General features: G+C 69.0%; 63 protein-coding genes and 4 pseudogenes (2 of these 67 running past the window's edge). 35 read left to right on the plus strand and 32 right to left on the minus strand.

Translation table 11 applies throughout. The features are described 5' to 3' along the window. From ACH442_RS16965 to ACH442_RS16985, 5 genes are all read right to left on the minus strand, one after another. On the minus strand, window positions 1–555 hold the 5' portion of the coding sequence (locus tag ACH442_RS16965) for an ATP-binding protein (protein ID WP_396338939.1). 1068 nt of this gene lie to the left of the window's left edge; the window shows 555 of its 1623 coding nt (coding positions 1–555); it begins with the start codon at window positions 553–555; the stop codon falls past the left edge of the window. Between the two features lie 280 nt (window positions 556–835). Beyond that, window positions 836–2065: a sensor histidine kinase gene (locus tag ACH442_RS16970; protein WP_396338940.1), complete on the minus strand. Its 1230-nt coding sequence runs from the start codon at window positions 2063–2065 to the stop codon at window positions 836–838. Further along, entirely contained in the window at window positions 2062–2754 is a 693-nt protein-coding gene (locus tag ACH442_RS16975) for a response regulator transcription factor (protein ID WP_396338941.1), read from the minus strand. The genes ACH442_RS16970 and ACH442_RS16975 overlap by 4 nt, the downstream gene beginning before the upstream one ends. A gap of 22 nt (window positions 2755–2776) precedes the next feature. Continuing rightward, window positions 2777–3241: an FMN-binding protein gene (locus ACH442_RS16980; protein ID WP_396338942.1), complete on the minus strand. Its 465-nt coding sequence runs from the start codon at window positions 3239–3241 to the stop codon at window positions 2777–2779. A gap of 25 nt (window positions 3242–3266) precedes the next feature. Next, window positions 3267–4613, minus strand: a complete 1347-nt coding sequence (locus tag ACH442_RS16985) for a ferric reductase-like transmembrane domain-containing protein (protein WP_396338943.1) — start codon at window positions 4611–4613, stop codon at window positions 3267–3269. Window positions 4614–4840: 227 nt separating this feature from the next. On the opposite strand from ACH442_RS16985, the gene ACH442_RS16990 reads away from it, so the two are divergent. Continuing rightward, complete coding sequence (locus tag ACH442_RS16990; RefSeq protein ID WP_396338944.1) at window positions 4841–5365, plus strand: DUF2231 domain-containing protein; 525 nt, start codon at window positions 4841–4843, stop codon at window positions 5363–5365. 322 nt (window positions 5366–5687) lie between these two features. Here ACH442_RS16990 and ACH442_RS16995 read toward each other — a convergent pair whose 3' ends face one another. After that, the gene (locus tag ACH442_RS16995; RefSeq protein WP_396338945.1) at window positions 5688–6299 is read right to left on the minus strand and encodes a GGDEF domain-containing protein; all 612 of its coding nucleotides are present in this window, start codon (window positions 6297–6299) and stop codon (window positions 5688–5690) included. Between the two features lie 137 nt (window positions 6300–6436). Here ACH442_RS16995 and ACH442_RS17000 point away from each other — a divergent pair, with 137 nt between their 5' ends. The 8 genes and pseudogenes from ACH442_RS17000 to ACH442_RS17035 all read left to right on the plus strand — a co-directional run bounded on the left by ACH442_RS17000 (window position 6437) and on the right by ACH442_RS17035 (window position 12072). Next, entirely contained in the window at window positions 6437–7537 is a 1101-nt protein-coding gene (locus ACH442_RS17000; RefSeq protein WP_396338946.1) for an ABC transporter permease, read from the plus strand. Between the two features lie 11 nt (window positions 7538–7548). Beyond that, window positions 7549–7668: pseudogene (locus ACH442_RS17005) on the plus strand (ABC transporter ATP-binding protein); the annotation flags it as partial. Window positions 7669–7774: 106 nt separating this feature from the next. Continuing rightward, entirely contained in the window at window positions 7775–8221 is a 447-nt protein-coding gene (locus tag ACH442_RS17010; protein WP_396338947.1) for an ABC transporter ATP-binding protein, read from the plus strand. A gap of 19 nt (window positions 8222–8240) precedes the next feature. Next, window positions 8241–8822 (plus strand): TetR/AcrR family transcriptional regulator, encoded by a 582-nt coding sequence (locus tag ACH442_RS17015; RefSeq protein ID WP_396338948.1) that lies wholly within the window; start codon window positions 8241–8243, stop codon window positions 8820–8822. Between the two features lie 358 nt (window positions 8823–9180). After that, window positions 9181–9432, plus strand: coding sequence for an SHOCT domain-containing protein (locus ACH442_RS17020; protein WP_396338949.1), 252 nt, complete (start codon window positions 9181–9183; stop codon window positions 9430–9432). Continuing rightward, window positions 9429–10157, plus strand: coding sequence for a hypothetical protein (locus tag ACH442_RS17025; protein WP_396338950.1), 729 nt, complete (start codon window positions 9429–9431; stop codon window positions 10155–10157). Before ACH442_RS17020 ends, ACH442_RS17025 begins: the two co-directional genes overlap by 4 nt. Before the next feature lie 2 nt (window positions 10158–10159). Continuing rightward, window positions 10160–10876 carry a response regulator gene (locus ACH442_RS17030; protein WP_396338951.1) on the plus strand — a complete coding sequence of 239 codons (717 nt, stop codon included), beginning with the start codon at window positions 10160–10162 and terminating at the stop codon, window positions 10874–10876. Then, window positions 10873–12072, plus strand: a complete 1200-nt coding sequence (locus tag ACH442_RS17035; RefSeq protein WP_396338952.1) for a sensor histidine kinase — start codon at window positions 10873–10875, stop codon at window positions 12070–12072. Before ACH442_RS17030 ends, ACH442_RS17035 begins: the two co-directional genes overlap by 4 nt. A 284-nt stretch (window positions 12073–12356) precedes the next feature. Here the strand turns inward: ACH442_RS17035 and ACH442_RS17040 are convergent, their stop codons facing one another. From ACH442_RS17040 to ACH442_RS17050, 3 genes are all read right to left on the minus strand, one after another. Further along, window positions 12357–13796, minus strand: coding sequence for a bifunctional DedA family/phosphatase PAP2 family protein (locus ACH442_RS17040; RefSeq protein WP_396338953.1), 1440 nt, complete (start codon window positions 13794–13796; stop codon window positions 12357–12359). Between the two features lie 306 nt (window positions 13797–14102). Next, complete coding sequence (locus ACH442_RS17045; protein ID WP_396338954.1) at window positions 14103–15041, minus strand: alpha/beta hydrolase; 939 nt, start codon at window positions 15039–15041, stop codon at window positions 14103–14105. 266 nt (window positions 15042–15307) lie between these two features. Further along, a complete protein-coding gene (locus tag ACH442_RS17050) occupies window positions 15308–16063 on the minus strand; it encodes a cation transporting ATPase C-terminal domain-containing protein (RefSeq protein WP_396338955.1) in 756 nt (251 codons plus the stop codon). 176 nt (window positions 16064–16239) lie between these two features. Here ACH442_RS17050 and ACH442_RS17055 point away from each other — a divergent pair, with 176 nt between their 5' ends. From ACH442_RS17055 to ACH442_RS17065, 3 genes are read left to right on the plus strand one after another with little or no spacing between them, the layout of a single operon-like run. After that, a complete protein-coding gene (locus ACH442_RS17055) occupies window positions 16240–16839 on the plus strand; it encodes a hypothetical protein (RefSeq protein WP_396338956.1) in 600 nt (199 codons plus the stop codon). 33 nt (window positions 16840–16872) lie between these two features. Further along, a complete protein-coding gene (locus tag ACH442_RS17060; RefSeq protein WP_396338957.1) occupies window positions 16873–17196 on the plus strand; it encodes a hypothetical protein in 324 nt (107 codons plus the stop codon). Then, on the plus strand, window positions 17193–18050 hold the full coding sequence (locus ACH442_RS17065) for a WXG100 family type VII secretion target (RefSeq protein WP_396338958.1): 858 nt from the start codon (window positions 17193–17195) through the stop codon (window positions 18048–18050). Before ACH442_RS17060 ends, ACH442_RS17065 begins: the two co-directional genes overlap by 4 nt. A gap of 20 nt (window positions 18051–18070) precedes the next feature. Here the strand turns inward: ACH442_RS17065 and ACH442_RS17070 are convergent, their stop codons facing one another. The 5 genes and pseudogenes from ACH442_RS17070 to ACH442_RS17090 all read right to left on the minus strand — a co-directional run. After that, window positions 18071–18487 (minus strand): YbaB/EbfC family nucleoid-associated protein, encoded by a 417-nt coding sequence (locus tag ACH442_RS17070; RefSeq protein WP_396338959.1) that lies wholly within the window; start codon window positions 18485–18487, stop codon window positions 18071–18073. Beyond that, the gene (locus tag ACH442_RS17075; protein WP_396338960.1) at window positions 18484–18843 is read right to left on the minus strand and encodes a YbaB/EbfC family nucleoid-associated protein; all 360 of its coding nucleotides are present in this window, start codon (window positions 18841–18843) and stop codon (window positions 18484–18486) included. Before ACH442_RS17075 ends, ACH442_RS17070 begins: the two co-directional genes overlap by 4 nt. Window positions 18844–18914: 71 nt before the next feature. Further along, window positions 18915–19103, minus strand: coding sequence for a DUF397 domain-containing protein (locus tag ACH442_RS17080; protein ID WP_396338961.1), 189 nt, complete (start codon window positions 19101–19103; stop codon window positions 18915–18917). An 8-nt stretch (window positions 19104–19111) separates the two neighbouring features. Next, a complete protein-coding gene (locus ACH442_RS17085; protein ID WP_396339019.1) occupies window positions 19112–19729 on the minus strand; it encodes a DUF5753 domain-containing protein in 618 nt (205 codons plus the stop codon). A gap of 24 nt (window positions 19730–19753) precedes the next feature. Continuing rightward, window positions 19754–19894, minus strand: a pseudogene (locus tag ACH442_RS17090) (helix-turn-helix domain-containing protein); the annotation flags it as partial. A 423-nt stretch (window positions 19895–20317) separates the two neighbouring features. Between ACH442_RS17090 and ACH442_RS17095 the strand changes: the two are divergent. From ACH442_RS17095 to ACH442_RS17105, 3 genes are all read left to right on the plus strand, one after another. Further along, window positions 20318–20836: a hypothetical protein gene (locus ACH442_RS17095; protein WP_396338962.1), complete on the plus strand. Its 519-nt coding sequence runs from the start codon at window positions 20318–20320 to the stop codon at window positions 20834–20836. Then, window positions 20833–21909: a tyrosine-type recombinase/integrase gene (locus ACH442_RS17100; protein ID WP_396338963.1), complete on the plus strand. Its 1077-nt coding sequence runs from the start codon at window positions 20833–20835 to the stop codon at window positions 21907–21909. Before ACH442_RS17095 ends, ACH442_RS17100 begins: the two co-directional genes overlap by 4 nt. 96 nt (window positions 21910–22005) lie before the next feature. Then, entirely contained in the window at window positions 22006–23247 is a 1242-nt protein-coding gene (locus ACH442_RS17105) for a hypothetical protein (RefSeq protein WP_396338964.1), read from the plus strand. Between the two features lie 115 nt (window positions 23248–23362). On the opposite strand, the pseudogene ACH442_RS17110 reads toward ACH442_RS17105, so the two are convergent. From ACH442_RS17110 to ACH442_RS17125, 4 genes and pseudogenes are all read right to left on the minus strand, one after another. Next, window positions 23363–24262 (minus strand): annotated as a pseudogene (locus ACH442_RS17110) (S8 family serine peptidase); the annotation flags it as partial. 60 nt (window positions 24263–24322) lie between these two features. Continuing rightward, the gene (locus ACH442_RS17115) at window positions 24323–25420 is read right to left on the minus strand and encodes a YihY/virulence factor BrkB family protein (protein WP_396338965.1); all 1098 of its coding nucleotides are present in this window, start codon (window positions 25418–25420) and stop codon (window positions 24323–24325) included. Between the two features lie 126 nt (window positions 25421–25546). After that, window positions 25547–26548 (minus strand): Acg family FMN-binding oxidoreductase, encoded by a 1002-nt coding sequence (locus ACH442_RS17120; RefSeq protein ID WP_396338966.1) that lies wholly within the window; start codon window positions 26546–26548, stop codon window positions 25547–25549. After that, the gene (locus ACH442_RS17125) at window positions 26530–27447 is read right to left on the minus strand and encodes a universal stress protein (RefSeq protein ID WP_396338967.1); all 918 of its coding nucleotides are present in this window, start codon (window positions 27445–27447) and stop codon (window positions 26530–26532) included. The genes ACH442_RS17120 and ACH442_RS17125 overlap by 19 nt, the downstream gene beginning before the upstream one ends. Window positions 27448–28185: 738 nt before the next feature. Between ACH442_RS17125 and ACH442_RS17130 the strand changes: the two genes are divergently transcribed. The 10 genes from ACH442_RS17130 (at window position 28186) to ACH442_RS17175 (ending at window position 32490) form a co-directional block, all read left to right on the plus strand. Continuing rightward, window positions 28186–28467 (plus strand): nitroreductase/quinone reductase family protein, encoded by a 282-nt coding sequence (locus ACH442_RS17130; protein ID WP_396338968.1) that lies wholly within the window; start codon window positions 28186–28188, stop codon window positions 28465–28467. Beyond that, window positions 28464–28628, plus strand: a complete 165-nt coding sequence (locus ACH442_RS17135) for a hypothetical protein (protein ID WP_396338969.1) — start codon at window positions 28464–28466, stop codon at window positions 28626–28628. Before ACH442_RS17130 ends, ACH442_RS17135 begins: the two co-directional genes overlap by 4 nt. Before the next feature lie 324 nt (window positions 28629–28952). Next, window positions 28953–29324 carry a hypothetical protein gene (locus ACH442_RS17140; RefSeq protein ID WP_396338970.1) on the plus strand — a complete coding sequence of 124 codons (372 nt, stop codon included), beginning with the start codon at window positions 28953–28955 and terminating at the stop codon, window positions 29322–29324. 15 nt (window positions 29325–29339) lie between these two features. Continuing rightward, window positions 29340–29825 carry an Asp23/Gls24 family envelope stress response protein gene (locus ACH442_RS17145; protein WP_396338971.1) on the plus strand — a complete coding sequence of 162 codons (486 nt, stop codon included), beginning with the start codon at window positions 29340–29342 and terminating at the stop codon, window positions 29823–29825. Beyond that, window positions 29822–30154: a hypothetical protein gene (locus tag ACH442_RS17150; RefSeq protein WP_396338972.1), complete on the plus strand. Its 333-nt coding sequence runs from the start codon at window positions 29822–29824 to the stop codon at window positions 30152–30154. The genes ACH442_RS17145 and ACH442_RS17150 overlap by 4 nt, the downstream gene beginning before the upstream one ends. 25 nt (window positions 30155–30179) lie before the next feature. Next, window positions 30180–30362: a hypothetical protein gene (locus ACH442_RS17155; protein WP_396338973.1), complete on the plus strand. Its 183-nt coding sequence runs from the start codon at window positions 30180–30182 to the stop codon at window positions 30360–30362. After that, window positions 30359–30787: an Asp23/Gls24 family envelope stress response protein gene (locus ACH442_RS17160; protein ID WP_396338974.1), complete on the plus strand. Its 429-nt coding sequence runs from the start codon at window positions 30359–30361 to the stop codon at window positions 30785–30787. Before ACH442_RS17155 ends, ACH442_RS17160 begins: the two co-directional genes overlap by 4 nt. Continuing rightward, a complete protein-coding gene (locus tag ACH442_RS17165; protein WP_396338975.1) occupies window positions 30784–31317 on the plus strand; it encodes a DUF6286 domain-containing protein in 534 nt (177 codons plus the stop codon). The genes ACH442_RS17160 and ACH442_RS17165 overlap by 4 nt, the downstream gene beginning before the upstream one ends. Continuing rightward, window positions 31314–31892, plus strand: coding sequence for a hypothetical protein (locus ACH442_RS17170; protein ID WP_396338976.1), 579 nt, complete (start codon window positions 31314–31316; stop codon window positions 31890–31892). Before ACH442_RS17165 ends, ACH442_RS17170 begins: the two co-directional genes overlap by 4 nt. 61 nt (window positions 31893–31953) lie before the next feature. Then, window positions 31954–32490: a hypothetical protein gene (locus ACH442_RS17175; protein ID WP_396338977.1), complete on the plus strand. Its 537-nt coding sequence runs from the start codon at window positions 31954–31956 to the stop codon at window positions 32488–32490. 168 nt (window positions 32491–32658) lie between these two features. Here the strand turns inward: ACH442_RS17175 and ACH442_RS17180 are convergent, their stop codons facing one another. From ACH442_RS17180 to ACH442_RS17200, 5 genes are all read right to left on the minus strand, one after another. Further along, window positions 32659–33384: an ANTAR domain-containing protein gene (locus tag ACH442_RS17180; RefSeq protein WP_396338978.1), complete on the minus strand. Its 726-nt coding sequence runs from the start codon at window positions 33382–33384 to the stop codon at window positions 32659–32661. 87 nt (window positions 33385–33471) lie between these two features. Continuing rightward, window positions 33472–34197, minus strand: coding sequence for an ANTAR domain-containing protein (locus ACH442_RS17185; protein WP_396338979.1), 726 nt, complete (start codon window positions 34195–34197; stop codon window positions 33472–33474). A gap of 846 nt (window positions 34198–35043) precedes the next feature. Next, a complete protein-coding gene (locus tag ACH442_RS17190; protein WP_396338980.1) occupies window positions 35044–35340 on the minus strand; it encodes a hypothetical protein in 297 nt (98 codons plus the stop codon). Window positions 35341–35485: 145 nt separating this feature from the next. After that, complete coding sequence (gene tkt, locus ACH442_RS17195) at window positions 35486–37684, minus strand: transketolase (RefSeq protein WP_396338981.1); 2199 nt, start codon at window positions 37682–37684, stop codon at window positions 35486–35488. Between the two features lie 38 nt (window positions 37685–37722). Continuing rightward, on the minus strand, window positions 37723–38175 hold the full coding sequence (locus ACH442_RS17200) for a transaldolase family protein (RefSeq protein ID WP_396338982.1): 453 nt from the start codon (window positions 38173–38175) through the stop codon (window positions 37723–37725). 304 nt (window positions 38176–38479) lie between these two features. On the opposite strand from ACH442_RS17200, the gene ACH442_RS17205 reads away from it, so the two are divergent. Next, window positions 38480–39547, plus strand: a complete 1068-nt coding sequence (locus ACH442_RS17205) for a fatty acid desaturase family protein (RefSeq protein ID WP_396338983.1) — start codon at window positions 38480–38482, stop codon at window positions 39545–39547. Between the two features lie 287 nt (window positions 39548–39834). After that, entirely contained in the window at window positions 39835–40509 is a 675-nt protein-coding gene (locus ACH442_RS17210; RefSeq protein WP_396339020.1) for an alpha/beta fold hydrolase, read from the plus strand. A 109-nt stretch (window positions 40510–40618) separates the two neighbouring features. On the opposite strand, the gene ACH442_RS17215 is transcribed toward ACH442_RS17210, so the two are convergent. The 3 genes from ACH442_RS17215 to ACH442_RS17225 form a co-directional block, all read right to left on the minus strand. Beyond that, on the minus strand, window positions 40619–43375 hold the full coding sequence (locus ACH442_RS17215; RefSeq protein WP_396338984.1) for a cation-translocating P-type ATPase: 2757 nt from the start codon (window positions 43373–43375) through the stop codon (window positions 40619–40621). Between the two features lie 57 nt (window positions 43376–43432). Beyond that, window positions 43433–43900, minus strand: a complete 468-nt coding sequence (locus tag ACH442_RS17220; protein WP_396338985.1) for a universal stress protein — start codon at window positions 43898–43900, stop codon at window positions 43433–43435. 130 nt (window positions 43901–44030) lie between these two features. Continuing rightward, entirely contained in the window at window positions 44031–44648 is a 618-nt protein-coding gene (locus ACH442_RS17225; RefSeq protein ID WP_396339021.1) for a hypothetical protein, read from the minus strand. 577 nt (window positions 44649–45225) lie between these two features. Between ACH442_RS17225 and ACH442_RS17230 the strand changes: the two genes are divergently transcribed. From ACH442_RS17230 to ACH442_RS17245, 4 genes and pseudogenes are all read left to right on the plus strand, one after another. Continuing rightward, window positions 45226–45633 (plus strand): STAS domain-containing protein, encoded by a 408-nt coding sequence (locus tag ACH442_RS17230; RefSeq protein ID WP_396338986.1) that lies wholly within the window; start codon window positions 45226–45228, stop codon window positions 45631–45633. A 253-nt stretch (window positions 45634–45886) separates the two neighbouring features. After that, window positions 45887–46246 (plus strand): response regulator, encoded by a 360-nt coding sequence (locus ACH442_RS17235; protein WP_396338987.1) that lies wholly within the window; start codon window positions 45887–45889, stop codon window positions 46244–46246. Next, window positions 46243–47697 (plus strand): RAD55 family ATPase, encoded by a 1455-nt coding sequence (locus ACH442_RS17240; RefSeq protein WP_396338988.1) that lies wholly within the window; start codon window positions 46243–46245, stop codon window positions 47695–47697. Before ACH442_RS17235 ends, ACH442_RS17240 begins: the two co-directional genes overlap by 4 nt. Window positions 47698–47707: 10 nt before the next feature. Then, window positions 47708–47836: pseudogene (locus ACH442_RS17245) on the plus strand (IS630 family transposase); the annotation flags it as partial. Between the two features lie 7 nt (window positions 47837–47843). Here ACH442_RS17245 and ACH442_RS17250 read toward each other — a convergent pair. The 4 genes from ACH442_RS17250 to ACH442_RS17265 all read right to left on the minus strand — a co-directional run bounded on the left by ACH442_RS17250 (window position 47844) and on the right by ACH442_RS17265 (window position 50827). Further along, window positions 47844–48287, minus strand: coding sequence for a hemerythrin domain-containing protein (locus ACH442_RS17250; protein WP_396338989.1), 444 nt, complete (start codon window positions 48285–48287; stop codon window positions 47844–47846). Window positions 48288–48575: 288 nt separating this feature from the next. Then, entirely contained in the window at window positions 48576–48758 is a 183-nt protein-coding gene (locus ACH442_RS17255) for a hypothetical protein (protein WP_396338990.1), read from the minus strand. Window positions 48759–49275: 517 nt separating this feature from the next. Beyond that, window positions 49276–50007, minus strand: a complete 732-nt coding sequence (locus ACH442_RS17260; RefSeq protein WP_396338991.1) for a GAF domain-containing protein — start codon at window positions 50005–50007, stop codon at window positions 49276–49278. Window positions 50008–50044: 37 nt separating this feature from the next. Beyond that, window positions 50045–50827, minus strand: a complete 783-nt coding sequence (locus ACH442_RS17265) for a GAF domain-containing protein (RefSeq protein ID WP_396338992.1) — start codon at window positions 50825–50827, stop codon at window positions 50045–50047. Window positions 50828–51044: 217 nt separating this feature from the next. Between ACH442_RS17265 and ACH442_RS17270 the strand changes: the two genes are divergently transcribed. Further along, a complete protein-coding gene (locus tag ACH442_RS17270) occupies window positions 51045–51233 on the plus strand; it encodes a hypothetical protein (protein WP_396338993.1) in 189 nt (62 codons plus the stop codon). A 37-nt stretch (window positions 51234–51270) separates the two neighbouring features. Here ACH442_RS17270 and ACH442_RS17275 read toward each other — a convergent pair whose 3' ends face one another. Further along, window positions 51271–51867, minus strand: coding sequence for a DUF5994 family protein (locus ACH442_RS17275; RefSeq protein ID WP_396338994.1), 597 nt, complete (start codon window positions 51865–51867; stop codon window positions 51271–51273). Window positions 51868–52216: 349 nt separating this feature from the next. Here ACH442_RS17275 and ACH442_RS17280 point away from each other — a divergent pair, with 349 nt between their 5' ends. After that, window positions 52217–52642 (plus strand): hypothetical protein, encoded by a 426-nt coding sequence (locus ACH442_RS17280; RefSeq protein ID WP_396338995.1) that lies wholly within the window; start codon window positions 52217–52219, stop codon window positions 52640–52642. A gap of 512 nt (window positions 52643–53154) precedes the next feature. Here ACH442_RS17280 and ACH442_RS17285 read toward each other — a convergent pair. Then, complete coding sequence (locus ACH442_RS17285; protein WP_396338996.1) at window positions 53155–53349, minus strand: hypothetical protein; 195 nt, start codon at window positions 53347–53349, stop codon at window positions 53155–53157. Window positions 53350–53949: 600 nt separating this feature from the next. Between ACH442_RS17285 and ACH442_RS17290 the strand changes: the two genes are divergently transcribed. Both ACH442_RS17290 and ACH442_RS17295 read left to right on the plus strand, forming a co-directional pair. Further along, entirely contained in the window at window positions 53950–54741 is a 792-nt protein-coding gene (locus ACH442_RS17290; RefSeq protein WP_396338997.1) for a slipin family protein, read from the plus strand. Between the two features lie 81 nt (window positions 54742–54822). Then, window positions 54823–55235, plus strand: the 5' end (the start) of a protein-coding gene (locus ACH442_RS17295; RefSeq protein WP_396338998.1) for a phosphoketolase. It continues 1972 nt past the right edge of the window; only the first 413 of its 2385 coding nucleotides appear in the window; it begins with the start codon at window positions 54823–54825; the stop codon falls past the right edge of the window.

Below are 55235 nucleotides of genomic sequence, written 5' to 3' on the forward strand. Positions count from 1 at the left end.
GGCCAGGAGACCGGCGACGGCCGCATAGTGCAGGACGTCTCCGTCGACCATCTCCACGGCGGCGCCGTCCGCGGCGGGGAATGCCTCAACTGCTTGTTGCGCCATCACCTGCAGGACCGCGTCACTGTTCTGTGCGGCGGCGGTCACCGCCCGCTGGGCACGGATGACCGCGAGCAGCGCGTGGGTCTGCCGGGCGGTGTCGGCATCCGCCCGGCGCTGTGCTGTGACGTCGCGTACCTGCACCAGCCGATATGCTCGGTCGTCCGGCCCGGCGACCGGAGTGAGCGTCACCTCGCCCCATCGCACGCGGCCGTCCAGACCCGCGAATCGCTGTTCGAAGGCGACGGTCTCCGGCCCGGGTAGCTGGTCGGCGGTGCGGCCGGGGTGCAGGACCTCGTTGCAGGACGTGCCGAGCAACTGGTCCGGGGTGCGGCCGGTCAGGGTGCAGAACGCGCGGTTGGCGGCCTGGAAGATGTCGGCCTTGTCGATGACGGCGGCAGCGGCAACGCTCCGCTGGAATCCGAGGATCTGGCACACGATGGTGATATCGAGCACATCCGATGAATCGAATACACCCGCAGGCTGGACACGGCTGCTGTCCTTCACCTGCGGTGCACACAACTCGTCCTGAAGGCCGCCGAAAGTTCGCGCACGAGTTCCGGAGTGCTCCACGGACCCCTTCTGGTCCTGTGACACTCTGCCGGCCTCGCTCATTGCGCCAGCCACACCTGCTTATCGGCCGGACTCCTCGACAACTGAGGCGACGCAGATGTGGCAACGCGGCCGGTCGGCCCGAACCGATGTCGGCGTTCGCGGTCATCGGGCCGCCCTGCCGTCAGGCGGTGTCGCCGCCGGCGGCCGCCGGTAGGCGGATGGTGAAGGCCGCGCCGTGTCCGGGTCGCCCCCATGCTTCGATCGTGCCGCCGTGTCCGGTGATCACCTCGCGGGCCAGGGCGAGACCGAGGCCGAAGCGCCGCTGATCGTGGTCGCCGCCGCGGGCGAATCGGGCGAAGATTCGCTCGGTGTCGGCCGGGTCGAAGCCGGTCCCGTCGTCACGCACGACGACCGTGATCGTGGCGCCGGACCTGCCGACGTCGATGCGGACGTGTCCGCCGGCCGGGGTGTGGCTCAAGGCGTTGTCGACCAGGGCGGTGAGCACTCGCCGCAAGGCGGCGTGGTGCCCGGCTACGACGAAAGGTCCGGCGGTGCCGGCACGCAGGCCGAGCTCGACCTCCTGGGCTTCGGCGCGGTCGGCCTGGTTCGCCAGGACGTCGGCGGCGACGGCCTTGATGTCGACGGGCAGGCGGGCGTCGTCGCGGCGGCTGAGCTGGCTGGAGAGCAGCAGGTCGTCGACGACTTCACCGAGGTGGCGGGTTCCGGTGACGAGGTGGTCGACGTCGCTGGTGACGTTCGCGAGGTCCGCGCCGGCGCGCAGGTCCATCTGCAGCAGTTGCGCTCGGGTGTGCAATTGGGTCAGCGGGGTGCGCAGTTCGTGGCTGGCGTCGGCGACGAAGTGCCGCTGCCGGGCCAGCGCCTGCGCCAGCGGTGCGGTCGCGCGGCGGGCGAGCAGCGCCGCCGACAGCAGCGCGACGAGCAGGCCGACGAATTCACCGACGGCGAGCGCGCCGAGCAGGCGCTCCAGCTCGTCGTGCTGCTCATGCCGGCTCGTGACGACCTGCACCACCTGGTCGCCGCGGAGCCGGGTCAGGGCACGGTAGCCGCCCTCGCGACCGCCGATCGTGGTCGTCACGGGCATCCCGTCGGCTCGCACGCGGTCCAGGACGCTGTGGTCCGGGAGCCCTTCCGGAGCGTCCTCGCTGGCCTCGACCGTACCGTCCGGGTGTTGTTTGAAGATCCACACGTCGGGTGGTGGATCGTTGACGTCGTCGGTGGTCGCCGCGGTCTGCTTGAGCAGTTTGGTGGTGGCGGTGTTCTGGCTGTGGACCACCACGATCAACGCCAGGAAGCCGAGCACCAGCAGGCTCACGGTGATCGCCGCGGCGGTCTGCAGAGCCATCACGCGCCGCGCCCGGGACAGCAACACCCGATCGGGATCGGATCTCATGCGGGCGCACCCCGGTCGCGGCCGAGTCGGTAGCCCACGCCTCGCACCGTGGACACCACCCCGGTGCCGAGCTTGCGGCGCAGGTAGTGCACGTAGGTGTCGGCCAGCGTGACGCTGGAGGCATCGGGAAAGACTTCGGCGATGATCTCCTCACGACTGAAGGCCCGAGCCGGATGTCGTGCCAGTAGCCGGAGCAGGTCGCTCTCGCGGCCCGACAGCGCCACCACAGTGCCGTCCGGGCCGGTCACGGTTCGGGTGACCAGGTCGAACTGTTCCCGTCCGACGGCGAGGAGCTCGCTCGATGCGCTCCGGCGGCGCAGCATGACCCGGACCCGGGCCAGCAGTTCGTCGACCTCGAACGGCTTGACCAGGTAGTCCTCGGCACCGCCGTCCAGGCCGGCGACCCGGTCCGACACGGTGCCGAGCGCGGTCAGCACCAGGGCGGGAACGGTCACGCCGGATCGTCGTAGCCGGGCCAGGAGATCAAGGCCTTCGATGGCGGGTAGGCCTCGATCGAGGATCAGCGCGTCGTAGCGGCGGGTCAGGGCCCGGTGCAGGCCGGCCTGGCCGTCCACGGCGAGGTCGGTCTCGTAACCGGCGCCCCGGAACAGGCGTACCAGCAGCGGGCCGACCTCACGGTCGTCCTCGACCACCAGCAGTCGCGTAGTACCAGCCGCAGCGTCGGTCATGGTGTCACTCTCCCAAGCCTGGTCATCCGAAGTGTGCCGCGTCCAGCGCGGCCTGCAACGACCGGCGGTAGCCACCGCTGGTCACCGTCGCCCCGGTGACGCCGTCGATCCGGGCGCTCTGCGCCGTGAGAACCTGTTCACGCAGCCGGGGCAGGGCGTCCGTGTTGATGCGGTCGTCGCGGGCGCTGCCAGTCGGGTGCTGCAGCGCCCGGACGTCGGTGATCTTCCGGCCGACGATGGTGACCTGCACCTGCACCGGCCCCCACCGGGTCTGCGCCACCGTCCCGTTGACGGTCGTGGCCCGGTGACCCTTCGACGGCGTGCCTGCTGACGGTACGGCCGTAGCCGTATCCGGAACGACGCCGGGAGCAGCGGCCGCTGTGCCGGCGCCGGGCAGCGTCGCGCCGGAACTCGTCCGGTAACTGAACAGCAGTACCAGTGCCGCCACGGTCGACATGACGTACAACGTGATCCTGCGCATTGTCATCGTCTCCCTGCTCGGTTCGGAGGTTTCACCAGGCGAACTCTTCGGCGTGAATGTGGTCCGGCCCGACACCCGCATCGCGCAGCGTGGCCCGCACCGCCGACATCCACGGCGGCGGTCCACAGAGGTAGACCTCGCGCCGGGCCACGTCCGGCACCAGCCACCGCAGTCCCGCGAGGTCACTGACCCGCGAAAAGCCCTCCGGCAGCCACGACCCGGGCCGGGCCCGGCCACCCGGCAGGTACACCACCTGGACCCCGTGACGGCGGGCCGCGTCGTCCAACTCGGTCCGGAAGACGGCGTCCTCGTGCCGCCTGACCCGGTACAGCAGCGTCACCTGCGCGCCGACCCCGGTCAGGTCGTCGAGCAGCGCCCGCATCGTGGTGATGCCGACTCCGGCGGCCATCAGCAGAACCTGCCGCCGGGGGGCGCCGTGATCGGTGGTCAGCGCGCCGTACGGGCCTTCCACCAGCACCCGCGTGCCCGGACGCAGGGCGGCCATCCGGGAACTACCGTCGCCGAGATCTTTGACCGTGATCCGCAGCAGGTCACCCGACGGTGCGGACGACAAGGTGTACGGGTGGGCGCGGCTCCAGCCCGGCCCGTCGAGGAATCGCCAGCAGAAGAACTGCCCGGCCACCGCGGGCAGCCGATCGAGGTGCCGTCCCCGCAGGTACACCGACACCACACCCGGCGCCTCGCGCACCACCGTGTGCACCCGTAGCCGGTGATACGCCGACCGGTAGGCGGGCAGCCCGATCCGGAACACCAGCACTGCCACGAGCGCGGCGGCCCACAGGCCCCACCAGTACAGCTGCGACAACTCCGAAGCGGTGAAGTCGGCGCCGGTCCACAGCTGGTGCGGCAGGGCCAGCCCGACCCCGAGATAGGCGTACAGGTGGATCAGGTGCCACGTCTCGTACCGCTGCCGGCGCCGTGCCGCACGCACCGACAGGACCACGACCAGCACCAGCAGCCCGGTGCCCGCCGTCGCCAGGACCATGCCCGGGTACGTGACCACCAGCTCCCACGCCGTAGCGATGACGCCCCCGCCGCCGCTCTGCGCGTATCCCAGCGTGATCAGCCCTAGGTGGGCGAGCATCAACCAGAACGACACGAACCCGACCAGCCGGTGCCGCCGGGCCAGTCGGTCCTGGCCGTAGCTGCGTTCCACCCACGGAATCCGCGCCATCAGCAGCACCTGCAACAACAGCAGGTCGGAGGCCACCAAGCCGGTCAGCCGCCCGGCCGAGGTCGCCGGTCCGCCCGGCGTCGAAACGTCACGAAGACCGCCGTTGTGCAGCCACAACGCGACAGCCAGCACCACACTGAACAGAGCGGCCGACCCGGCCAGGTCAGCCCACCACCGCCGCACCGGACGTCTACGGCCGACCGGTCGGCCAGACCCGCTCAGCCTCACCCGGCCCCTCACCGGCGTAACACTCATGCCTTCTCACGGCTCCCTCCCGGCTCAGCGACCGGACAAGCGTCCCGGCCGAAAATGGGAGAACGTGAAGATTCACTGCTTAGCCTTTCAGCACGTCGTCGACCGGGTCACCACCGACACCCGCGTCGCATCCCCAGCCGCTCGGAGGGAATTCCATGGGCACCATCAACGGACTGCCGGCCCACATCCTGCTCGTGCACGCCATCGTGGTCCTGCTGCCGCTTGCCGCCCTGCTGCTCGTACTGACGGCGATCTCGCCGTCGCTGCGCCGCCGCCTGGCCGGGCCGAACGCGATCCTGTCCGTGCTCGTCGTCGCCCTCGTGCCGGTCACGACCAGCGCCGGTGAATGGCTGGAGCACCGCGTCACCGACTCCGCCCTGCTGCGCGACCACACCGAACTCGGCGACACCGCCATCTGGGCGGCCATCCCGGTCGCTCTGCTGGCGCTAGTGATCTGGTGGCGCCAGCGCGAGGCGGGCGCCGCGGCTGGGCAACGCACCTACCTCGCTGCCGGGTCGGCGGCGATCACCAAGATCGTCATCGCGCTCGCCGTCATCATCGCCGGCTTCGCCGTCTACGACACGTACCGGATCGGCGACTCCGGCGCCAAAGCCTCCTGGACCGGCAACTTCAGCTCCACACCCAGCCAGGAAGGACCCGGACAGCGCGACGGCGACTGATCAGGGGGCTGCACCGAGGGCAGCCATGACCGAAGATCCCCTCCGCAGAAGAAGTGCACGGCAGGACGTCGGCAAAGGCCGTTAACCGGCGACAGGCGGGCGTGCTGGTCACTGACGGTGGCCGGTCCTTCGCCCGTTTTGCTGGCTCTGTCAGCGGGTGTGTCGGACCAAAGGCTACGGCGGTGTCAGAGCGGCGGCGTCGAACGGTGCCGGTCGAGTTCGTGCGCGGCCAGGCGTGGTAGACGCCGAGCAGGTGGGAGACGTCCGGGTGGCTCGTGGTGCGTTTTGGCCGGGTGGGGGCGTGACTGAAATGCGGGCCGCGTCAGAAGTTGCTCGTCACCCCTTGTACGCAAGCGACGCCCTCACCGGCAGCGGCGGTTTCTCCTGCCGCCGTAGGCATGGGGGAGATGCGTTTACGCGCGCGCTTGCGCCGGTACATGGCGTTGTCGGCGGCGGCTATCAACGCATCCGATGATGAGTTCCCGCCCAGGGTGCTGGTTGCGGTGCCCACCGTGGCGCCGACGGTCAGCGTCATGCCGTTCCAGAGCATCGGTTCCTTGAGAGCATCCTCGACGCTCTGCCGTATCAGCCGGGCGGCGGCCTGATCAACGCCTGGGCAGTACGCGAGGAATTCGTCGCCGCCGACACGGGCAACGATGTCGCTCCGCCGCAGAGCGGCCGTGAGGCGCCGGGCAACGCATCGGAGCACTTCGTCGCCGGCCTCGTGGCCGAAACGGTCATTGGTGGGTTTGAAATCGTCGAGATCGCAGTACAGGACGGTAGCCAAGGGCGGCTGACAGTCCTGGTGAGCGCTGTCCCGCCACAGGTGGCGTGCGAGACGGTCGCGCCAACAGAAACCGGCTCGCCCGGGGGCGGCGTTGTTCGGTTTGCCGCTCTGGTAGGCGAGCGTGCGTTCGGAGGCGACCTCAACCATGTGCGCATACGGCGGTCGTGGCGGTGACCGGTGGGCGCCGAGCGGTCGCGAATTCAGTTCAGTAACGCGCACCCATCTTGCCGACAGCGTGTCGGTATAGTTACCGACAATATGTCGGCAAGTTTGGGGGAGCGGTTATGTTTCTGGCATGGCGTGAGCTGCGGTTCGCGCGCTCGAGATTCGCGTTGATGGGTGCGGTGGTGGCCCTGATCGCGGTGCTCATGGTGCTGCTGTCCGGCCTGTCGTCCGGACTGGTCAACGATGGCGTGTCCGGTCTGCGGCAGATGCCGGTCACGGCGTTCGGGTTCGCCGAGGGGACCCGGGTGGACGGAGCCTTCTCACGCAGCGTCATCGATGCCGGGCAGGTGGCGGCCTGGCGCGGGCGACCGGGCGTCGAGGCGGCCGAGCCGTTCGGCAACACACTGGTGAACGCACACAGCGGCACCGGCATGCCGATCGACCTGGCCCTGTTCGGCGTCGAGCCCGGCTCGTTCCTGGACCCGGCACCCGCCGGCGGAACCCGGCTGGGCAGCGCCGACGGTCTCGTCGTCTCCAGCACCCTGATCGAGGCCGGACTGCACCTCGGCGACACGATCACCATCGACCGGCTCGGCGTCAAACTCACCGTCATCGGGGCCACCGCCGATCAACGTACGTTCGGACACGTCGACGTGGCCTACCTACCGCTCGACACCTGGCGCCGGATCCACGGCGCCAACGACGGTGAGGCCACAGCGGCAGCGATCAGAGAACGTGACGGCGCCACCGTCGACCTCACCGCCGGGGACACCGCCGCACACACCACCAGCATGACGCTCACCGACGCGTACGCGACCTCACCCGGCTACAGCGCCGAAACCTCGACCCTCACCCTCATCCAGGTCTTCCTGTACGCCATCTCCGCCCTGGTCGTGGGTGCCTTCTTCACGGTCTGGACCATCCACCGGCGCCACGAACTGGCGGTCCTGCGGGCGATCGGCGCATCCCGGCGGTACCTGCTGCGCGACGGCCTCGCCCAGGCACTGCTCATCCTGCTGGCCGCCTGCGCCACCGGATTGCTGGCCGGCGTAGGCACGGGAGCTCTGCTCAGCGGCGGTGACGTGCCGTTCGCCCTGGAAACCCCAGCCGTGCTGACCGCGGCCGCGCTGCTGGTCACCCTCGGCCTGCTCGGCGCGGCCACCGCCATCGTCCGCATCGCCACGGTCAACCCGCTGGCCGCCCTCGGAGCACAACGATGAAGCCCGGCACCATGACCCGCACCGGCCTGCACCTGGCCGGCGTGACCCTGCGCCTGGGCGACGGCGACGACACCATCACCGCGCTGGACGCGGTCAGTCTCACCGTCGCACCCGGCGAACTGGTCGCGGTGGTCGGACCGTCCGGCGCCGGCAAGTCCAGCCTGCTCGCCGTGGCCGGGCGGCCTGACCCTGCCCGACGAGGGCAGCGTCACCATCGACGGCAACGACCTGGCCACCATGAAACCGGCGGCGCGTACCACCTACCGGCGCGAACACATCGGCTTCGTCTTCCAGAGCGGCAACCTGCTCCCGGCGCTGACCGCGATCGACCAACTGCGGCTCATGAACCACCTCAACCGGCGCAAGACCGGCGGACGCGACGCCGAGCAGCTGCTCGCCGAAGTCGGGATGGCCGGCAAGGCCCGCCGCCGCCCGCACCAGCTCTCCGGCGGCGAACGCCAACGCGTCGGCATCGCCCGGGCATTGATCGGCAACCCGTCACTGCTACTGGTCGACGAACCGACAGCGGCACTCGACCGCGCCCGCAGCCACGAGGTGGTCGAACTGCTGGCCCGCGAGACCGAGCACGCCGGCGTGGCCACGGTGATGGTCACGCACGACACTGACGTGCTCCAGCACTGCGGCCGGGTGGTAGAAATGATCGACGGAAAACTGTCCGGCTGAGCGACGCGAGGGAGGCACGGTGCCGCGTATCTCAGCGCCCACCGTCGCCGAGCACCGCGCCGCCAAATACCGTGCGCTGCTCGACGCGGCCCGTGCCCTCCTGGCCGAGGAACCCGGCACCGCTCCGTCCCTCGCGGCGGTCGCAGGCCGCGCCGGGCTGGCCCGCTCCTCGGCCTACGAATACTTCAAATCTCGCCAGGACCTGCTCGACGCCCTCATCCAGGACGTGTTCCCCCGCTGGTCGAACCGCGTAACCGACGCGATGACCGCAGCCGGCACGCCGGACGCGCAGGTACTGGCCTACGTCGACACCAACCTCGAGCTGGTCGCCGAAGGCGAACACGCGGTAGCCCGGGCCCTCGCCGCCATCGCGCCCGGCCAGCAGATCGACGACAGCAACCGCGCCATGCACCAACAACTGTCACACCCGCTGCTCGACGCGCTACGAGAGATGAACCTGCCCGATCCAGCGACCACCGCCGAACTGATCAACGCGATCGTCTACAGCGCGTCCAGCCTCATCGAGGCGGGCGGCGACCCTGCACATGTCCGCTCCCGCGCCAGCGAACTTCTCACACCGTTTCTTCGCGAAACCCGGTAACCGGCACCTGTGACAATTGCGCTTCTCTGCGGCCTTCGTCCGGACGCTGTGGCCGAGGGGGCCAAGAGCGGGGGCTGACCGGCGTGACCGGTTGGGATTGCTGACCGGTCGCGGTGTACCGGCCACCATCGACGGCGCACCTACGCCGTCGGTGGTCTGGCCCTGCTGCGCGAGCGCGCCGATGACCTGCGCGCTGCCGCGCTGCAACGGTCGAAGCACCGTGCGGCTTCGTCAAATCTTCGTCGTTAGCGCAGGCCGATGTTCGTATCCGAAGGGCAGGGTGAAGGTATGGCCAGGCCCGCAGCTTGGCCGGCGGACCGGAGCAGGACAGGCCCGCCCTTGTGGAAGGAGCGCGACGATGATGGGTTGGTACGGCGGCATGGGCTGGGGCGCCTGGCTCGGGATGGGCCTGTTCTGGCTGCTGCTGATCGTGGTGATCATCCTGTTGGTGGTGCGGCTGCTGCCCAGCATGCGGCCCGACGACCGAGGAAACGCGCGACGCGAGTCGCCGGAGGACATCCTGGACCGGCGTTTCGCCCGCGGCGAGATCGACCAGGAGACCTACCTGCAGCAGCGGCAGACGCTGACTCAGGCAAGGGGACACCGATGAACACCGTGCGGCGCGGCTGGTCGATCGCTGCCCTGGCCGTCGCGGTGCTGGCACTGGCCGGCAGCGTCACCACGGTGGCGTACGGCGTCGGCCACGGTGCTCCGGCCCCGGGCCGGTCGGTCGCCGCCGGCGGTGGTCCGGTGCGCGGCTACAGGTCCGGCATGATGGGCGCGGGCGGCATGATGGGCGGCGCCGGCGGCATGACGGGCGGCTTCGGGCCGGCCGGCGGTCGTTTCGGGTTGCCCGGCGACGGCCGCGCGGTGACCACGATGGCCGCCGCGCACGCGCGGGCGCAGGCGTTCGCCGACCGGCTCGGCGGCAACCTGCACGCGGGTGAGGTCATGCGGTTCGCCGACGGCTACTACAGTGAACTGCTCACCGCGCCCGGGGCCGGCGCCACCGAGGTGCTGATCGACCCGGCGACCGGGACGGCCGGCATCGAGTACGGTCCGGCGATGATGTGGAACACCCGCTACGGCATGCACGCCACCGGCGACGTGACCCCGCAGGTCACCCAGGAACAGGCGCTCGCCGGCGCCCAGGCGTGGCTCGACGCGCAGCCCAGCGGCCAGACCGCCGACGACGCGACGGCCTTCCCCGGCTACTACACCCTGCACACCGTCCACGGCGGAAAGATCGTGGGCATGCTGTCGGTCAACGCGGTCACCGGCGCGATCTGGTACCACACCTGGCACGGCGCATTCGTCGCCATGACAGGAGCGTAGGGATGAACGCCGGTGCCGAGAAACCCGCCCCGGTGCGGGCGCTGGTCGTCGACGACGAGCCGGCCCTGGTCCGCGCCGTGGCCGGCTACCTGCGGCGGGAAGGTTTCGCGGTCACCACCGCCGCCGACGGCGAAGCCGCCCTGCACGCGGCCCGGACGATCGCGCCGGACGTGGTGGTGCTCGACCTGATGCTGCCCGGCATCGACGGGATCGAGGTGTGCCGGACGTTGCGCACCTTCACCGACGCGTACGTGATCATGCTGACTGCCCGGGCCGACGAGGTCGACAAGCTGATCGGCCTGTCGGTGGGCGCCGACGACTACCTGACCAAGCCGTTCAGCCCCCGCGAGCTGGTCGCCCGGATCCGGACCATGCTGCGGCGTCCCCGCACCACGGCAGTTCCCGCCGGCGGCGAGGACGTGCACCGGTTCGGGGCGCTGAGCCTGGACCCGGCTGCTCGGGAGGTCCGCGTCGGCGAGCGGGTCGTCGACCTGACCCGTACCGAGTTCGACCTGCTGGCGACGCTGGCGGCCCGGCCGCGGCAGGCGTTCACCCGCCGGCAGCTCATCGACGCGGTCTGGGGCGGCGACTGGGTCGGCGATGAACACCTGGTCGACATCCACCTCGGGCACGCCCGCCGCAAGCTCGGCGACGACCCGGCCGAGCCGCGCTACATCCGTACCGTCCGCGGCGTCGGCTACCGGATGGGACCGGGATGACCGGCCGGCCGGCTCTGGCCGTGCGGTGGGCGCGTCTGGGGCTGGGGACCCGGCTGTTCGCGGCGATGGCGCTGGTCGTCTGCGCGGGCGCGGGCACCCTGCTGGTGGTGGCGCTGCTGGTCGCGCCGCCGGTGTTCGGCACACACCTGCGCCGCTCCCGGATGCCTGACCTCACCGCGGCTGTGCAGAGCCACGTGGACCGGGCCTTCACCCAGGCCACGCTGATCTCGCTGGCCGCCGGGGTCGTCGTCGCCGTGCTCGCTGCCGGGATGGTCACCTGGCTGGTCGCCCGCCGGCTTGCCGCGCCGGTGGCCGAACTGGCCGCGGCCACCACCCGGATCGCCGACGGCAACTACGACACCGGCGTCACCGACCCGCGACTCGGACCCGAATTCACCGCCCTGACCGCTGCGGTCAACCGGCTCGCCGGCAAACTGGCCACGTCCGAGCAGACCCGGCGGCGGTTGCTGGCCGACCTCGGCCATGAACTGCGCACCCCCATCGCCGCACTCGAAGCCACCGTCGAGGCGATCACCGACGGCGTCCTGCCCGTCGACACCGAAACCGTCGACACCCTCGGTGAACAGGCATCCCGGCTGCGCCGGCTGGTCGTCGACCTGGAATCGGTCTCCCGCGCTGAGGAACGCCAACTCGCCCTCCACCTGCGTCCGGTCCACCTCGCCGCCGTCGCCCGGCGTGCGGTCACCGCGCTGCGACCCGGATACCAGGCCGACGACATCGACCTGCTCCTGCGGGCCGACGATCCGGGCCCGACGGTCGTCGTCGACGAGGATCGCCTGGTCGAAGCGTTGATGAATCTGCTCGACAACGCCCGGCGGCACACTCCGGCCGGCGGCACGGTCACCGTCACGGTCACCGGGCCCGCCGGCGCGCGACAGCCGGGGGACCATCCGCAGACCGTTGCCCGAGTCGCCGTCGCCGACACCGGTGAGGGTTTTGCTCCGGAGCACGCCGCGTTGCTGTTCGACCGCTTCTACCGCACGGACCCGGCTCGTAGTACGGCCGGCGCGGCGGTGCCCGGCCGGATTCCCGGCCGGCACGGGTCGGGCATCGGCCTGACCATCACCCGGGCCATCGTCGAAGCCCATCGTGGCGCCATCGTTGCTGAATCGCCCGGTCCGGGCCGAGGCGCCACTTTCACCGTCACACTGCCGGTGTGCGAATCCGAAGGCTGATCGGATCCGAGTCTTCGGGCGTGAAGCCCCGACCGCAAGGACCGCCGGGTCCCGCCGCCCGGTCCTGAGGGTTTCACCTACTCCACCATGGGGTGTATCCGGTCGTCGCGGCGCCTGGTGCTGGCCGCCCTTTCGTCGACAAGGGCACTGGTTGCCCCGGCGCACGATGCCGCCCGGCGCCTGACCGGGACCCCGGCATCCGGTTCCCGACTCGCGACGACGTCAGCTCACGACGCATCCGAGAACCTGCTGCCCAGGGGGCTTCCGCGGCGTAGGCGCATCGGCTATCGATGCTCGGCCGAGCGGGTGGTGCCGTGAGCATGGTTGATCACCTCGGTGGCCTGGCCGGTCGTTGCAGCGGCACCGGCCCTGCCGCGGCGGACGGTGGTGACGGCGGTCACGACCAGAGCGGTCCAGGTCGCCGCGAGGGTGTAGCCGCCGAGGACGTCCGTGAGCCAGTGCGCGCCCAGGTAGAGGCGAGAGAAGCCGACCAGCATGGTGACCAGGACCGCGACCGTCCACACGGCCACCCGGTGACTCCAGCGTCGCAACCGAGTGGCGGCGAGGTAGGCCAGCAGGCCGTAGACGGCGGCGGCATGGGCGCTGTGCCCGGACGGGAACGCGTACCCGGGAGCCGCGGTCAGCAGGTCCGCGATGTCCGGCCGGGTCCGGGTCGTCAGCAGTTTGATCCCGGTGACCAGCACGCTGGTGCCGGCGGGGACGACGATCAGCATGACCGCTGTGCTTAACCGGTGTGCGTGACGAACCATCAGCAGGCCCGCGAATATCAAGAGCGGCACCGTGACCCGGGCGGTGCCCGCAGCGGTGATGCCACGCATGACGGTGGTCAGCCAAGCAGTCCGGTGATCGACCAGCCAGGCGGCGACCGGGCTGTCCACGGTGGCGAGCTCGTCGCGGTGCAGGACATCCTCCAGGACGGCGCCGAAGGCCCACCCGGCGACGCCGATGACGGCCAGGCCGACGGTCAGCTCCAGTCCGAGGGCCCCGCCGGGGGAGAGGCGGCGGGCGGCGAAAGACAGCTGAGTACGGTAGCGCCGGCGCAGGCGCACCATGGCGGGCCGGTCGAGCCGGCGAACCATGACGGCTCTGATCCGGTCCTGGTGTGCGGCGGCATATCGTGCCGCTGCGGTGACGGTGCTGATCAGGGCGAGCAGGATCAGCAGGACGAGACCGGCCGGCCCGGCGATGGTGGCCACCTTGCGGTAGGAGGTGCCGGCCAGGTAGCCGAGCAGGACGAAGCCGGGGCCCCAGACGACGCCGCCGACGACCGCGTAGGTCGCGAAGGTGCGGTACCGCATCCGGGTCATGCCGGCGGCGGCCGGCATCACCGCGCGCAGGATCCCCACCAGCCGCCCGAGCAGCAGGATTCGGGCGCCGCGGGCGGCGAGCGCGCCCTCGACGCGCTGCCAGCGGGCGGGGCCGATGCGCCGGCCGATCCGGCTGGTCCGCAAAGCCGGGCCGTACCGGCGGCCGATCTCGTAGCCGAGCAGGTAACCGCCGACAGCCCCGGCGGCGGCCACGGCCATCATCACCGCGAGACTGACCTGCCCGCGGAAGGCGAGAAAGCCGCCGAGCAGCAGCGCGAGTTCGCCGGGCAGCACCAAGCCGACGAAGACCGACTCGCCGGTGGCCAGCACACCGACGAGCAGATAGGCGAGCACCGGCGGGATGCTCGCCAGGGTGTCACCGAGCCAGCGCGCCACGGGAACCCCCTTACTCCTGTCGCGGTATGCACCGCTCGCGGTGTTGAGCCCGCTCAAGCGCTTCGGGTGCTATCGGCGCCGACGCGCCCGAGTCGACGGTCGGCGTCTGCCTCTGTGGCCGGGCGGGACCGATAGACGGTGTGGGCACCGAGAAGCCCCAGCGGCCGGGGGAGGCGCGCCCGCTCCCCACATATCGTCAGCATCCACCGGAGCGTCCTGGGCCGATCAGGGCCGACGGTCCCGAGCCGGCCCACGTCAGGCCCGGCACCTCGGTGCGGACATCCGGTCCGCTCCCGCTCCTCACGATCAACCGGCCGGTGTGGCGGCTGCTGACTGCGCGTTGGCCAGCAAGTGAGTGCGCAAGAAGTCCACTTGCATATCACTGATCCGGTCGAAGACCGGTGGCAGGTAGACGTCGAAGTGGCCGATCGGGTAGTGGCGGATGTCGGCGTGCCAAGCGCGGGCGGCGACGCGGGCGGCGTAGGTGCTGGAGGCTTGCGGGTCGTGGTCGGCCAGAATCATCAGCAGCGGCATCGTCAGCCGTTCGGCAGTGCCCCGGACATACCGGGGCAGGGCAAAGACGAACCGGGGCGCGAGCTGATTACGCCATCCGGTCGCCTCGCCGCCGAGTGCGTCGAACGTCGCCCGGGCGTCCGGCTCGGTGAACACGGCCGTCTTCCCGGGCGCGGCCACGACCGGCACCAGAAACGGATCTTGCCCACGCCGCGCGTTCCGGATGTCCCGCAGCGCCGCGGCGGTGAACTTCAGCGTTCTGGCGGCGACCTCGAGATTGAGGCGTTGCCGCAGGCCACCCCCGCGATGCAGGCCGTCGATCATGGGCACCTGGGCTATCGCGGCTGTGATCATCGGATCGGCTGCGGCGACGGCGAGCACGTGGCCACCGCTGAGCGACGTGCCCCACAGCGCCACCCGCCGAGGGTCGATCCCGGGCATTTCGCGGACATGCCGGACTGCTGCTCGATAGTCGTCGCGTTGCGCCGCCACGTCGATGACCTGCCGCGGCACGCCCTCGCTGGCACCGAATCCGCGATAGTCGAAGACGAACGCGGCAATACCGGCGGCGGCGAACTTCCGCGCGTACGCGGGCAGCCCCAACCGTTTCGTCCCGCTGCCGCCGTGGCCCATCACCACGCACGGCACGGTGGCCGGCGCCGGATCAGGCAGGTACAGGTCGGCGGCGCAACACACCCCATCGGAGTCGAACAAGACCTCGCGAGCGGACATCACGACCCCCTTCGTCGGGCAAGAAGTGGCCTGACCCTCTACTGTCCGGCCACCGTGGGCACTGCAGGCAAGAGCCGGAAGACCCGGGCTTCTGCCGTACGCCGTACCGAGGTCTACAGCCGATACAACCATCGGTCTATCCCCGTGGCGGGTGCGCGAGGCCATGAAACGGTGTGTCTGCCAGTGGGCGGGCCAGCGCCGGGTGACGCTCCGGGCGGTGCTGGGCGACCGCCGCCCGATCGCCCGGGCCGGCGAGCCGCCGCGGCTCAGCGCCCGGCGGTGACCGTCGCGCGGGCCGTGGTGGCCGCAGTGCTGCGGTCGCGTGGGTGGACGACCCGGTCGAGGCGGATCGCGGCGTAACCGAGACCGGACAGCCCGCAGATGATCAGAAGATCCAGCGGCGGTACGGGTTCGGTGCCGAGCAGCTCGTTGAGGATCGGCACGTACAAGCCGGCGAACTGCAGACCGAGGGCGACGGCGACCGCGAGTAGCAGCATCGGGTTGGCACGGGTGCCGGGCCGGGCGCGCGAGCCGACGGCGACGGCGAGCTGGGTCGCGCCGAGGGCGAAGAAGGCCATGCTCTGCCAGGGCCGGTCGGTGGCGTGCGCCCAGACACCGATGCCGAGCGTGACGGCGGCGATGACCGTGCCGACCCGCAGGATGCGCTGCCACAACCCGGCGCCGAGCACCGATTCGGCCGGCGGCCGAGGCGGGTTCTGCATGACGTCGGGCGGCGCCGGCTCGCTGCCGAGCGCGACGCCGGGCAGGCCGTGGGTGAGCAGGTTGACCCAGAGGATCTGGGCCGGCAGCAGGAACAGCGGCAGGCCGAGGAACGGCCCGGCGAGCATCACGGCGATCTCGGCCGCGCCGCCGGACAGGCCGTAGAGCAGGAACCGGCGGATGTTGGCGTAGACCCAGCTCCCACGGCAGCAGAGCCCGTCGCGTGTTCGGCAGTCAGCGGGGTTTCTTGACCTGGTGGGCGGGGCTCGTCCCGATCGGGATGACGCCGTCGGCTTCAGCACGGCGGAAGAAAGCGCGGGCGGCAGAGTTGGCGTTCTCGCCAGCGTGCCGGCCGTCGCCTCATCGTGGTGCTACGCGCCCGCCAAGGACGTAAGGTGTCGTGCACTGCGCGCGTGGACATCACGAGGTGTCAAAGATGTGGCTGTATTTGACCTATCAGGGCCGATAGGGTTCTGGCGTGCCGCTGTTCAACCTGGTCAAGGTCTGGGGAGAGTTCGTCGTCGAGGTGCTGGAGCCGGGCGAGCGATTGATCGCCATGGGTTACTTCAACCCGGATGTGTACGGCGACAGCAGCCGCCTGGAGCGTACAGATGACGAGTTGAGTCCTCGGGAGCTCGAACAGTTGCGTCAGACCGGCCAACGGCCTAGCCGGTCGGATCGCTGGATTGAGGGCTTCGGCTGGACTGGTCTGCAGCTCCATCCGGACCGGACGCGACGTCTCGTCTCGGGGTCGCTCGGCTCCGGTTCGCCGGAGTCGGTCGCTGGCCGCTTGTGGCGAGGCACCCGAGGTGTTGAGACGGCCTCTCTGGAGTGGGCGATCACGGATCGCAGGCTTATCTTCCTGAACCGGCTGTCCGAGCAGCCGCCGAAGTTCGCCATCCACTACGCCGTGCAGCGGTCGGCCATCCGCAGCGTCCGGCGGCACAGCAAGCTGTTCTTTCAGTGGGGCCGGTGCGAACTGACCTTTACTGACGGCTCGACGTTCGCGATGATGCTCGCTGCTCTCGACGTCAGCGCGGCCAACCGGTTTGTGCGAGCGCTGTCCGATTCCGCCTGACTGGTGACAACGGGGAGTCACATGTCTGGAGAAGTGAAAGCCGACCTGTCGGCGATGTTCGCATTCGCCGACCGTGGTATCGGCCGGCGAGACCGTACGGATCAGGCGCGGAACGGCCTGAGCGCAGTGAATGTCCCGCGTGATGCCTTCGGGTACGTCCCGGGAGTGGGCGGTCGGGTCTATGACGCCTACGCGGAGTTCGTCTCGGACTGCTCGGACGTCACGGACTTCGCCAGTCACGCACTGCTGTCGCTGTCCGAGACGGTTAAAGAGGTCGTCGATCTGCTGGCCGAAACCGATCTGGCCGGGGCCGCCGACCTGCGAGCCGACGAACAGCTGCACCCGGGGGCCAAGTGAGCCAGCAGGCGGCCAACGATCTGGAAGCGTGGTTCTCCGGGCTGCCCGACCTCGTGCAGTCCGCGCTACATCACCCTTTCAACTGGGCCAACGAGACGTTGAAGTCGGTCAGCGGTGACCCGCAGGCGTTGCTCGCCGCCGCGCCGCAGTACACCCAGATCGCCACCGTAGTCCGGCAGGTCGCCGAGGACCAGGCGCGCGACCGGAATCAGCTCGCGGCCGGCTGGACCGGTGACGCCTACCTCGCGTTCAGTGCCACCGTCGACCTGATCGACCAGCGGCTGCACGGGCTGGCCGACTCACTGGACAAGGCACCGGAGCTGCTGGAGAACGCGGCGCAGGCCTGCGTCGAGTGCGCCAACATGATCATCGATTTGATCACCAGTCTGGTCATGTTCGTGATCAGCCTGTTCATCACCAACCTGGCGCTGTCCATCGTCACCGCCGGCGCCTCACTCGCCGCGTTCGTCGCCGCCTCGCTCGCCCGAGCCACCATGGTCCTCGCCCGGATTTCGCAGGTCGTGGTGCGGCTGAGCCAGGTCCTGACCAAGGTCAGCGAACTGTTGATGAAGCTCTCCCAGATCCTGAAGAAGCTCTACGCCTGGCTCAAAGAGCTCAACGAGACGCTGACCGCCGCGAAGAAGGGTGCCAAGGCGGCCAAGGGCATGGATCGTGTCCGCAAGGAGGCGAACTTCCGCGCCCGGAACGCCGCGACGAGCAAGGCGATCGCCGCTGCCACGTTCGGCCTGGTCGCCCCGCCGACCACCGGCAGCGCCGCCAAGGACGGCGGCAAGAGCTACTTCGACGCCTGGAACACCGCAGGCACGGCAGCCGACGCCGTCGAACCGGGCTGACCCGGGTGTCGGGCCCTCGATCAGTCGAGGAGCCGGTCGATGTCGTGGTTGAGGCGCTCAAGCCGGTCCAGGGTCGCCTCCATCCGCTGCGCGAACGCGCGGAAGCTGTCGTCCATGCCGATCCCGCCGTGGGTATCTGGGTCTGCGGCCGCCTCCTCCAACGCCACCTCGGCCCGGGTCAGGGCGGCGTTGACCGCCGTGGTGACCCGAGCTGCAACGACGGAGGCGTCCCATTCGCGCAGGGCGCGGTGTTCCACGCGTACGGAAATGATTTGCCCTTGTCCTGACGCGGTGACCGTGACTGAACCGCTCTCGTCCTGGCCAGTGACCGTCGCCGTTGAGATGGCATTGACGCGCTCGGTCACCTCGGCAATCCGGTGTGGCATATCCGCGATCGCCCGTCGGAGCGCTTCCATCGACTGCTCAGGCGTGGTCACGGTCGTGCCTGCCCAGCGGCCTTATCGGCGTCCTGCCGGAGTGATGGGGGCAGGGCGTCGAGAATCGCCTCGTGCGTCGCCGAGCGCGCTTCTTGCAGCGCTTGGTTGATCACGGTGGTCAGCATGTTGTCGAGCTCGTCGGGCCTCATGCTGAGGGCATCACGATGCAATCGCAGCTCAGCGACCCGGGGCCGACCATCTACCGTGACCTCAGCCAGGCCGCCTCGGTCAGCGGCCTGAAAATGCCGCGTTTGGGCAGCTTGCGCTGTGAGTCGCAGACGATCGCTTAACGAGCCCAGGTCCTCGGCCACCGATCGTAAACGATCAACGACCTCGTTCCCATCGAAGCTAGTCACGTACCTAGCTTAGTAAAGACACCGACAGGCTGGACCCCCGTCGCGCGCAGCTCCGCTACACGCCCCGTTGATCAGAGGTCGAATTCACCGGCCTTTGCGCCACCGATGAACGCTTCCCACTCTTCCAGGGTGTAGACGTGCGCGGTTTTGCTCCGGTCCTTCGTGTCGCGGACCTCGATGGTGCCGCCTACGCGCCGAACCTCGACGCACGCGCCGTTGTCTCCGCTACGGATGCTCTTGCGCCAGGTCTGGCCGAGCATCACAACTCCTATTGCTGGTGGTCCGTGTCGCGGATGTGCTTGATCATCTCAAGCGACCCGCTGGGCGACAACGCGGATGCCCGCAGCTCGTTCATTACAGCCAGACAACGTTGCACCTCATCACCTTCAGCGTAGAGGTCTCCGGTCAAGCCCTCGATGTAGACCACGTTCGGACCGGCGGGCAGGTTGAGTAAGGCGAAGCTGGACAGCATCGAGGCGTAGGCGCCCTCCTTGAGGGGGATCACCTGGAGCGTGACGTTTCGGAGCTTAGCCAGTTCCGGCATCGCCGAGAGCTGTTCGTGCATGACCTCGGGTCCGCCGATCTGGCGATGGAGAACAGCCTCGTCCATGACGGCGACGAGCCGCAGCTTTCCCTCGGTCACGAGCTTCTGACGTTCCATCCGCACCGTGACGTTCTGCTCTACCGCCTCCGGGGTGGGTTTCCGTGCTCCCGAACTGGTTATGGCTCGGGCGTAGGCCTCGGTCTGGAGAAGGCCGGGGACCACGATCGTCTGGAAGTCCTGGATCTCCTCGGCTGCTGATTCGAGGCCGATGTACTGGCGGTAGACCTGCGGCAGGTCACTGAACTTCGCCCACCAGCCCCGCGCCTTGCCCTCGCGAGCCATCGACAGCAGGGTCTCCCGCAGTTCTTCGTCGTCCACGCCGTACTTGGCCAGTAACGCTGTCAGGGCAGGTCCCTTGATGCCGGCCTTGCCGCCCTCGATGCGGCGCAGCGTGCTGGCCGTGACGTCGATGGCCTCCGCGGCCTGCTCGGTCGAGATCCTGGCTTCTTCTCGGGCAGCACCGGGCGGCCCTCGAAGCCGGCGCCGACCCGGCGGTCGTCACGGACTGGATCACGGAGACACAGGCCGAACGAGCGCGGCTGGAGCGGCGGATCACGGAGGTTCCCGAACCGGCACCTCGTATGGGGGTCGTTGAAGTTCGCGCGCTCGTCGACTCGCTCGGAGACATCGGAGCCGTCCTGCGGTATGCCAGCCCGGAGGACAAGGCCGAGATCTACCAGGAAATGGATCTACGACTGATGTACATCCCGGAAACCAAAACGGTGCGGGCTGATGTTGATCTCAGCACGCACCGTCGGGATTTAGTTTGTGTCCGGAGGGGGACTCTCACCCCCATATGGCGCATCTGACACTCTATGCCCCTTTTGGTAACAGGGTCACACTAGACCACGCGTGCACAGCATCCGTGCGGTGCCCGGCGGCCCGGCGTTTTGGCTGGTGGTTGCGGTGGTGAGGTCGGTTCCGCTGCCGCCCCTGGTTCGCCGGCTGACCCTGCCGGACCGGCAAGGACAACGGCGGGAAGCCGGCCGGGGCCCGCTGTTGCGCAAGCCGTTGCCGCTACCTACGGTTGCGGAGCTGCCGCGCCGCGATGTCGTCTTCGGGTTCTCGGCGATGGATCACACGGGCCGGATCATCGACAAGCTCATCATGGCCAGTCTCGGCTGGAGGCCCGGCCTCCAGGTCGGGTTCGATGTCCGCGAGGGTCTGATCGTGATGGCGCCTGGTGCTGGGCAGCGGATGCGTAGGCTCGGCGAGCGGTGCCAGGTGAGCGTGCCGGCGCGGGTGCGCCAGGCGTGCCGGATCGACGTCCCGGAGCGAGTGCTGCTGGCTGGCTTCCCGCGCCGGCAGGTACTGCTCGTGCACCCGGCCGCCTTGCTCGGCCATCTCACCGCGGATCTGCACGCGGCAGTTCTGGGCGGTGGCGCGTGAGCGCGGCGGGTAAGCCTGAGGTGTTGCAGGCGGCGATGATGTTGCTGCAGCAGATGGGGATCACGCCCGAGGATCTGCTGAACACGACCGCGTCGGGTGTGCCGGTGCCGACGTTCGCCGTGTACGTACCCATCGTCGCCGCAGCCGTCGGCCCCGGGTCGCAGCGCATGTACAGCACCTATTGGGCCAAGGCCGTCGACCGGTGGGCGGATCGGCGCATCGACTCGGTGATCCCGTCGGAGATCGAGGTCGCGATGCGCGAGATCCAGGCCAACGCCTTACGCCGGCGCAACAACCGGGGTGGGCGTAGCGCGGCGGAGCATTTCATCTCGGCGATGCGTTGCTTCTACAAGCGGGCGGTCGCGGACGGGCACATCGCCGAGGGCGCTAATCCGGCCCGGAAAGTGCCGAAACCTGCTCGGCTCACCTCGACCCGTTCCGCGCTGGCCGACGACCGTCTCGCGGAGTTGACCGCGGCGGCCGGTTCGTCGGGCAATGATCCGGAGCTCGACTCGCTGATCCTGCGGTTCCATATCGAGACGGCCCGCCGCCGCGGCGGCCTGCTCGGACTGCGCCCGGTGGATCTGGATGTCGAGCAGTGTCTGGTGTTGTTGCGGGAGAAAGGGGAGACGTTCCGGTGGCAGCCGGTGTCACCAACGCTGATGGCGTTCCTGCGACAGCACGCTCTCGAGCGTGGCTCGCCGACCGATGGGGTGCTGTTGCGGTATCGCAGTGGTAAGCCGGTCGGCCGGCGCCGCTACGACTACCTGTTCAGTCGTGTTGGTGAGCTGTTGCCGTGGGTCAGGGTGCAGATGATCTCCGCGCACTGGCTCCGGCACACGACACTGACGTGGGTTGAGCGGGTCTACGGGTATGCCGTCGCGCTCGCTTACGCCGGCCACGCCGAAACCCCGAACGACGCCGGCACCACCGCCCGGTACGTGAAGGCAACCTTGCAGGAGATCGCGACGGCGCTCGCCGGACTGACCGGTGAACCGCACCCCCTCGCGTTGCCCGGCACCCTGCCTGTGATCAATCTTGCCGGTGATGCTCTGGTCGGCGAATACGACTGACCGGGAACGAGTCTGGCGGCGCGACCAAGTCGCGCCGCCAGACCGGACTGTTGGAGCGGCTTTGAGTGAGCTGGGCGGCAGGTTTTTCGCGGCTCGATGAGCCGGTCGCTATTTGAACCCGGCCCGGATCGCCTCGACCAGCGCCTGCTTTTGCGGTTCACTCAAACGTCCCTTGAGCAGTCGTTGCAGAGCGCCTTCCGGGTCCAGGCTGCGCAGCGCGGCATGGGGGTCGATCGGTTGGTCGCTCCACCGGTAGCGACGTCCGTGCGCAGCGATGTGCGCGTCGGATCGCAGGACCGGTTTTGCTCGTTGCCAGGCGTCGTCTGCGGCGTCGAGAGAGAACCCGAGCCCTTCAACGGCTCTGGTCAGCTCTCTCTCGGTCACAGACTCCGGCTGCGGGACGAGTTCGCCCAGTCTCTCGGGCTCTCCTACGTTGCCAAGCGCGGGGAGAAGCCGCCTGAACATGACGCAGGCTGCACCCTGCAAGAAGCCGCGCTCGCCCTGGCCTGTGCGGACCCCGACATCGAGACGATCACTCGTGCCAAACAGAACCCCGACGCGCTGTTCGAAACCGGACCGAAGAGCATCTACCCACGGCTGTTCAACCCCAACGTCGACGCCTACCGCGTCTGGCGTTCAGTGTGCACGCTGCGCGCGGTAGGCGGCACGCTGGAATCTCTGGGCGAGCAGATGGACGGCCGAGGCGCCCAGATAGCGCGGCACGGCGACCTGGCCGTGGCGCACCTGGTCTTCCACCAGATGAACGCGAAGGACATCGCGAACGCGGATGTCCGCTGGGAGCAGACGACGCTTCCCGAGGTACCCGAAATGACCCGACGCGCGCTGCACTGGCTGATCGCGGCGGTTGACGAGCATCTGCCCACGGCATACGCCCAATCGATGTTCAAGAGCGAAAATCGCGTCCGCACGTTAGTGCAGACGGCCTTGCACCACCTCAGATCAGCCGACGACGCCCCACAGCCACCGCAGAAATACCGTAGGACCACCGCCATCGACATCATCGTCAACCGTGGCTTGATCGCCGACGGCACGACGGTCGAGTTCCGCCCTACGGCCGCTCAGCGGAAACTGCTCTCATCGTGGCTAAAGGATGACGAGTCGCGCAACCGGGCCAGCTGGGTTAACGACCGCGCCCGGCCACTCGTGTGGGCCTTCGACGGCAAACAATATGTACCGACCGATTTGATCAAGCACATGCTCAGCCAGGTCACGGACAAGGTGCCGGCCAGAGGCAACGGTTTGGATCGCTGGTTCGTCGCCGAACGGGGCTCGCTTGCAGCGATAGCTGCCCAGGCGCGGACGGCCGACATCGAATAATTCGTCCGATCAGTGGCTCCCCGGTCTGCATGATCAAGCTGAGCTGCCTCGAGTCAAGTTCACATGCCGGTGCTGGTTGGCGCGGCGGTAATCACGGTCCTCGTCGGGATGTCGGCTACACGTGAACGGAGAGCGGGATTCCGACTTGCTGGGCCACCGGAGTCCAAGCGTCGACATCCAGTCCGGGAGTTTCGATGGAGATGACCAGCGAGTAGCGCACTCCTTGCTCGCTACGGTCACGAGCGGAGTTTTCCTTCCACCAGCCGCTGACGGGGAAGATCGCGATCGCGCCGCGGCTGGCGAGGTCTACTGCGGATCCTTGCCAGATATCCGAGTGCAGCGAGCCTGAGTTGCGTGCTTTCGGGCCGAGGGTCCATCCGGTGTCGGGCGCGCTGACCGGACGGCGATCTTCTTCGGCGAGCGCGAGTGCGTTGAGTCGTTTGCGGAAGCTGTCGAGGAACTCGTGGGGCCGGCGGACACCGAAGCGCAGCAGATGCGACGCGTAGCTGTATCGGCGTCGCCAACCTCGGTTGGCGGGGTTGGGGTCGATAAAGTACGACAACGTGATGCGGAGCCGGACCTGCGTTTCGCCGAGCTGTTCCAGAACATCGACCGGCCACGGCAGGTCGTGCAGGTGCATTTCGCGCATGCGGCCTTGGCTGAAGGGACGGATAGTGTCCTCGACGACGAGCGTGAGTGCATCGGTCGCGCTGCGGGTTGCTCGCTGAAGATCGGGCACTCCCATGCCATAGCGGCGCAGCAGGGCCAGCGTTTCGGTCTTGTTCTTGCTCGCATCGAATCTGTTGAGCATGGCCGGTGTCCACTCGGCGGAATGTGCGATCAGAGCCCGGATCGTTTCCGGCCACATCCGGGGGTGGTCCGCGGCGATACGGGCGGCGAGGTTGGCCGCTTGTGCCGTGGCGGCGCTCGTGGCCGAGGTGACAGTAAGCGGACGACTGTCGAAGTCGCGGCGCCGTGTCGTGACGAGTTGGAGGTGGTCGGGAGTGTCGTACTCGGTGCCGCCGGGTGAACGAGCGACGTTCCCTGGGCTAGGAGTTCTGAGCGCTCGGCCGGTCTACTTGTTCGACGGTCGATCGGGCTGTGTGTGTTCGGCCGGCCGGACCGGGCGCCCCATGGATGGCGGTGGATCAACACGTTGACGTGTCTCCGCCCCAGGGGTCGAGTTGTCCTGGTCCTCGACGGTGGGAGCGGGCTTGTCGAAGGTGACGTCGATGTTTTCGAAGCCTTTGCTGCGTTGTGAGACGGCTTGGTCGGTGTAGGCGCGGGTGTCGCCGCTGGTGAGTTCGACGTTGTCGGTGAACGGGGTGAGCAGGGCGCGGGGATAGAGCCGCTCGACGCGGACGACGTTGATTTCGGCGCACAGGACTATCGCGACCGCGGTGATGTAGAAGAAGGCGAGTAGGCCCAGTACCAATGCGAACACTCCGTTGGTGGCGCTGGCGCCCTTGACCACGTGCTCGACGTAGGCCACTCCGAAGGTCTGCAGCAATTGCCAGACCACCGCAGCGCCGATCGCGCCGGGAGCGACGTCGGCCATGGACAGGTGCCGGGCGGTTGCGAGCCGGAAGGCCACAATAAAGATCATCGCGTTGATGAGGATCGCCGCTACGAGCAGGAGAATCTTCAGTACGCCGCCCAGTGATCCAGCGCTGCCGCTGCCGAAGGCGGAAAGCGTGGTGGTCCCGATGACAGCCAGCCCGGCGATGCCCAGCAGAAGCAGGCTCCGACCGCGGGCCTTGACCGGGTTGGGCCGCTTGTTGCGGGGGATCCGCCAGGTGGTGTTCATCGCGTACTGCACGGCTTGCGCCACCCCGAGACCGCCGTAGAGCGCTCCGAGAACGCCGATGACCAGACCGGCCGCACCGCCGCCGATCCGGGACGGCTCCTGCAACTGATCGCCCACGATCGGGAACTCGCTCAACGCGGAGGTGAGAATGCGGTGCTGCAGATCGGGATTGCCCGACAGGACGTAACCCAGGATCGTCGTGGAAAGCAGCAGTAAGGGGAACATCGAGACGAACGCGTAGTAGGCGATCAGCGCGGCGAGGTAGTTGCCCTCGTCGTCGAAGAATTTGTACAACACCGCCAGCGGGAAGCTCGCCCAGGCATGTTCACGCTGAAACCGGTCGACACGACCGGGCTCGCTCGTCATACGTACCTCTTACTACAACAGGCGGGCGGGGCAGACGAGGCATGACCCGGATGCCGGAATGTCTTCGCCCGGCACCGGCCAGCGTCCGGATCCGCCCGCCCTTCGCGACAGCCGTGATGGCGGCTCTCAGGCGTGCTCGATGATCTGCCCGGTGGGAAGCCGGGGGGTGTGCGCCGCCCCGGTGCCGGCGGAGTTGACGCCGCTGAGGCGGAGGACCAGGTAGGGGTGGCCGATGCTGGCGATCATCGCGCGTATCGCCTGGCGGGCGGCGATCACTTCGATGGGGGCGCTGTGCGGTACCACCGCGATGCCGCGTTCGGTGGCGGTGAGCCAGCCCGCGGACAGCGCTTCGCCGGCCCGCAGCCAGGCGAGGGGTCCGTCGGCGTTGCCGTAGAGCAGGACGAACACCGCCATTTCGTCGTGCCCGCCGCCGACGGGCAGGTCACCGTGGTGGCCGAAGTCGCGGCCCGGCACCGTGGTCTGCGTGGCGTGGTTGGGGATGACGGCGTCCGGGATCCCGGTGCCGGCTGGGCGGGCGGGGCCGGTCCACTGGGCGAGTTCGTTCTGCCAGGCCGGGTCTGCGGCCGCACTGCTCTGGGCGTGGTCGGTGGCGGCGGCCAGTTCGAGGACCTGGTCGGGTCGCAGCGTGTGCAGGTGGGTGTCCTGTGTCTCGACGGCGGCGGTGATGGCGGCGAGCCCGTCCGGGTCGAGGGGTGTGCCGGCGGCCGGGCGGCGGTCGGTGTACCGCAACGGGATGGTCCGCAGGTGAAGGACCGCTGCGGGATCGACCGGTGTCCTGCCGTCGAGCTGGAGCCGGGCGAGCAGTTCCGGGTCGGTGTTGTCGGGCATACGGGTCACGGTGGCGTGTCGGCCCTGGGCGCTGAGGGCGACGCGGGCGTGGTGCAGGGCGACGCCGCAGCTGACCGTCGCCAGCCGTCCGTCGGGGTCGGTGACCTGCAGGACCCGGGTGGGTGCGAGCCGGAGATCCAGAGTGGTGCCGGTGAGCCGCCACCGCCAGGGTTGGGTGTTGTGGATCGACGGGGCGTACCCGGCGGCGGCTGCCGCTTCGGCCAGGGCGCCGGTGGCGAGTTGCGGGTCGGTCGGGTGGGTCAGCGCGTCGATGTCCATGAGAGGCGTCCTCGCAGTGTCGATTCTGATGGCACTACCGCCACGGGGCAGACGGCGTGGTGGAGCACGGTCTGGGTGACGGACCCCAGGAGCAGCCCGGTGAAACCGCCACGCCCCCGGTCGCCGGTCACCAGCAATTGAGCGTGCTGTGAATGGTCGATCAGGACCGCCGCGGGCCGCCCGCGAACGGTTTCCTGCTGAATGGTCACCTCCGGATACCGCTGCCCCCAGCCGGCCAGCGACTCGCTCAGCACACGGTGCTCCTCAGCTTCGAGGCCACCCGGCTCGGACACGAGGGGCATGGTGTCCTTCTGTCCCCAGACGTCTAGGGCATCCCATGCGCGAACAGCGGTGAGGCCGGTCTTTCGCCGCGCCGCTTGCTCGATGGCGAATCCGACGGCGGCTGCGGATCCCGCGGAGCCGTCGACACCGACGACGACCGGCCCGGTGGCGTTGTCCCGGCCGCGCACCACCAGGACGGGGCAGGCGGCATGAGTCGTCAGATGAAGGGCGACGGAGCCCAGCAGCAGGCTGCGGAATCCGTCCAGTCCCCGGTCGCCGATCACCAGGAGCACGGCGTCGCGGGACTCGCCCAGCAGCACGGGTGCCGGGTTCCCGTCGACCAGGGCTGTGGTCGCGTCGACGCCGGGTGCGGCCTTCTCCGCTTCGGCGAGGGATGTGGCCAGGATGTGTGCGGCGTCGGCTCGCATGCGTGAGTCGTGCGGTCCGTAGACGGTGCCGCCGTCGGGGCCGCTGAGTTCGGCCCAGATGAAGGCGTGCACGATACGCAGCGGTCGCCCCCGTTCGACGGCCTCGGTGGCGGCCGCCCGTACGGCGGTAAGGCTGCTTGCAGATCCGTCCGCGCCTACGACGACCGCGGCTCCGGCTTCGGTGCTCATCGCTGACCTTTCGAGGTGGTGGGTTCGACTGTGGTGGGAGGTTCGGCGGACCGCACCGGCCGGCTGCTGCGGGTGACTCGCGAGGCACGCGCGTGGTGGCGATCCCGCTCGATGTGGCTACGGGACGACGACCGGGCTGGGTGCGTGCCGTACACACCGCCGGCCGACCGAGCCGAGCACGGTGACCGCGGGGAGGGTGCGTGTCGCGGTCATCAGGTGAGGCCGGCCTTCCGGACGGCGATGCCCTTGCCGGGCCGGAACAGCACTCCTCGCTCGTGCTGCTGTGACGACCCGCCCGGCGTGCAACGCCGAGGCGAACGGGACGAGAAGGGTGATCCACAGGGACCACATGGGGATCCTGACTCCGGCCACAGCCGGATAGTCGTACCCGAGAACGGTTTGCGTGCGAAATGCACCTGATCGCTGCGACGGCGAAGACAACCGAACGCACACAGCGGCCAAGTACCAGGCCACCGGGGTCCAGGGCGACATCTTGACCCTACGCCTGTTCGCGGCGCCCGGCCGAGTGCCGTCAGCGGGCTCGGCGCAATGCACGGCCGGCGCTGTCACCCTCGCGGCAGGCCGCAGCGACACCGCGGTGGCAGGCTGGGTGGGCCGGCAACGGTCCGGGGCCGGTCACACAAGATGCTCGCCTGACACACCTCGGCGAAGCCGCCGTTGCCACACCGGCAAGAGAGAGACCCTCTGATGGCTGTACGTGATCACTTCGCTCGGTGGATGTATCAGCATGGCCGTCCCAATCGGCTGGCCCGCATCCTGAACCGGATATCCGCCCTGCAGTTCCGTAGTGGGAGGCTGGCACCGGACAACTGGGTGACATTGGAAGTTCGGGGACGACGAAGCGGCAAGCCCGTGACGTTCCCGGTCGTCGTCGCGGATCACGAGGGCGAGCGCTATCTCGTGTCGATGCTGGGTGCGACGGCCAACTGGGTGGCCAACGTGCGAGCGGCCGGCGGTCATGCCGTCATCCACCACGGAAACGTGAGAACGTCCGGTTGACGGACGTTGATGTCGGAGCGCGTGCCCCGATCCTGCGCCGCTATTTCGCGCTCGCTCCCGGAGCCCGCCCCCACATGGTCGTCGGCGGGCAGGCGCCGGACTTCGACCGGGTGGCCGCGCAATACCCGGTTTTCCGCGTCACCCACGATCCTTCGCCGTAGGCGGAAGACACTTCGGTGGTACGCGCGAGAAACCGCCTGCTCCACGCGGGCCTGATACTCCTCGGAGCGACGGTGGCATGACCATGACCGGTGGGCCGGCTGCCCCCTCGACCGCCGGCCCACCGGACCGCTCGCATCGAGGACACGACCTACCCCTCACGGAAGAGACCTCGATTCATCGACTTGTGCGACATCGATGACACCGGGGTCCGGGGTGGCACGGTGACGTTACCGGTGCGCGCTGCGTTGTGGAAACCCGGCCGTTCGCCCGGAGCCCGGCGTGTCGGTCACGGGCCGGCCGACAGATGCCGCGAGGTGACACATATGCCTTGCGCCGAAAGAGCCGATCAGGCGTACGCTGATGATGTCGCTCCGGTCCCCGGCGATCCGGTGCTCCAGTTCACCGTTGATGCGCTGCTGGGGTGTCGTGAGCCGCGTGATGAGCCGTTGATCAGACTCTTTGTCCGGCTTAATTTCGGCATGGTGGTGAGCGCCGGCCAGCCGGCATTGTCCGCCGATCTGGTTCGGGTCCGGCTGAGCCTGGTCACGACTGGCCGGCCGCAGCAGCGGTACGCCGTCGTGCGGCGGCTCCGCGCCAGATCACACGCAGAGGCGTCCGAACCGGATAGCAGCACAGAAAGCGCAGCGATTGACGCTGCCCGGCATCACAGGCGCTGGATGGCGCCGTATACCTGAGGAGCACGTGTCCCGATGACTTCAACCCTGACCAGCACCGAGCCGACCACACCGACGACGCCGGCGCGCAGTACCGCCACCGCGGCCGTTCTGCCCCGGCAGAGCCGGCTGAGCACCACCGACGGCAAGATCGTCATTGCCGAGAACGTCGTGCAGAAGATCGCCGGCATCGCCTGCCGCGAGGTGTCCGGAGTCCATGCGATGGGCGGCGGCAGCACCCGCGCGTTCGGCGCCATCCGGGAACGTATCCCGGGCAGCAACGGCCCGAACGTCGCCCAGGGCGTCGGCGTCGAGGTCGGCGAGACCGAAGCGGCGATCGACCTGGACATCGTGGTCCAGTACGGCATCAGCATCGCCGACCTCGGCCGCAGCATCCAGCGCAACGTCAAGACCTCGATCGAGCGGATGACCGGGCTCAACGTCGTCGAGGTCAACGTCAGCGTCGACGACGTCCACATGCCCGAAGCTCCCGAGGACCGTCCCGAGTCCCGCGTCTCATGACCGTCACCGCCGCGGCTGGACCGTACGACGCGATCGTCGACGGGGTCGACGTCGACCTCGTCGCCGCCGCGGTGCGCGGCTGCCCGGCCGTGGCGGGCCTGGTCGCAGGGCCGCCTTCCGGTGCGGCCACCTACCTGCCGGGCCGGCGGATCGACGGCATCGCCGTCACCGCCGGCACGGTCCTGATCCAGGTCCGCAGCCGGTGGGAACCCGCCACCGAGCTGGCCGCGCAGGTCCGGTACGCGGTCGCGGCGGTCGCCTCGCTGCACCGCATCGACGTGGTCGTCGCCGACATCGAAGACCCGCCTGCCACTCCGGCATCACCGTGATGGAACGTCCGGAAAAGAGAAAATCATGAATCGTGCATTCCTGGGCACTGCGGTCGGCTTGGCGTTGGGCTTCGCGCTGGCCTTCGGCAGTCTCGGGCAGATGCTCATCGTCGCCTTGTTCGGCGGTATCGGCTTCGCCGTCGCCCGGGTCTCAGCCGGCGAGTACGACCTCCGCGGCTACCTGCTGGATCGGCGGAGCCACCGATGACCGTCACCGCCCGACGGCCCCGCGACCCGGAGGCGGTCGGCATCGCCGAACTCGGACGCATCGTCATCGCCGACCGGGTCGTCGAGAAGATCACCTCCCAGGCCGTCCTCGAGATCCCGGACGCCGGTGGGGCCGCGCCGCGGGTCTTCGGTCACGCGATGCCCGGCGCCGGGCACCTCGGAATCCGCCGCACCGGTCTGCGCCAGGCACCCAAGACCAGCGCGGACGTCGACGGCGACGTCGTCTACCTGGACCTGGCCATCAGCGTCCGCTGGCCGGCTTCCATCGGTCAGATCACCACCGAGGTACGCGACCACGTTCGTAGCCGGATCCGTGAACTGACCGGGCTGACCGCCGCCGAGATCCGGATCACCGTCGCCGGACTGATCACCGTCCCCGCCGCTGTCGAAGGCCGGCAACCGTGAGAATCGTCAACCGTCTCCTGGCGCTCCTGCTCGCTGCCGGCGCGGTTCTCGCCGCGTCCATCGCGGTGATCGAAGTGATCGCGTACCGCGTCCACCACCCGCCCGTGGTCCTGAACTGGCCCGGCGTCTACCGCTGGGCAGCCCGGACCACCTGGGGAGCAGCCCCCGTCGTACTGCTCAGCGTCGTTTTGGTGATCGCCGGGTTGCTGCTGCTCGTCGCTCAGGTCAAACCGCGACGCCCGGCCCGGCTGCCGATTGCCGCCGCCGACCCGGCCACCGACGCCGCGATTACCCGCCGCGGCCTCGCGCACAGCCTGCAGCGCGCCGTCACCAACGTCGACGGCGTAGGCCGGGCCCAGGTGACCGTCGGGCGACGACGTACCCGAATCCGCGTCACCACCCGCGCCGGTGGCTCCGGCACGGGCCGGCTACGCACGACCCTGACCGACACGGCCCGGCGACAGCTCGACGCGCTGCACCTGATCCGTCCGCCGACGTTGTCGGTACAGGTCACCACCCGGGAGCGATGATGCACGCCGACCGCACCAGCCGAGCCCTGCTCACCCTGCTCGGCGCAGCCCTGCTCGCCGCCGGCGCCGCCGGGATCCTCGCCGGCACCGATGTCTTCGACCCGCACCTCGCCGGCAGTTACCTGACCGACAACCGGATCGCCCGGTACCTCGGCGACAACAGCGTCTGGTTCTGGCCGGTGGCTGCGCTCTGCGGCGTGGCAGTGGCCGTCCTCGCGCTGCGCTGGGCGATCGCCGTACTGACCCCATCCGCACGTGCGGGGGACATCATCATCGCCGTCGACCGATCCGACGGACCGACCGCACTGGACGCCGGCGCTCTCACCGGCGCCCTCACCGCTGAGCTCGACTCCTACCGGGGGGTCGAGCTCAGCCACGCCCGGATCTACGGGAGCCGCACCGATCCCCGGCTCGCGATCACCATACGCACCAGGGGAGACGCGGACATCGCTGCCGTCCGGCAGCACATCGAGGACGAGGCCCTCGCGCACGTCCGCCACGCCCTCGACCGCCCCGACCTGCCCGTCACCCTCGACCTCACCATCGGGACCCGTTCCGTCAGCCGAGTCACCTGACGCACCGATCAGATGAGGGCGGCGATGTTGACGACGGCGGGGCTGAATGGGGGAGAGGTACATGTTCGCCGAGCGCCTTCGTGACATCGCGGTGACCGCAGCGGTGTTCGGTTTCTTCGCCTCCAGTTGGTTCGGTTGGGCTCAGGAGGCTCCACCGCCCGCCTGGCGTAAGCCGCTCATCACCGGCACGGTCGTGTCCTACGCGGCGCTGGTGGCAGGCGCGCTGCTGGCCTGGCGACACTGGCATGACGGGACCGTCTTCGACGCCGACACCAGCCGTACGTTCGGCATCGTCGTGGGCGTAGAGGTCGTAGCGGCCGCGTTCGGAGCTGCAGTGCTCGCGGTACGGCATCACCGTGAATGGATGCCGGGCTGGATCGCGTTCGTGGTCGGGCTGCACCTGTTCCCGGTGGCGTCGCTGATCCGGTATCCGGCCGTCCACGTGGTGGCCGCGCTGGTCACGGTGGCCGCCGTGGTGGCCGTCCCGGTGGCCCGGTCCCGATCGATCACCCTGAGCGCCGTCGTGGGCGCGGCCACGGGGGGCGTGTTGCTCGCCGCCGCTCTCTTCTCCTTCACCGTGGCAGCGTTCGGGCACTGATGTCGCGTCGGTCGCCGGCATGTCTTTCACGACGGGCGGCCCGGCACGCCTCCGCGGCCACAGTCGGCGGGTCGACTTCGTTCGCGGTACTGCTGGCCGGGGTGACGGCAGATGTCTACGCCTCGGGTACAGCCGCTGTGGGTCTCAGCCGCAGCGGCGGTGGGCAGATCATGCGGAGGTGCCGGGAGACGGCCGGGCGGTCCGGTCGGATCCGCTGATGATCGTCTCGGCGAGCGCGACGAGGCGCTGGTTCTGGTTGCGGGCGCCGTTGCGCATGGTCGTGAACGCGTCCTCCATGCTGATCTGGAGTCGTTCAGCGAGTACGCCCTTGGCCTGTTCGATCAGGATCCGGCTGTTCAGCGCGTTCTGCAGTTGCTGGGTGAGGATGTTCCCGTCCTGGATGGCGCGTTGCTGCAGCAGTCCGATCGTGGCGACGTCGGCCATGGCTTGACCGATGCGCAGTTTTTCCGGGGCGAGTTCGCCCGGTGCGGTGTCGAAGAGATTGAGGGCACCGATGACGGTGGTTCGCAGGCGCATCGGGAGCGCGTGCACGGCGGCGAAGCCGACTTCCGCGGCGGCCGCGGTGAACCGGGGCCACCGGCCGGATCGAGGGAGATCGGGGACCGATACCGGTGCTGCGCTGTGGTAGCAGTCCAGGCAGGGGCCTTGGTCGGCCTGCAGCTGGAACAGTTCCAGCAGCCGGGTGCGCGCGGACGAGGCGGCGACCAGTTGCAGGGTGCCTTGGCCATCGGCGAGCAGCAGCCCGGCGGCGGAGACGCCCAGCAACTCCACGCAGTGTTCGGTGAGGCCGTGCAGGAATTCGATCATGTCGAAGTCGTCGACAAGCGTGTCGGACAGTTCTACGAACACATCTGCCAGGTGGGTCTCGGCCACGTCATTCACCCTCGTCATGCCTTGGGTCGATCGGTCGATCGGTTGGTCACAGCTTCGGGCCGGCCTGCCGGCGGCAGGGCGCGGCTGTCAGATGCCGGTGGCATCGGTGCTCTCGTCGGGGTCGAAGCGGAGGACGCGCGTGACGACGTCGGTGGCGACGTCGCGCAGAGCCCGGTCGACGGTGTAGGCGTGTGCGCGGAGTCTGACGAGGGCCACGGCGGCGCTCACCCCGAGCTGCGCGGTGATCATCCCGGTTGCCTGGTGGACCTCGGGATGCTGCAGCGCGGTCCGTTCGGGCGGCTCGTCCCGGCCTGACCGGTCGGCGTCGGCGGTGTCCAGTAACAGGGCGCATGCCAGATCTGTCAACATCAACGCGTCGGCCAGTGGTTCTCCCTCGAGGGCGCCGGGCACTCGCCGGTAAAGGTCCATGACTCCGAGCCGGATCCCGCCGACACGCAGGGGCAGCGCGAAGACCGCCTGGATGCCGCAGCCGATCGCCGCTGGTGCGAAGGCCGGCCAGCGGGTGAGGTACTGCGGGTCGCGCAGGTCGGCGATCAGTGACGGCCCGTCGGCGATCGCCTCCACGCTGGGCCCTTCGCCGATCGTCATGGTCAGGTCTTCCAGCGCCTCGGCCAGCACATCGCTGGTGTACAGCGTTTCCCGGGGCGTCGTGGTGAGAGCTACCACGATGGCGGCGGCGTCGATCCCGGCGGTGGCGAGCATCACCGCGCCCACGTTGTCGATAGTGGCGCCGCGGCCGTGGGAGAGTTCGACGACCATCGTCCAGAGGCGCAGCCTGCGATCGATGATCATCGTGACACCTGGCACGCGGTGAGTCCCGGATATACGTAGGTGCCGCGCCGGATCACGGCGATCTGTTGCACAGGCCGGGTACCTCGCTGTCGCCGGGTGTATGGCGGTGCGGCGCGGTCATGGGTTGCGGGCATTGTCGAATGACACCTCATCCTGCCGTGGCGTAGCGGTGCAGCCCTCGGCGTACTCCACCTGCGCCGGCCTGGAGTGCCGTCACCGCCGTTTCGTCTGGGCGGCGAGGGAACTCGACTGCCGGACCACGGCCATGGCGACGGCATCAGTACGAGGCCGTCGCGGGCCGAAGGCGCAGATCAGATTCCGAGAACCATTTGCGACATGAGCGCAGCGATCTCCGCGGCTGCGGGGAACGTCGACACGTCCGGGACAGTTGCTGCACGCCACCAGGGTCTCGAGCGACTGAACTGACTCTACGCCTGTTCGCGGTCGTCGCCGTGGGCCGTCGCTGTCTCTCTCGTCCCGTGCGGGATGCGGCCGCGGACGTGTTGCCATCGAGGCGTCGATCGGCCGTTACGGCGACGGCCGGAGCAAACCGGGCCGGCACCGGGTGTGCGTACAATGAGGGTGTCACTCGAGACCCCGGTGGCTGTCCACTCGCCACTACTGGGGCTTGTGCATCCGCGTCGGCCCGGGGCGAGCAGGCCGGGTGCGACTGCTGACACCGCACTCAGCGCGCAGGTTGAGCGGGCGCGGATCTGGGCCAGGCCGGCGACGACGGTGGGTGCGCCGGGCAGCGTGCGGCGCGCAGCGTCGGGCTGACACCTTCGCAGTCGGGGAAAAAGCGACCGCCGCCGACCCGCGTGGGGTCGGCGGCGGTCGTCAGTGCTGTCAGGCGTCGGCGTGCTGGCGGCTGCCGGACTTGGACAGGCCCCGGCTGACCAGGTAACCGATGGTCAGCAGCACGACGTAGAACCAGGCGCGGTCGGCGCGGAAGTAGTCGCCACCGGAACCGTTGTCACCGTTGCCGTTACCGTCGACCACCAGGGAGGCGATGAGCACGGCCACCGTGATGACCACGTAGGCGATGAACTCGGTGGTCTTGAACGTGGCCTTGGTCTCGGTCGAACGGCGGCGCACCGCGCCGTTCGTAGTGGTGTCGGTGCGGTTGGAGGTGGTGCTGGACATGTATGTCTCCTGGAGCTGTTTTATGCGGGGACCGCCGTACCGCTGTGGCGGCACGTGGTTGATGCGGGAAACTCCGGAAAGCAATCATCATTTGTTGTCGTCAATGACTGGATGCCCGGTGCGGGCCTTCCAAACAGGACGGGCGTCACTTCGGTCGGTCGCCCGTGCCACCTGTGGTCGGGGAGGCGGTCGGCTGATCGCCGCCGGGGCGGACCGAGCCGGTGGTGGCCCGGATGCTGTCGCGGGCTGCCTGGGCGACGGCTCCGGCAGTGATGCCGAATTCCTGGTAGAGGCGTTGATAGTCGGCGGAGGCGCCGAAGTGTTCGAGGCTGATGATGCGTCCGGCGTCGCCGACGATGTCGCGCCAGCCCTGGCCGATGCCGGCCTCGACACTGACGCGGGCGCGCTGGGTGGGCGGCAGGACCTCGTCGCGGTACGACAGGGGCTGCTGGGCGAACCATTCCCGGCACGGCATCGAGACCACCCGGGCGGAGATGCCCTCGCCGGCCAGCTCGTCCCGCGCGTCCAGGGCGATCTGCACCTCTGAGCCGGTGGCGATCAGCAGCACGTCGGCTTCGTCGTCCGCGCCGGCCAGGACGTAGCCGCCGCGGGCCGCACCGTCCGCGGCGGTGTACCCGCCGGGGCCACGGTCGAGCACGGGCAGGTTCTGCCGGGTGAGGATCATGCCGGCGGGCCGGTCGGTGTGCTCCAGGACCGTACGCCAGCAGACCGCGGTCTCGTTGGCGTCACCGGGCCGGACGACGTCCAGGCCGGGGATGGCCCGCAGCGCGGCGAGGTGCTCGACGGGCTGGTGGGTGGGGCCGTCCTCGCCGAGGCCGATGGAATCGTGGGTCCACACGTAGGTGGCGGGTAGCTGCATGAGCGCGGCCAGCCGTACGGCGGGGCGCATGTAGTCGCTGAAGACCAGGAACGTGCCACCGTACGGGCGGGTCAGGCTCTGCAGGGCGATGCCGTTGAGGATCGAGCCCATGGCGTGCTCGCGGATGCCGAAGTGCAGCGTCCGGCCGTACGGGCCACCGGACCAGTTGCGGGTCTGCCGCTCGGTCGGGATGAACGACGGTTCGCCGGTCATGGTGGTGTTGTTGCTCTCGGCCAGGTCGGCCGAACCGCCCCACAGCTCCGGCAGCACCGGCGCGAGCGCGGACAGGATCTCCCCGGACGCCTTGCGGGTCGCCATGCCCTTGGTGTCGGGTGCGAAGGTCGGCAGGGCCGCCTCCCAGCCGTCGGGCAGCTGCCGCTTGAGCAGCCGGTCCAGCAGGGCGGCCCGGTCCGGGTGGGCGATCCGCCAGGCGTCGAAACCCGGCAACCATTCCTGGTGTACGCGGGCCCCGCGCGCGACGACCGCACGGGCGTGGTTCAGCACGTCGTCCTCGACGGTGAACGCGGCGTCAGGGTCGAAGCCGAGCAGCCGCTTAGTGGCGGCGATCTCGTCGGCGCCGAGGGCGGATCCGTGCGCCTTGCCGCTGTTCTGCAGGGTCGGGGCGGGCCAGCCGATGACGGTGCGCAGCTTGATCAGTGACGGCCGGCCGGTGTCGGCCTTGGCCGCCTCGATCGCGGCGTGCAGGGCATCGATGTCCTCGATGTACGCGCCGGTGCGGGTCCAGTCGACGGTCTGTACGTGCCAGCCGTAGGCGGCGTAGCGGGCGGTGACGTCCTCGGTGAACGAGATGTCGGTGTCGTCCTCGATGGAGATGTGGTTGGCGTCGTAGAACACCACCAGGTTGCCCAGTTGCTGGTGCCCGGCCAGGGAGCTGGCCTCGGCGGTGACGCCCTCCATGAGGTCGCCGTCGGAGGCGATGACGTACACGTGGTGGTCGAACGGGCTCGCACCCGGTGCGGCGTCCGGGTCGAGCAGGCCACGCTCACGGCGGGCCGCCATGGCCATGCCGACCGCGCTGGCCACACCCTGGCCGAGCGGCCCGGTGGTGATCTCGACCCCGCGGGTGTGCCGGAACTCCGGGTGTCCCGGCGTGGCGGAACCCCAGGTCCGCAACGCGCGCAGGTCGTCCAGTTCCAGACCGTAGCCACTGAGGTACAGCTGGGTGTACAGGGTGAGGCTGGTGTGCCCGGCCGACAGCACGAACCGGTCGCGGCCCAGCCACTGGTCGTCGTTCGGGTCGTGCCGCATGACGTCGTGGAACAGCAGGTACGCCAGCGGCGCGAGGCTCATCGCCGTACCCGGATGGCCGTTGCCGACCTTCTGCACCGCGTCGGCGGCCAGCAACCGGGCCGTGTCCACGGCCCGGACATCGAGCGCGTCCCAGCCCACGGCGTCGGCGACCGGGGCGGTGACCTGCCGGTCGAGGTGGTGGATCTGAGTCATGTCGATGTCCTTACTACGGGGTGAGAGGGGCGTGCCGGTCAGGATTGGACGAGCTCGGCCCGTTTACCGGCGATGCCCTCGAAAAGCTCGTCGAACCAGGCGACGAACGCGTCGACGCGTTCGCGTTCCAGCACCGCGGTGATGTCGTCGTAGTCGATACCGGCCTCGGCGAAACGCTCGAACACCCGCCGCGCCTCGTCGACGTCGCGAGTCAGCGTGTCATCGACCTTGCCGTGGTCCAGGAACGCCTCGACCGTGGCACGCGGCATGGTGGTGACGGTGTTCGGGCCGATGAGTTCCTCGACATAGGTGACATCCCGCCGATCCGGACTTTTCATCGAGGTCGACGCCCACAGGCACCGCTGCGGGGACGCGCCGGCGGCCTGCTGAAGGTGTAGAGCTGGGCTACCCGTCCTGGAAGTGCCCCGCAGGAATACTCGCAAACCCCGCAATGGTGGTCTGCTCAACATCGGACTCGACCAGTCGGACATTGCCGCCGACGTCCCGGACAGCTACCGACCGGATACTGCTGGCGGCGGCAGCCACCTCGTTGCTCACCATGCAGTTCCCGACGACAGTACGTGCACCACGCGTATCTCTTCGGCGTGTCCACCGGGCCCGGCGTAGCCCCTCGGCGGCGACCCGTTTGCGACTTCAGCTCACGGGTACCCATCGATGACCGCGATCTCGCTCTACCGGTGACGCGGTGGCCGTCCAGACTCCGCGGCCTGTTATCAAGCCACTTCTGCCGCACCGGATCCGTTGCTCAGCAGGCAAGTTCCGAGGAGTCGCGCCATGAGCGCATCGATCATCCCACGCCCGAAGACCGCCGGCAGTGACTTCGCCCGGTTGAACCGTCAGATCGTCGACGCAGGTCTGCTCGAGCGGCAACCCGCCCACTATGCCGTACGGATGAGTGTCGTGACCGTGATGTTCGCGGGTAGTTGGGCCGCGTTCTTCCTGATCGGCTCGTCCTGGTGGAACGTCGCCGTGGCGGCCCTGCTCGGGGTGGTGTTCTCGCAGGTAGCGCTGCTGGCGCACGATGTGGCGCACCGGCAGGTCTTCCGGACGAAGAGGCCCAGCCAAGCAGCGGGCCGGATCGCGGCGAACGTCGCCGTCGGGATGAGTTACGGCTGGTGGATGGAGAAGCACACCCGCCACCACAACAACCCCAACCACGACGAACTGGACCCGGACGTGCAACCCGAGCTGCTGATCTGGGCCACCGAGTCAGCGTGGGGCCGGCGCGGGATCAAGGGTTTCGTCAATCGCCACCAGGCCGGGCTGTTCTTCCCCCTGTTGACGCTGCTCAGCATCGACCTGCGCATCTCCAGCATCAAGGCGCTGCGACACCCGGGCATGAAGGCCCGCGGTCTGGAAGCCGGGCTCATGGCGTTGCACCTGACCGCCTACGCGGCCGCGCTGCTGCTGGTGCTCTCCCCGCTGCAGGCACTCGTGTTCTTCCTCGTGCACCACGCCGTCTTCGGGATGTACCTGGGTATGACGTTCGCTCCCAACCACAAGGGCATGCCGCACCCGACCGGCGACGAGGACTATCTGCGCAAGCAGGTGCTGACCTCCCGCAACGTCAAGGGCGGCCGGCTGACCGACCTGGCGCTCGGCGGACTGAACTATCAGATCGAGCATCACCTGTTCCCGGCGATGCCCACCCCGAACCTGTCCAAAGCGCAACCCATCGTGCGGGAGTACTGCCAGCAGGTCGGCGTCCCGTACGAGGAAACAAGCCTGATCACGTCCTATCGGCAGGCGCTGCACCACCTGCATGTCGTGGGAGCCTCGCTGCGCGCAGCGCGACGTCGCCGGGCACCGGTCGCCGATTCTCGTACATCGACATGTCGCTGAGAGTGGCGTTCCTGCGACGCGGGAGCTGACCGCGGTGACCACAGCGTTTCTTCGGCAAGGGTGACAGTCCTGCGGGCCCGCAGGACTGCTCCACGTCTGACCCAGGGAGCCTCACCATCGCCATCCGGACACGCACGAGCCGGCCGGGTCGCCTCGGTGCCCGGGACCGCCGCGCAGCTTTGGCCGCGCCCGCCGAAGCGGACGGTTTCGTCAGCCGCACGCACGACATCAACAGTCTTCTGCTGCACGTACGCGAGCGCCCGGGCGACCCGGCCGCGACGTCCTGGATGCTGTTGCACGGTCTTGCGGTGTCACACCGTTATCTGATGCCGACCGCACGCCGACTCGCACCAGGCTCGGTGTACGTCCCGGACCTGGCCGGCTTCGGATTGTCCGGCAAGCCGGCGACCGTGCTGGACGTCGGTGCGCACGCCGGGACGATCGCCGATCTGATCGACCGGCTCGGCATCGGGCCTGTGCGGCTGCTCGGCAATTCCTTCGGCTGCCAGGTCGCCGTCGAGCTGGCCCTACGACGCCCGGATCTCGTCGTCGCTCTCGTTCTCACCGGACCCACCACCGACTCGTCCGCTGCTACCGCGTGGGCTCAGGCCCGGCGCCTGCTGCACGATCTGCCGCACGAGGACATACGGCAGACGACCATTCTCGCCCGCGACGTCCGGGAAGCCGGCGCGCGTCGCATCCTCGCGACCCTGCACCACGCGGTCACCGACGACATCTACGGCAAACTCACGGCGATCCACGTGCCGGTCCTGCTCCTTCGCGGCAGCAAGGACCCGATCGCCCCGCAGGCCTGGCTCGACCGGATGGCCGGCAGCCTGTCCCGAGCGACGACAGTGACCATCGGTGGAGCCGCCCACAACGTCGTGTCCACCGCCGGCGCTGAGACGGCCGCCGCGATCCGGCGTTTCGTCGAGTCCTCACACGAGCACCCGGCCACGTGACGGTGGGTCGTGCTGGAGCCGGCGCGGTGTTCGACCAGGGCTCAGCGGTGTGCAGGTGACTGTCCTCGGCCTCTACGGCGGCGAGGTGCGAGTTGGTCGCGGATCACCATCAGGCCGCCTTTTCGAGCTGTATGGCAGGGCTGGTCTGACGGACGACCACGCGGCGGTGCCGGGCTGCCCAGCGTGCCGCCTCGTCGACGGCCCAGACGACGAACGGGAACGGGGCGATGATCGCTAGCTGGCTGACGCTGAGCGCCGCGGTGCCGAAGATGTCCTGCAACCACGGTGTGTAGATGACGGCAGCGGTGAAGACCAGCTCGAAAAGAATGCCCCAGAGCAGGAGCCGGTTGCTGAACAGCCCGACGGTGAAAAGCGAGGCCCGGTCGGTGCGTGCGGCGAAGGCGGTGCCGATCTGGCAGGCGACGATGCCGGCGAAGGTGATGGTGGTGGCTTGCAGGTAGGCGTGGTGCAGGGCGGTGCCGGGGCCGGTGGGGTCGCCGGGATGCCAGCCGGCGCGTGCGAGGGTGTAGAGGTATCCGCCCATGACCAGCGCGGCGGAGACTCCGCCGAGTAGCAGCCATGCGCGTAGCAGCAGTTTGCGGTCGATCACTCCGGTGCGGCGGGGCCGGGGTGGGCGGTCCATCAGGCCGGGTTCGGCTGGTTCGCGGCCCAGGGCGAGGGCCGGCAGTGTCTCGGTGCCGAGGTCGATGGCCAGGATTTGCAGCACGGTCAGTGGTAGCGGGATGGCTCCGCCGGACAGGGCGAAGATCAGGAACGGGACGACTTCAGGTACGGCGTGGGCGAAGATGTAGAGCACGAACTTGCGGACGTTGGCGAAGACGCGGCGGCCGGCGTCAACGGCGGTGACGATGGTGGCGAAGTTGTCGTCGGTGAGGACCATGGTCGCGGCTTCGCGGGCGACGTCGGTGCCGGATCGGCCCATCGCCACACCGATGTCCGCGTGCCGCAGGGCGGGGGCGTCGTTGACGCCGTCGCCGGTCATCGCCACGATGTTCCCGCCGGCGCGCAGGGCCTCGCAGATCCGCAGTTTCGCCTCGGGCGAGGCGCGGGCGAACACGATCTCGTCGTCGCCGGCCACGAGGCGGTCGAGGTCGGCGTCGCTGAGAGCGTCGAGCTCCTCGCCGGTGACGATGAGGCCGCCGTTGCGACCGATGCCGGCCTGGTGGGCGATCGCGGCGGCGGTGGGCCCGTAGTCGCCGGTGATGACGTGGATGCGGATACCCGCCCGGTGGGCGCTGGCGACCGCCTCGGCCACTCCGGCACGGGCGGGGTCCACCATGGCGACCAGGCCGAGCAGGGTCAGTCCCGTCTCGGCGTCGTCGCGTCGTACTGGTGCGGTTTCGCCGGCGGCGAGGACGCGGTGTGCCACGGCGAGGACGCGCAGGCCGCCGGCCGCGTACCGGTCGATGGTTTGTTGCAGGTCGCGTCGGGTCGGTTCGTCGAGCCCGGGGCAGCAGGGCAGCACCGTCTCAGGTGCGCCTTTGGTGTGCACGGCCATTCCGGCGGCTGTGTCGTCGATGCTGGTCATGCGTTTGAGGTGGGCGTCGAAGTGGAAGATCGCCAGGCGGTTGGCGTCACGTAATGCCGGTTGCACCGCCACGTCCTGGTGTGCGGCCAGGCGCAACAGGGCCAATTCGGTGGGATCACCACTGCCTGCGGGCTCGACGTCGGTCGGCGGGTGTGCGCTGGTGCAGGCAGCCGCCGCGGCGGCGAGGACCGCGGCCCGCGGGTCGTCGACCTTCCCGGTGGCATCGAGTTCGGTACCGGGTAGCCACATCCGGGTGACGGTCATCCGGTTCTCGGTGAGGGTGCCGGTCTTGTCGGTGCAGATGACGGTGGTCGAGCCGAGGGTCTCCACGGCCGAGAGGCGTTTGACGACGGCGCCCTTGCGGGCGAGTTCCCGGACCCCGACGGCCAGGGCGAGGGTGATGATCGGCAGCAGGCCTTCGGGCACATTGGCGACGATCAGACCGATGGAGAAGCTGATCGCGGCGCTCCAGCCGAGGCCGGCCCAGACACCAACGGGCAGGAACGCCACCCCGACCGTTACGGCGACGACCGCGATGATCCAGGTGGCTCGGCGGACCTGGGTCTCCAGCGGGCTGGGCTGGGCGGCCCCTCGTTGGGACAGGGCGGCGATGCGGCCGAGTTCGGTGTGCATGCCGGTGCGGGTCACCACGGTGGTGGCCTCACCGCCGGTGCAGGTGGTGCCGCTGAAGACGAGGTCGTGGGCGTCCAGCAGCGAGCCGGTGACCACGGTGGGCTCGGCGCTGCGCTCGGCGGGCACTGATTCGCCGGTCAGGGCGGACAGGTCGACGGTGACGGCGCCGTCGATGATGCGGGCGTCGGCGCTGACCCGGCCGCCCTCCACGACGATCAGGACATCACCGGGTACGAGGTCACGGGCAGGGATCTCCGCGCGTTCGCCGTCGCGGACCACCCAGGCTGTCGCGGGCAGGAATGCGGTGAGGGCGTCGACGGCGTGTTCGGCCTGCATCTCCTGGACGAACGCGAAACCCGCGTTGAGCAGGATCACTGCCACCACCGCTATGGCCAGCGCCGGAGTGCCCCCGGCCCAGGCCAGGCCGGCTGCCACCGCGAGCAGGATGGCCAGCGGCTGGGTGAACTGCGACAGCAGCTCGCCGGGCCAGCGCCGGCCGGTACGCCGGACCAGCTCGTTGTGCCCGTAAACGACGGTACGCCGGGCGGCCTCCCGGCCGGCCAGCCCGTACGACGAGGTGCGCAGATCCCGATACAACTCGGCGAGCGGCTCCCGCGCGTTTACCTCGGTGCCGGCGTTGCCGGCCGTGACGATGCTGTCCGGTTGCTTGGTTGATGTGGTCATCCTCGGAGCCTCTTCACCTGCCGTTGGCGGACAATGCTGACGCGCTGGCCGTACTGCCTATGGCCCGGTCTGTTCCGGGATGACGACGGTGGGGCAGGTGGCGTGCTGGACGCAGTGCTGACTGACCGAGCCGAGCAGCATCCCGGCGAAGACACCGTGACCGCGGCTGCCGAGGACCATCAGGTCGGCGCCCTTTCCGGCGTCCAGCAGGACCTGCGCGGCCGGCCCTTCCATGATCCGGGTGGTGACGGCGACGGCCTGGTCATCGCTGCCCTGCGCCTGCTCGACTGTCTCGTGCAGGGTCTTCTCGGCATATCTGATGATGCCGGCGTCGTCGATGCCGGTCGGCGTCCACCCGTAGGCGTAGGCGTACATGGGCGGCACCTGCCACGCGGTGACGGCTTCGACGGTGCCACCGGTCAGCCGCGCGTGGGCGAGCGCCCAGCGCAGCGCTTCCAGTGAGCCGTCGGAGTTGTCGACACCGACGACGATGCGGTGGTCCGGTACATGTTCCTGATCGATCATGACGAACTCCTGAGATGAGAAGCCCACCACTGGCCGCAGGCGGGCGCGGTGATGACGGTGGGCAGGCGAGAAGAGCGACCACGTCGGTATGCGCGTTCCGGGCCGGCCGGATCGCGCATACCGGGCGGGTCTACGTGAGCCAGGTGTTGCGTCGCACGAGCGGGGTCGCCGCCCATCGGCGGCCCAGGCCCCAGGTGGTTCCAGCGCCGAGCAGGGCGAGCAGGATCAGCACGGCGGCGTAGATGAGGTGGTCATCCATGAACGGGTTGCTTTCCGGCGGCAGCACCGCGGTCCACATCAGGACGGTCAGCACGGCTCCGGCGGCTGCGGCGATGCGCATGCCGATGCCGAGGATCAGCGCCACGCCGATACCGAGCAGGGCCGCCATGAACAGCACGTCAACGAAGACGTTGCCGGCCATCGAGTGGTAGAGGCCGGCGAACGGGCCGGTCGCGGCCTTGCCGAGGAACCCCGCGGTGGGGCTGCCGCCGTCCAGCCACGCGTTCGCGGCGGGAGTGCCGCGCCCGAGCCCTAACAGCTTGTCGAGGAACGCCCACAGGAAGACCCAGCCCAGCGCGAGCCGGATGCCGGCCAGCAGATAGCGCGCCGCAGTGGCCGTCCTGCCAGTCACGGGGAACGCGGTGTGCGGCGCCGGAGCCTGGTGCCGTGCGCCCCGGTCCGGTCGTTCAGTGGTGGCCAGGGTAGTGACGGGGGCAGACGCCTGGTGATCGTTGGCGATGTTGACCATCGCACTCACTTCTTTCCGCTTGCTCATGGCGCATGTTCCGCGGCGCGTCCAGCGCGCTGGCGGATCGATCGGAGTGCGGCGCCACCTACTCAGGGCGGCAGCCGTGCTCCTGGACGGGCTCCGAAGACCGTTCGAGCACATGTGAGCTTCAGCAAGATCCACGATGTGTGGGAGATGTCGGAGGCGGCGGGCTCGGCGGCCACCGGGGTCCTGGGCGACACTCTGACCGTACGCCTGTTTCGCAGCGTTGGCTCGCCGGGCGTCCACAGCCGGTTGAGGGAACAGGCGTAGGGACAAGGTCACGATCCGCCTCGATCGGCGTGTCGACCCGGCGCCGGGAAAACCTCACACAGATACGGACGCGAGGGCGGGTGAAAGTGCCTCCTGACTGCGGTGCCATGACGCCGATCGAGACGTGCGGCGAGTAGCGTCAGTGTTCGCACCGCACCAACGTGCGCACCATGCCGAGCCGGCAACGGCCGCGATCCCGCGGTTGCCGTCCTCTCGACGCCCGGGTCCGGACCCTGCCCGCCCACCACGCATGTTCTTCGGACGAAGGTCGTTGGCTGGAGGCACCATGGACATCAGCCGTCCCCCGCTGGCCCCTCTACTTCCATTGCGCATCGACATCGGTTGCCCGTCACCGGGGTCCATCCGGGTCGTCATGATCGGCGAGATTGACCTGGCGACCGCCGGCATGCTGCATACAAAGCTACTCACCGTTCTTCTTGCGCTGCGCCCGCGCCGCCTCGACATCGAACTCGCCGGGGTCACGTTCCTGGACTGCAGCGGGCTCACCGTCCTCGTCGTCGCCTGCCGGGTTGCTGCCCGCATAGGCTGTCGACTGCGGATCGAGGGCCCGCAAGGTATCGTGCGGCGTGTCCTGAACCTGACCGGGCTGCTCAGTATCCTCACCGCGCAGCCCGGCCGAGCGCCTCGCGCCGCGATCGGCCCAGCCGGCGTCGCCGACGTGTCCGCCCAATGACCCGGCCAGGTGTGCGGCGCGATCGCTGTGACCGGGGGAAATGGGCCGGTGACGCGGCTCGGGCGGACAGGTCGGCGACATCACCGGTGGCCGCCTACAGGCCTACCAGACCATTTGTGAACCAGTACGTACAGTAGGTATCAGATGCTTGAAGCCTTGTCGTAATCGCTGAACATGCGCTTTTGGCAGGCCCGATCCGCTTATTCTGATCAGAATTGGGGCCGTCAGGCTGCCCCGTGAACGGACGGGTTCGGTGAGCCGGATTCTGGTGGTCGATGACGAGCCGGACCTGCGATTCATACTGCGCCGGGTGTTCCTCCGCGCGGGCCACGAGGTCAGTGAGGCCGGTGACGGTGCCGCCGCTCTCGCCTCAGTGCATGCGTCGGCACCGGATCTGGTGGTGACCGACATGATGATGCCGGTCATGGGCGGTGTCGAACTCATCCGAGCGCTCCGGGCCGACCCGGCGACCGCCATGATTCCGATCCTGGCGGTCAGCGGCGACGCGCACTTGGCGGTCGATGCCGACGCCGCGCTCGCCAAGCCGTACCAGTGCGTCGAGGTGCTCGAGGTCGCTGACAGCCTGCTCCGGAAAGGGCGTGGTACGAGGTGAAGCGGCTGTCGAGCGGGCTGGCGGACCTGGATCTGATCCTCGGTGGCGGCCTGCAGCGCGGCTCGATGGTCGTCGTGGCCGGGCCGCCCGGGTCGGGAAAAACCATCCTGGCCCAGCAGATGTGCTTCGCCAACGCCACCGTCGAGCACAAGGCCGTTTACTACACCACGCTGTCGGAGCCGCATTCCAAACTCGTCGAGCACCTGAGCGGGTTTCCGTTCTTCGACCCGGAGGCCCTGGGACCGAAAGTCGAGTACGTGCACCTCGGCGACAGGCTGCGCGACACCGGCAAGGGCGCCCTCGACTTGCTGATCGACGAGGTGGTCCGCAGAGCCCTTGACGATCAGCCGGCGCTGGTGGTCATCGACAGCACGAAGATGCTGCGGGACTTCGTCAGCGACCACACCCTGCGCATGGCGTTGTACGACCTGACCAGCCGCGTCGCGCACAGCCGGGCGGTGCTGCTGCTGCTCGGCGAATACAGTGCCGACGACATGCAGACCGGTGCGGAGTTCGCCCTGGCGGACGGCATCATCCAGCTGACGCACGAGTCCCGCGAGCCGGTCGACCGACGCGGCCTGCGCGTCGTGAAGCTGCGCGCCGCCGCCCACCTCAGCGGCACGCACGCGGTGCACATCACCGCCGACGGTTTCCAGGTGTATCCCCGGGTGGAGTCGTTTCTGCCCGAGACAGTGGCGCCTGGCAGCGGGCGTACCCCTTCCGGGATTCCCGGGTTGGACGCGTTGATGGGCGGTGGGATACCCGAGGGTGACGCCACCCTCGTGCTGGGAGCCTGCGGGGTGGGCAAGACCATCAGCTCGCTGCGATTCGTCGCCGAAGGCCTGGCCCGAGGGGAGCGGGGCCTGCACATCACCTTCCAAGACACCGTCGACCAACTGACCTACATGGCGGGCACCTTCGGGTGGGACTTCGAGGCCGCCCGCGCCGCCGACCAACTGGTCATCTCCCACGTGCCGATGGGCAGCCTCGACCTCGACGTGCTGGCGTCCGTGATCCGGCACCGCATCGCGGACGGCGCGACCACCCGGATCGTGATCGACAGCCTGGACGCCATGACGAACGCCGCCCGCGAGACCCACCGGTTCCCCGCCTACCTGCGCAGCCTGCTCGGCGTCGTCCGGGACGCCGGCGCGTCCCTCTGGGTAACCAGTGAGACCACCACGTTCGGGCCCGTGCAAGACCCGCTGGCCGGACTCATGTATCTGTTCGACAACGTGATCCAGCTGCGCTACCTGGAACACTGCACCGAGATCGGCCGGGCCCTCAACGTGCTGAAGATGCGCAGCAGCCGCCACGACCACAGCATGCACGCCTGCCACATCACCGACGACGGCTTCACCGTGGGCGACAAACTGGGACGAGTCACCGGAATGCTCGGCTGGAGCGTCCTACGCGACTGCCCACCACCCGCCAGCGACTGCATCAGGTGAGCAACCGGCCGACCGGATCGAGGAATTGACCACCCGATTCCGGAACCGGTGTTTCGCGTTCGACCAGTTCGGGCCGCTGCCGATCCGCCCGCACCACGGCCGCGGCTGGGCACCGCGGTCGCATCCGAACCGGTGTCCCCGTGGGCTCAATCCGCGGCCATGACCTGCACGTCGTGCAGCTCGCCGGCCATCATGTGCAACCGTTGGACCGGCACCTGGACGCGCAGGATCGGAAACTCATCCAGTTCCTCCCGGGTGGCGTGCTCCAGAATCGCCCGGTACAGAGCTGCGAACCCACTTCCGAAACCCGGGTGGCGGGTGCCGAGCTCGTGCAGGGTCACGAGGGACCGCTCGATGGCAGCGCCCTCCACCATGCGGGCAACGCCGATCAGGTTCGCGGCGGCGGTGCCGTTGCGCACGGCCGGATGAACGACGGCCCGCTCCCCCCGCTCGTGCAGGTGGACCAGGCGGGCAAGCTCGGCGAACTGCCGCTCTCGCTGCACACCCTGGGAGCGCTCGACACCGGCACACAGCCGACGGATCTCGTCGTTCTGCTCCACCAGAAGGTCGATCACGTCGGAGTAGCTCATTACGACCACCCGCTGACGTCAGGCGAACGGTTGAAGCTGTTCGACGCGATATGGATCGAGGATCTCATGGCTGGCCCCCAGACCTCACAACAGCCGAGACGCCGGGGTCCAGAGCGTTGTGGGATTACCTGTCCACCGTACTCCGGATCCCGGACGAAGTACCTCTGCTGGCGGCGCCGGCGACAAGGCCATCGCCATCTGATCGACCTGTCGGCGGCCCCGGGGCCGCCGCGCGGCGGCCAGCATTCCGGCTTTCAGGTTGCGAGCCAGTCGCCGGCCCGGGGGAGTTCACCGACCTTGAATCGAGTCGAAGACGGCGTCGATCATTGAGCGGGTGCCGCAGGACAGCAGGGCACTCAGTCGCGGGCCCGGGTAGCCCGGTCCGCCGTGGTTGCCGCCCTGTTTCGGGTAGCGGGCCAGGACCGCGGGCGCGTCAGCGGCGGTGAGGATGGTGCCGTCGATCGCGGTCAAGAGCGGGCCCCCGCCATCTGACTGCTCGGGCGGCGCTGGTGGCGGCTGGCCCGCAGAGCAGGTCGAACAACGCCCCCGGATGTGCTGGGCCGAGTCGTTGCCAGGCTTGGTGTAATGCGCTGGAGATCGGCACGGTCGAGGCCAGCCCGGCCAGGTCTGCGGTCAGCTGCCGCCATACCGGCGTGTTACCCATGCCGGCGAACAGGCACCGGCCAACCGCAGGTAGCGACCACGCGGGCAGGTGGCAGCCGTTCGCGCTGCTGGACACGGCGCGTCTCGGGCAGGACCTCATCGACCATGTCGAACAGGATGAACGGGGTCAACGCCGAGATGACTTGGTGCGAAGACCGGCGGCAACCGTGACCGCACGGGTCATGACAACCTAATCGAGCAAGTGGAGTTTCTGGTTCTGGGTCCTCTTGGAGTGACAAGCCTTGATGCCGGAACTCCGCTTCTTACTTTCCGATCAACAAACCCCTTGACGAACCTCGCCCCAACTAACTGAGCGGCGTTGGCTCTAGCCCGGATGGAGTTCCGGTGAGGTGGTCTGGTCGTGAACGATGGCCCAGGCGACGTCGGTCAGCTTGCGGTTGTGATCGCGGGCGTAGCGCCGGATCCGGGTGAACGCCTCATCTACGCTGATTTCTTGGGCATGGGCGACGGCTCCCTTGGCCTGTTCGATGACGATGCGGGTGTTGAGCGCGCCCTGGAGTTGCTCGGTCAGCGCTTCACCGCGGCGCAGCGCGCGCTCTTGCAGCAGCGCGATGGCGGCCACGTCCGCCAGGGACTGCACGATCGGTACGTCGGCGCCGCTGAAGTCGCCGCCCTTGGAGTCGCCGAACACGTTCAACGCGCCGATGACCTGGCTGCGCAGCCGCAGCGGGAAGGCGTGCACGGACTGGAACCCGGAGGCGGCCGCCCGCGGCGCGAACCGTGGCCACCGGGGGGCTGCGGCGCTCAGGTCGACGTTGATGACCGGCTGCCCCGTGCGGTACGCCTCAAGGCACGGGCCCTCCCGGGCTTGCAGCTGGAACAACTCCAGCAGTTTGACGTTCTCGTTGGAGCCGGCCATGAAGTCGAGGTTGCCGCGCCCGTCGGCGAGCATCAATCCGACGGCGGCAGCGCCGACCAGATCCGCAGTGCGGTCGGTCAGCATCTGTAGAAAGTCGATCAAGTCGAATTCTTCGACGAGGGTGTCGGCAACCTCGACGAAGATCGACGCTAGTCGTTGCACGGAAACGGTGGTCATCCCTGGCTCCTCGCTGCTGGGCGGTGCGGTGCACGGGTCATGGGCGGTCCGTTTCGAAGCGCAGGTTTCCGGCCACGATGTCGCGGGCGACCTCGCCGAGGCTGCGATTCTCGGCGTAGGCGTACGCCCGGATGCGAGCTGCGGCGTCGGTGATGCTGCCTTGGATCTGGACCATGATCATGCCCTGGGCCTGGAATAATTCTGCGCGGTTTCCGATCGCGTCGGTCACGCTCTCGTGTGGCGGCCCGCTGGGTGCGCCGGCATCGTCTTTCCGCCGGTCGAGCACAGCCTCGACGGCGACGTCCGCGAAACAGAGGGCGTCGGCCAGGTGCTGCTCGGAAAGCCGACCGGCGTGGTCGCGGAACACATCGAGGACACCCAGCCGGGCCGCGCCGATCTGCAGAGGAAACGCAAAAATCGCGCGGACGCCGCGGTCGTGGGCCTCCGGTGCGTATATCGGCCACCGTGACATCGCCTCCTCGTCGAGTTCGGCTATCAGCACCGGCCGGCGGCGGTCGAAAGCGTCGAGGCACGGCCCTTCGCCGAGAAGGAACTGGAGTTCCTCCATACGCTCGCTGAGCGTGTCGGACGCGGCGTACACGCCACGCGTCCGGTCGTCGGTCAGCACACTGATCCCCGTTCCGGAAGCCGACAACGCTCCCGCCGCGGCCTGGCAGACACATCGCAGGCGCTCGACGAGCCCGCCGGTGTGCACCGGCTGAGCGGCGATGAGATCTCTGATCCTCCTGACCCGGTCATCCATGATGCTGGTCCGGTGCCGTCCGAGCGCTCGAGCGGCACCACGAAGCAGTGAGATCATGCGGATCGCCGCTGGACGCCTGGTCTCGACCCCGCCGAACTACCTGATATGAGACGCCGAGCTCGGGCGTCGTGCGGCGCCGGAGCTGCTGGGCGTCGGCGTGCTCGATCAGTGCGCTCAACGGCGGCACCAGCCCCCTGATGCCGGTCGCCGCGATTGCGCCTGCGGAGAGTGCCTCGACGGCCGGCAGCCAGTCGACGTCTTGATCATCCGGCCTGTGCCGGACCGCGGGGGTCGCCGCCCGGTCGTGATCGCCATGGGCGATGCGCGACCGCGGGTCGCGGTCAGCGAACAACTCCAGCGCACCGTTACTCACCCGGCTATCGCCACGGTCGCCGATCGGTACATCGGCGGCGTCCGGTCGGCCGCGACGACCGCCCGGTGGAAAGCCTCGTTCATGACGTGAGTGCTGACCGGGCCCCGCGCGCCGGCCAGGAGCCGGGTCATCGGGTCGCTCGCACAAGCAGCCGGCCCAGCCCGCCGCCCTCGCCCTCCCAGACATCCGCGTCGCGCCTGGCTTCCGCACCGTCCGGCGCTGCGACATTCGGGCCGGGCGGCACCACTCGCATCGTGAAGGTGCCCCCGTCGACGCAGACGACGGTCATCGTCCACCGCGGCTGGCCGATCAGATAGTCGACGCCGACCGTACGCAGATCCGTCACGATCCGATCCGGCTCGGCCGGCCAGTCTCCGGCGCGCAGCACCAGCCGTCGCACGGGTCCACGGACGTGATCAAGAAGCGGCAGCACAACGCCCAGCTCGATGTCAAGATCGTTTGAATCGGGCCACCAGCTTCCGTCGAACGCGGTGCGATCGGACCGCACCGGCTCCCGAGCCCGGAGGCGCTCGGCCGGAGACAGAAATTCGGGGTGCCGGATGAATAGAGCCATGACCAGATCCCATCGTCCAGGACTGACGCAGGCGCGGGGCCCAACCCGAAGATGACAGGCGAGGACGAGGTCCACCGAGTCCGGTGAAACGCGCGACTTGCGAAAGGCGAGCCGCGCACTGGCCGAGGCCAGTACCGACGGCGGAGCCATCGGTCATCCCCAAGTGTACGCGCAGCCAGCCCGTATGCGCGTACGGTGAAACGGCACCAACCCATCGAGCAGCGCGGACGCCCTCCACGGAAGGGTGCTGTCCGGAGTCGGAACGTCCCGGCCACACGGTAGTGCGGCTCCGCTGACACGCCTGAGCCGCCTGCACCGTCGCCTGACCGACGGCGTGATCGGCAGGTATTCCCCCGGGGTCGGTACCGCCCGGACGTGGCACTTCGAATCAAGCGAACACAGCGGTGCGCCAGTCCATGATCAGGCGGCACCGAACCCGACGAAACCCAGCAGGTCGCTCCAGACCCCGGCGGCAGCTCGACCCCAGCCTGGAGCACCCATGCACATCTTCGCCCGTCCGATGACGCCTGCCGTACTCCCGCCCAGCACTGCACCATCGGCGGAGAAGCACCTCGAATCGGCGGCCATCGAGGCGATCTCGCGCGGCAGCCACGAAGCGTTTGCCGCGCTTTTCGACCGTACGGCCAAGAACCTCGCCGCCGACCTCGCGGCGCGCTTTCCGGAGCCACGGCAGCGGATCGCGATTCTCGCCGCCACCTACGTCGAGGTGTGGTGGCTGGCTGGCTGCCGGAGCGACGCGGAATCCGACGTCACACAGTGGATCAGTCACATCGTGGACCGGCGGATCCTGGACTGCCGCCGGGCCTCCGCGGCCCCGCCGCACCATGAAGCTCGGCTATCCCGTGCGGAGTACGAGCTGGCGGAGCTGCTGGGCCGGCCGGTCGAAGACCTCTGGCCGATCTGAACGGTTCACTCGATCCGCTTCCGCCGGGCGGACGGCGGCCGGTTGACATGCCGTCGAGTTACCGGCAGTGCCGTCTCATCGCCGATCGCTCCGATGCGGACGGCGCGAGCGGGGCGGGGGCCTTGACCGAGCGAGGGCGGGGTCTTCGCCTGGTCCACGGCCTTGCCGCGGCCTGGGGCGCCATACTGGCGCAGGGCGGCAAGGTCGTCCCGGCCACGCTGTCCCCGGCGATACCCGCACGGCAAACGGAGATACCCAGGTGAACCGGGCGACCTGCGAAGGCCAAGTGCCTCCACGAGCCGCGGCCCCGCACCGGCCACGGTGCAGACCGGTGCGGGCTTGGCCTTCTGCAGCCGGGCTAAGGCATCCAGCGCCCATTCGATCCCTTTGCCGAGGCCGAGCAGTCCCCAGGTCAGCAGGTGTGGCCGGGCATGCCGGCGCAGCACGGACTTCCTCGGACGGCCTGAGTGCCGAGGCCCTCAGCGGCCGGCCGGCGATCTCATCGCGCCGGCTCAGGCGTTCCGGGCGGTACGAGCAGCCGATTTCAACGCTTTGACGTCGATGTCAAGGGTTGCCAGTAGGCTGCTGTTCTCGCCGGTGTCGACGATGGCGGGCAGTTCGCGTTCGAACCAGTCGGCACGAGCGCCTTTTCCCCTGGACCGCAGGATAGAAACGATCTCCGATTTCTTGACCTGTGTGGCATTCACCAGCTGTTCTCTTCCTGGTTTGGGGGCCGACGCCCATCTTGCGGATCGCGATCTACGCCGCGATGACCGGCACGGCCGCACGGCGACGTGGCAAATATTCCATACTCATCGATGCGGTGAGTCGCCGACGAGGGGAGGCGGGGGCGGCAGTTACCGTGGTTGTTGGCGATGTGGACCCGCCGTCTGCTCAGGGCGGCACCCGTGCTTCTGTGCGCACTCCGAGGCCGGGTCGGTCTCGGCAGGTTCCACGAGTGGTGGAGGATGTCGGCGGCATCGGCGGACTCAACAGCCGCCGGGGTCCTGGGCGACGCTTCCACCGTACGCGCATTTCGCCGGGCCGGCCCGGTCTGCCGGACGGCACGGTGCCGGGCGTCGGGAACAGGCGTAGGGTTGAGTTGTCGCCCGAGACCCCGGTGGCCTGGTAGTTGGCCGCTGTGAGCGTCTGGCGTTTCTTCGCCTCCGCAGCGATCAGGTGCGTTTAGAACGCGAACCGTTCTCGAGCTCGAATATCCGGCTGCGGCCGGAGTCTGGATCTCCACCATGCCGTACCTGTGGATCGCCCTGATCGTTTTCTTGATCTTTGTTTTGGCCTCTCTTTCGGTGAAGGTCGTCAAGCAGTACGAACAGGGGGTGTTGTTCCGGCTCGGCAAGGTCATCGCTGTCCGGCAGGCCGGCCTCACCCTGATCATTCCGTTCGTGGACGTGCTGAACCGGGTGAGCCTGCGCATCGTCACCATGCCGATCCAGTCGCAGGGCATCATCACCCGCGACAACGTCAGCGTCGACGTGTCCGCCGTCGCCTACTACCGGGTCGTCGACGCGCAGAAGTCGGTCGTCGCGATCGAGAACGTCGGCGCCGCGATCAACCAGATCGCCCAGACCACGCTTCGGAAGGTCGTCGGCCAGCACACTCTCGACGAGACCCTGTCGGAAACCGACCGGATCAATATCGACATCAAGACGATCCTGGACGTCGCCACCGAGGACTGGGGTGTCGAGGTGACGCTGGTCGAGCTCAAGGACATTCAGCTGCCGGAGAGCATGAAACGGGCGATGGCCCGGCAGGCCGAGGCCGAGCGGGAGAAGCGCGCGAAGATCATTGCCGCTGAGGGTGAGGCCCTGGCCGCGGACGCGCTCGGATCGGCCGCGGACATCATGATGGCTCACCCGCTCGCGCTGCAGCTGCGGAACCTGCAGACCCTGGTCGAGCTGGGTGTCGACAAGAACAGCACCGTCGTGTTCCCGGCACCGCTGATGAGCACCATCGGCGAGCTGGGCACGTTCCTGGCGCGCGAGAACAACGCCGCGTCCGCGGTCACGCCGCCCAGTTCGGCCAGAGGCGTCGCGCCGGTCGTCAACGGCACCCCGCCGCTGGCTGGGAGCACCCCGTGACCCTCGCGGACCTCACGGACCCGCGCCCAGCGCATCGCCGCGCTCGCACCAGGCCGGCATGACCAGGAAGAAGACGCCCCGATGAGCGCGACCAGCACCGCACCTCTGCACATCGCCGCAGGCGAGCCGCTGAGCGGCGACGAACTGCACCGGATCGACGGGTACTGGCGGGCCGCCAACTATCTGTCCGTCGGGCAGATCTACCTGATGGGCAACCCGCTGCTGCGCGAGCCGCTGGAACCGGCGCAGGTCAAGCCGCGGCTGCTCGGGCACTGGGGCACCACGCCCGGCCTGAACCTGCTCTACGCCCACCTGTCGCGGATCATCGCGGCGCGGGGCCGGGAGGTCATTTACGTGACCGGGCCCGGCCACGGCGGCCCCGGACTGGTCGCGAACACCTGGCTGGAGGGCACGTACTCGGAAATCTACCCGCGGGTCTCCCGGGACACCGCCGGCATGCAACGGCTGTTCACCCAGTTCTCCTTCCCGGGCGG

The sequence above is a fragment of the Actinoplanes sp. NPDC020271 genome, assembly GCF_044388125.1.
Classification (GTDB): Bacteria; Actinomycetota; Actinomycetes; order Mycobacteriales; family Micromonosporaceae; genus Actinoplanes.

Coding starts and splice junctions, on each gene's coding strand:
- ACH442_RS16970 (WP_396338940.1), bottom strand. CDS start 2,065: ATGAGATCCGATCCCGATCGGGTGTTGCTGTCCCGGGCGCGGCGCGTG.
- ACH442_RS16975 (WP_396338941.1), bottom strand. CDS start 2,754: ATGACCGACGCTGCGGCTGGTACTACGCGACTGCTGGTGGTCGAGGAC.
- ACH442_RS16980 (WP_396338942.1), bottom strand. CDS start 3,241: ATGACAATGCGCAGGATCACGTTGTACGTCATGTCGACCGTGGCGGCA.
- ACH442_RS16990 (WP_396338944.1), top strand. CDS start 4,841: ATGGGCACCATCAACGGACTGCCGGCCCACATCCTGCTCGTGCACGCC.
- ACH442_RS16995 (WP_396338945.1), bottom strand. CDS start 6,299: ATGGTTGAGGTCGCCTCCGAACGCACGCTCGCCTACCAGAGCGGCAAA.
- ACH442_RS17000 (WP_396338946.1), top strand. CDS start 6,437: ATGTTTCTGGCATGGCGTGAGCTGCGGTTCGCGCGCTCGAGATTCGCG.
- ACH442_RS17010 (WP_396338947.1), top strand. CDS start 7,775: ATGAAACCGGCGGCGCGTACCACCTACCGGCGCGAACACATCGGCTTC.
- ACH442_RS17020 (WP_396338949.1), top strand. CDS start 9,181: ATGATGGGTTGGTACGGCGGCATGGGCTGGGGCGCCTGGCTCGGGATG.
- ACH442_RS17025 (WP_396338950.1), top strand. CDS start 9,429: ATGAACACCGTGCGGCGCGGCTGGTCGATCGCTGCCCTGGCCGTCGCG.
- ACH442_RS17030 (WP_396338951.1), top strand. CDS start 10,160: ATGAACGCCGGTGCCGAGAAACCCGCCCCGGTGCGGGCGCTGGTCGTC.
- ACH442_RS17035 (WP_396338952.1), top strand. CDS start 10,873: ATGACCGGCCGGCCGGCTCTGGCCGTGCGGTGGGCGCGTCTGGGGCTG.
- ACH442_RS17045 (WP_396338954.1), bottom strand. CDS start 15,041: ATGTCCGCTCGCGAGGTCTTGTTCGACTCCGATGGGGTGTGTTGCGCC.
- ACH442_RS17080 (WP_396338961.1), bottom strand. CDS start 19,103: ATGCTCGGCCAGACCTGGCGCAAGAGCATCCGTAGCGGAGACAACGGC.
- ACH442_RS17085 (WP_396339019.1), bottom strand. CDS start 19,729: ATGGCTCGCGAGGGCAAGGCGCGGGGCTGGTGGGCGAAGTTCAGTGAC.
- ACH442_RS17105 (WP_396338964.1), top strand. CDS start 22,006: ATGAGCCGGTCGCTATTTGAACCCGGCCCGGATCGCCTCGACCAGCGC.
- ACH442_RS17115 (WP_396338965.1), bottom strand. CDS start 25,420: ATGACGAGCGAGCCCGGTCGTGTCGACCGGTTTCAGCGTGAACATGCC.
- ACH442_RS17120 (WP_396338966.1), bottom strand. CDS start 26,548: ATGGACATCGACGCGCTGACCCACCCGACCGACCCGCAACTCGCCACC.
- ACH442_RS17125 (WP_396338967.1), bottom strand. CDS start 27,447: ATGAGCACCGAAGCCGGAGCCGCGGTCGTCGTAGGCGCGGACGGATCT.
- ACH442_RS17130 (WP_396338968.1), top strand. CDS start 28,186: ATGTATCAGCATGGCCGTCCCAATCGGCTGGCCCGCATCCTGAACCGG.
- ACH442_RS17140 (WP_396338970.1), top strand. CDS start 28,953: ATGCCTTGCGCCGAAAGAGCCGATCAGGCGTACGCTGATGATGTCGCT.
- ACH442_RS17145 (WP_396338971.1), top strand. CDS start 29,340: ATGACTTCAACCCTGACCAGCACCGAGCCGACCACACCGACGACGCCG.
- ACH442_RS17150 (WP_396338972.1), top strand. CDS start 29,822: ATGACCGTCACCGCCGCGGCTGGACCGTACGACGCGATCGTCGACGGG.
- ACH442_RS17155 (WP_396338973.1), top strand. CDS start 30,180: ATGAATCGTGCATTCCTGGGCACTGCGGTCGGCTTGGCGTTGGGCTTC.
- ACH442_RS17160 (WP_396338974.1), top strand. CDS start 30,359: ATGACCGTCACCGCCCGACGGCCCCGCGACCCGGAGGCGGTCGGCATC.
- ACH442_RS17170 (WP_396338976.1), top strand. CDS start 31,314: ATGATGCACGCCGACCGCACCAGCCGAGCCCTGCTCACCCTGCTCGGC.
- ACH442_RS17175 (WP_396338977.1), top strand. CDS start 31,954: ATGTTCGCCGAGCGCCTTCGTGACATCGCGGTGACCGCAGCGGTGTTC.
- ACH442_RS17185 (WP_396338979.1), bottom strand. CDS start 34,197: ATGATCATCGATCGCAGGCTGCGCCTCTGGACGATGGTCGTCGAACTC.
- ACH442_RS17190 (WP_396338980.1), bottom strand. CDS start 35,340: ATGTCCAGCACCACCTCCAACCGCACCGACACCACTACGAACGGCGCG.
- tkt (WP_396338981.1), bottom strand. CDS start 37,684: ATGACTCAGATCCACCACCTCGACCGGCAGGTCACCGCCCCGGTCGCC.
- ACH442_RS17200 (WP_396338982.1), bottom strand. CDS start 38,175: ATGTCCGACTGGTCGAGTCCGATGTTGAGCAGACCACCATTGCGGGGT.
- ACH442_RS17205 (WP_396338983.1), top strand. CDS start 38,480: ATGAGCGCATCGATCATCCCACGCCCGAAGACCGCCGGCAGTGACTTC.
- ACH442_RS17210 (WP_396339020.1), top strand. CDS start 39,835: ATGCTGTTGCACGGTCTTGCGGTGTCACACCGTTATCTGATGCCGACC.
- ACH442_RS17215 (WP_396338984.1), bottom strand. CDS start 43,375: ATGACCACATCAACCAAGCAACCGGACAGCATCGTCACGGCCGGCAAC.
- ACH442_RS17220 (WP_396338985.1), bottom strand. CDS start 43,900: ATGATCGATCAGGAACATGTACCGGACCACCGCATCGTCGTCGGTGTC.
- ACH442_RS17225 (WP_396339021.1), bottom strand. CDS start 44,648: ATGGTCAACATCGCCAACGATCACCAGGCGTCTGCCCCCGTCACTACC.
- ACH442_RS17230 (WP_396338986.1), top strand. CDS start 45,226: ATGGACATCAGCCGTCCCCCGCTGGCCCCTCTACTTCCATTGCGCATC.
- ACH442_RS17250 (WP_396338989.1), bottom strand. CDS start 48,287: ATGAGCTACTCCGACGTGATCGACCTTCTGGTGGAGCAGAACGACGAG.
- ACH442_RS17260 (WP_396338991.1), bottom strand. CDS start 50,007: ATGACCACCGTTTCCGTGCAACGACTAGCGTCGATCTTCGTCGAGGTT.
- ACH442_RS17265 (WP_396338992.1), bottom strand. CDS start 50,827: ATGATCTCACTGCTTCGTGGTGCCGCTCGAGCGCTCGGACGGCACCGG.
- ACH442_RS17275 (WP_396338994.1), bottom strand. CDS start 51,867: ATGGCTCCGCCGTCGGTACTGGCCTCGGCCAGTGCGCGGCTCGCCTTT.
- ACH442_RS17280 (WP_396338995.1), top strand. CDS start 52,217: ATGCACATCTTCGCCCGTCCGATGACGCCTGCCGTACTCCCGCCCAGC.